The following is a 55,532-nucleotide window of genomic DNA, read 5'->3' on the forward strand; positions in this document are numbered from 1 at the left end:
GACACCGCCGACCCAACGAAAGAGCACCCGGAGCTCGATCACTCCGGGTGCTCTTTCCCCTGCCACTTGACAAGGATCAGTCACATATCAGCTGTGCCGACAACCTTCTTCGACCGGCCTCCTCGCCGGCGCGCAACGATCACACGCCCCCTGCTTCCCTACATCGCAGCAACACGATGGCCCGTCGCTGCCGAAACGAATGCTGTCGTCGCGACGATCACAGCCCAGGGGCCAATCGACGTGATCCTCGCAGCGCACGACTTCATGTGGCCATTCGCACGTGTTCTCGCGAGCCGACTCGGCGACGTGCCCGTAGTCATTCGCAGCCACAACGACGAGCCACGATACTTCGCGGGTATGCGCGCTGCGTCCCCCACCCGGGCGCTGCAAGCGTTCTACATCCGCGAAACAATCCTGAGCAAGCGCCTGCGTTCCCTTGTTGGGCGTAACGCCGACCGGATCGCCGTGCTCGCTCTCGACGACGCGGCCGGATACCGCTCCCCACACACCGAGCTCGTACCCCCGCTCGTCTACGACGGATCCCTCACCCAGGATCCCCCTCGCCCATCCGTCGAAGGGAGAGACCAGCTCCTCTTCGTGGGCGCGCTGGACGCGACGCTCAGCCTCGAAGGAATTCAGTGGTTCCGGCGGTACGTACTCCCCGCCCTCGCACGACAACGTCCCGGCACGCGCCTTCGTGTTGTCGGACGCGGCGCGTCAGAAAGCGTTGCTGCTGAACTGCGGTCCGATCCGTTGGTCGAGTACGTCGGGCCGGTTGCCGATCTCGACCCTGAGTTCGCTGCAGCGCGCGTCTTCGTTAATCCCGTCCTTAACGGCAGCGGAGTCAACATGAAGATGGGCGGCCCTGCGCGGCGCGGCATCCCGATCGTGACCAATGAACTGGGAGCGCGGGGATTCGATGCCCTGCGCCCCGGCCTGTCCCTCGCGGATGATGCGGGCAGCTTCGCCCGCGCCTGCAAACAGCTGCTTGACGACGACGACACCTGGGAATCGAAGGCAACGGCCCTCTGGGCGGCGTTCAGCGATCACTATTCAGTCGCCGCTGCCGCGACCGCCTTTGACGGGCTGCTGCGTGGCGTCGCGCAGCGCTAGTTCTGACCCATCAGCTGCAGTGCGCCTTCGGGCCAGAAGTAGACACCGGCGGGAGCGCCGTTGCACGGCCCGTCGGGCTCCCCCGGCGCTTTGACCCACAGGTAAGCATCGAGCGCGGTACCCGTGAACAGTTGTGGACGCGCGCCCACCCGCGCCTCCGGCGGATTGCAGACCTCTCCCGAGGGAACATCCGCGCCGTTTCTGCTCGTGTCGATGACATAGTGTGCATCCGCCACCCCTAGCTCAGCCAGGCGCGCACGGATCGCTTCGGCGTACGCCACTTCGTCGGCTGTGCTGCGGAAGTTCGAGACATTGGTCGAGAATCCCGCGATCGTGCCGACACCTGCGTCAAAGAGCCGCTGGGCCATCAGATCGGGGCCCCACCACCCCGAATGCCCGGCATCGAGGTAGACCCGGGCACCCGTTGGCGCCAAGCTCGACACGACATCGCCGAGCTGAGCAACGCGCGCAGTCTCATCCCGACAGTCACCCGCCATCGGAAGCGCATCGGGCTCAATGATGACAATGGCGTTGCTATGGCCGTTCAGAGCTCGAGCGATCTCATCGACCCATGTCAGGTACTCCTGGTCAGTGGCAAGGCCGCCCTGCGCATACAACCCGCAGTCCCGATCCGGGATCTGATAGAGCACCAGCACGGGAACCTCGCCTGCCGCATCAGCGGCTTGCAGGTAGCGCGACGCATCGTCGTACGCGGTCTCGACCGTCGACCAGCTGCTCAGCCATTTCGCCTGCGGAATAGCCGCCAGCTCCGCAAATCGCGGGTCGTTCGCCGCAGCCTTGGCAGCGTTCGAGTCAGGGGCTGCGTATAGCGGGATGTCAAGCGGAGTGGGCGTCGCCGTGGGAGTGGCCGCCGCTTCGGATCCGGTTGTCCAAAACGATGCTCCCGTCACCGCGAGCGCCGCGAATGCAACGAGCGCGAGCGCGGCAGCGATACTCGTCACCCACAGCAGTCGCTTCTCCTTCGGTCTTAGGCGAGGGGGCGGTGGCTCTTCTGGGCCCGGGGGCGGGCTGTCGATGACTTCCATGTTTCGCCTCCAAACTGCAGATCGGTACGTCGCGCAAAGAACAGCACGACAAGGGGAACAAGCGACACGGGCCACTGGCTCGAACCGTCGACGAATCCAGTCACGACCTCCAGCGCCCCGCTGGCGGCGATTCCGACGAGGAGCATGGCGGCGATTGGCAGATAACGGCTCCACGCGGGAGTGATGTCCCAAGCAATCATCGCGTACCAGATGATGAACATCACCCCGAGAACAATGCCACCTGTCACGAGCATCTGGACCATGTCGTTGTGTCCGTGCACAGCGCCGGCGTGCAGCGGCGAGGTCTCGGTGTTCGCCATTCGCGCGTACCACCCAGGGTCGAGTCCGAACCAGAACGAGCGCTTGGTCCACTCCGACAGCGACACGCGCCAGATGATCCCTCTCGCACTGAAGGCGTCGTCATCCCAGCCCCACAGTGCGAGCGTGGCGGCGAACAAGAAGGTTATCGCTGCGGCTCCCCGAGCCGCCATCGATGCCCAGCCTCTGCGTTGAAACAACACCAACAATCCGACAACGCAGCCCGTAGCGAGCATGCCGACAGCCGTGACGATGCCCCCGCGACTGGAACTCCACACGACCGCGAAGAGCACCGCAGCGACCAAGACAAGACGCGCCCAGACCCAGCGAATCGTGAAGACCGAGGCAAGACCGACAGAGAGGAACGCGGCCATAGTGTTCTCGCTGAAGAACATCCCCTGTAAGAGACCAAGCCCGGGCAGCGTCTCCTTGTCTGTGCGCACCCGGAACTCGCCATCGCTTTCTCGGACGATGCCAGCATCGGGAAGAAACAAGCCCAGGATGATGGCAATGACCGCCGTCAGCCCAACGAGCACTCCCAGGGCCATCAGTACTCTCGGATTCGGTCGCAGTGCAGCAAACGCAAGCACCAACATCGGGAAGAGCAGACTGTCGGGAGTCGCATCGCCAGCGTAGGCGCTTCGCACCAGCAGCCACAGCCACGGCACCAGCATGACCGCGATCTTCCAAAGGCCCGGCCGCGTCACCTCATTGATGCGGAAAACGACGGCGAAGGCGCAGAGCGCAACGACGAGAAGGAAAGCACCCTGGGTGACCGCGGTGAACGCGGCAGACTCGGGCTGCTGCCCGCCGGCCGCGACGAACACTTTGGGCGTCGTGAGCGAGAACGCGATGTACGAACCGACGCCTCGAGTCCACAGGGCGACGATGATCGCCACAGCGATCGCGTCGGTCGAGATGACCGGCAGACGAAAGCCGCGGGCACTGCCGACCCGGGGATCGCTCACCTCACCTCACCTCCTCGCCATTGTCTCGCACGCCGTTCTGTGCACGCACCGAACCACCGACCTAGCCGCGCACGCTTGCAAGAACGGACCGCACGTCGCGGCGTACCGACGGGACGACCAGCGAAAGCCCGGCAATCCCCAGCCACACAGCGACGACGGCGAGCAGTTCGATGAACGGGGACACCTCCGTATACAGGGCGACGGATGCCGCCGCCGCAAAGCACAACACCGCGAGCACCAGAGGGCGCAGCGCGACGCGCACGGTTCCGATGGTGTCGACGCCCGCGCGACGCACAAGAACGGTTGATCCGACAAGAATCACGAACTGCCCGAGGCTCATGGCGGCAGCCACCGCGTCAGCACCGATCGGGGCGGCGAGAATGGCGCCTGCAATCATCACGACGCGACCGGGGAGTTCTGCGACCAGAAGCACACCTGTGCGTGCGCGCGCAAGCAGAGCCCAGTAGTAGATGAAGCCAATCGCCTGAAAGGCAGCGCCAACACAAAGGATCTGCGCGATCGAACCCATGTCAGTCCAGCTCGAGCCGAACGCTACGACGACTCCGGCGGGAGCTGCTGCCGCAAGCAGCGACACCGCCGCCAACAGCGGATACGACACGATACGTTGCGTGCGGTGAAGCACCCGATTGAACTCGGCGTCGTCGTGCGCGCGCGATAGCCGCGGAAGTATCACCCGGGTCAGGGGCGACACGATCTGAAGAATCAGCATCGACACCAGTTGCGATGCGCGGCTGTACAGCCCCAACGTGGTCGGCCCCTGTGCGCGTCCGACGAACATGACGTCGACCGTCGTGCTCGCCAAGTTCGCGACCTGAAGCGCGAGGCTGTTGCCGCCAAACACGAGGAACGATCGCATCTCGCGCAGCGGGGCAGGGCGTCCCGGCCACCATCGCGCCTGTGCAGTAGCGAGCGCCAGCAGAACCAGGGCCTGGGCCAGCGACTGCGCGGCGAGCGCCCAGTAGCCCCAGCCGGCCAGCGCGGCCAGAACAGCGGCGATCAGCCCACCGCCCGCAGAAACAACGTCTTGCATCGCGAGAGCGGAATACCGAGAGGCGCGTGTCATCTCAACGCGGAATTGGACGCTCAGACTCATGATCACTAGCGGCAGCGCGAGCACGACCGCGACCAGGACGACGCTCGGCTCGCCGTAGAACGCAGCAAGGGCGGGGCCGCTGGCTGCGACGACAGCCGCCGCGATGAGTCCTGCCCCGGCGTTCAGAAAGAAGAGTGACGACTTCTCGCCCTGAGAGAGGCTCGCCGCCTGAATTCCCGCCAGACTCAGCCCGAAGTCCGCCACGACTCCGGCAATGATGACAATCGAGCTGACCATCGCGACGATTCCGAAGTCGGCCGGCGTCAGCAGACGCGACAGGGCGACGAATCCAACGATCTGAATCAGCAGACGCGTCCACTGGCTGATGAGCGTTACGCGTGCATGCGACGCGAGGGAACTCACTCGGTCTCCGCGGTGCCCTCAGGGACTACCTCAGCCGCCTCTGCACTATCGCCTGTCATCTCGCGCGCAGCAACGTGCGTCAGCACCACACCGAGAAGTCCCGCACCCGCCTGTCGAAGCGAACCAGCCGCCCTCACCAAATCTGCCCGACGAGTCTCGCTTGCCTCCGCGACCACCACGACGTTCGGGATGTTCTGCGAGAACCGCGCTGCCTCGCTCGCATTGGTCATGGGCGGGGCGTCGACGATCACCACGTCGAAGAGCTCACCGAGCTCCTGGAGCACCTCGGCAAACTTCTCCCCCGCCAGCATCTCGGAAATATCAAGCGAACTCGCGCCACACGGGATGATCGTGAAGTCGCCCGCCTTCCAGAAGAAGATGGCATCGTCGAGTCCGACCTTGCCAGCGACAATGTCAGTGATACCGCGGCTTTGCGGCACGCCGATTTGAGCCGACAAGCGCCCGCCTCGCACGTCACTATCGATATACACCACGCGGTTGCCTGCTTCCGCGAGGGCTCCAGCAACGTTTGCAGCGACCGTCGTCTTTCCTGAACCGGGGCGCGTCGACGTGAAAAGCAGGTGCGTCGGCGTTTCGTCGGCTGCGAACAGGAGATCAATTCCGATTCGCCGGTAGAGGGCAACACGCTCGGGGGCTTGCTGGCCGTACTGGACCATCTCACGCGCTGCAACCCCTCGGATCGTCGTTACTCCACCGAGATACGCGATTCCTAGTGCGGCGACATCCTTGCCCCGACGAACGCGGGTATCGAAGTTGTCGACGATCACAGCGGCGAACACCCCCACCAGCAGCGCGATGATCGCCGCGATGACGAGGTTCAGCCTGATGTTGGGCGAGGTGCGCGATTCGGGCGGGGCCGCCTCCTCAAGAACTTCCACGCTCACCGGTGAGGTGGCCGGACTCGCCGCACCTTCCATGGTTGCGACCTCTTGAGGCATCCTCGCCGCAATGGCGTTAGCGATCTCGGCAACACCATCGGCAGTGTCGAAGGTCACCGCGATCTCCATGACCGTGGTGTCCGACGGAATGGTGACGACGATCTCGTCCGACAGGTTTGACACCGTCGTGTCGAGATCCAACGCCGTAATGACAGGTCCGAGCACGGATGTCGTCGTGACCGCCTGCGCATAAGTCTTCATCCGACTGGACACGTAGGTGGTCGCCACACTGCGCTGCTCGGGGGTGACATCGCCGGTTAGCTCCGGCGAGAACACTACTCGGGCAGCAGACTCGTACTGTGGCGGGATAAGGAAGGAGGCACCGCCGACGAGCGCACCGACAACCACCGTCACGACGACGAAGACCGGCCATCGTCGCAGCAGCAGTCGGATATAGCTACGCAGATCCATGGCCGCCCATCGGGTACTGATCCATCATCGGGGCCGATTGCCCGATCTTCTCCTTTATACCCGGCGCGAAGCCCTCCTCCCGGTCGCCGCCCTGGTCAGCGCTGCTCACGTGCCAAGATGAGCTCGTGACCCCGTCACCCTCACTGTCGCTCGTGACCTGTTCGTTCCGCGGAGACTTCGACGCTTGCGTCCTGCTGTGCGAAAGTGCCGACCGGTTCGTCCCCGACGAGATCGTTCACGAACTCGTCGTTCCTCGGCAGGATGTGGAGCTCTTCGCACCGCTGGCGTCATCGCGCCGAAGGATCACGCCGACCGACGCTTATCTCCCTCCCTCGTTTCATCTCGTGCCGATGCCACCGCCAGCATGGCGACGCCGGCTGCGACTGCCGCGACGAAATGTGTACGCGACGCCGTACAGCGCACCCGTCCGAGGCTGGATTGCTCAGCAGATCCTCAAAATCTCAGCGGTTTTGAACGGGCCCGCAGATGTCGTGATCCATCTCGACAGCGATAACGCGTTCATTCGAGACCTCGACCCGACACTCATTCTGCGAGACGGAAAAGCGCGACTCTACGAGGCAGCAAGTCCTGTCGACAGCGACTCCCACCGCCAGTGGCATGCGGCAGCCTGCCGACTCCTGGGCATTCACCCGCCGACCCCGGCGACGGCCGACTACATCGACCAAATGGTCGTGTGGACGAAGGATCAGACGCGGGCCCTGACAGAGCGGATCGAGCGTACGACGAGGCATCCCTGGTACGTGACGTTGGCTCGCACCCGTCAGTTCGCCGAGTATGAGCTGTACGGGGTCCACGCCCGCGAAGTCGTCGGAATCGACCAAGCGGGGGTTTTCGCCGATTCACAGTCACTGTGCCATGCGCGGTGGGAAGGGAATTTTGCAGGCCCAGAAGACGTCGACGCATTCGTGTCGTCCCTCGAGCCTTATCACGTCGTCTGCCTTCTTCAGTCGACCCTGGATCTCGACGTCGCGCACCGCCGCCACATTTTCGCCCGCGTAGAGGCGCAAGCGCGCAAGCAGGATGCCAGCAGATCGAGGCCCTGACGAGCCACCTACCTCGGGTGCCGACCAGCGCGACAGGCATACTGGCAGCATGGAGATCGATCCTGGCCTCGCCATCCTGATCGTCGCGGTCACAGGTGTGGTCGTTGTTCTCGGGCTACTCGTCGCCGTTATCGTCTGGATCCGCCGCTCCCCGGGCACCACCATTTCTGCAGGACACCTCGGTGAACTCATCATCATGATCGATTCGCAGACACAGGAGAACACAGCGTCGCACGTCGTGGAGGCATCCACCGCCCGGCGCCAACGGCGCACCGCTCTGCCTCTCCCATCGAGTGTGCGTTTTGGTCGTGTGCTCTGGATCGACGACAACCCGGACGGCAGTGTTCGAGAAAGCATGGCCCTCGAGACTCTGGGGATTTCGGTAACGAAGACCATGCACCCCGACATCGCCCTGAGCTATCTTTCGGGGCTGGACTATGTCGCCGTCATCGCAGGAGTGCGAGAGGACAGCAACCCCGAAGCCGTCGGCGCATTCTTCGAGGCCGTTCGCAAGATTCGACCCGCCATCATCTCGCTCGGCTACCTCGCCGCCGGCAGCTCATTCCCTCCCCAGATCGCGGGCGTCACGATCGTCGGTGACCCTGCCGATCTCGTGAGCGCCGTTGTGACCGAGCTGGCACCCGGCACCTGAACGGGAAGCGCAGTCGTCAGCGACCTCGCACTGACCGCACGGCCACGACAGAGTCCCACACGGCATCCGCCACGTCGCGTTTCGAGCCCGAAGCCTGCGCTGCCACCGCACCCGACCGATCGATGACGACGATCTCGTTGTCGGTGGCCTCAAACCCGCGCGTCCATCCGACCTCGTTCACGACGAGCAGATCGACATCTTTGCGCTCCCGCTTGCGTCGCGCCCGCTCCAGCAACTCCTCGCCGGTCGAGGTCTCAGCCGCGAACGCCACGATCGTCTGTCCCACACGCCTGACCGCCGCAAGCCCCGCGACGATGTCGGGATTCTCGACGAGCTCGAGAGTCAACCGATCGCCCTGGGTCTCCTTCGTGAGCTTCGCTTCAGCGACTTCAGCCGGTCGGTAGTCAGCCACTGCTGCAGCCATCACGACGACATCGGCCACGGATGCCGCATCCGTCACGGCATCCTGCATCTCCAGCGCCGTCCCCGCCGACACGACCCGCACGCGATCGCTCAGCCCACCGAGCACATCGCCGTCGATGTGCGCCGCAACGAGCGTCACCTCCGCGCCCCGATCGGCGGCAGCGGCAGCGAGCGCAACACCCTGCCGCCCACTCGACCGATTCCCGAGGAACCGCACCGGATCCAGCGGCTCCCGCGTCCCACCCGCCGACACGACAACCCGCAGTCCAGCAAGGTCCTGAGCGCGCCCAGGCTCAGCGGCAGTGACCACGGCGAGCGCAGCATCCGCGATCTCATCCGGCTCACTCATCCGCCCCGGCCCCGAATCGCCACCGGTCAACGGACCATCAGCCGGCCCGACGACATGTACTCCGCGAGACCGCAACACCCGCATGTTCTGTTGCGTCGCCGGATGCCGCCACATCTCCGTGTGCATCGCGGGCGCCACCACCACCGGCGCGGTCGTCGCGAGCAGCGTCGTCCCGAGCAGATCATCGGCGAGTCCGGCGGCCATCTTCGCGAGCGTGTTCGCGGTGGCCGGGGCGACGATCACCAGATCCGCCCGCTGCCCGAGCGACACGTGCCGCACCGTCGCGACATCCTCATGCACCGACGTCGTCACGGGATGGCGACTGATCGCCTCCCACGTGGGCTTCCCGACGAACCGCAGCGCATCCTCGGTCGGCACGACGTGCACCTCATGGCCCTCGCCGATCAGGCGCCTGACCAGATGTACCGTCTTGTATGCGGCGATTCCGCCCGTGACACCGACGACAACGAACACGCGCCCAGTCTTCCACGACTGACGCAGGGAACCGCCATGTGCACAGTCATCATCGACGTCCCCACCGACCCGGGAACACCCGTGCGCCTCCTCGCGATCCGCGACGAAGACCCCACCCGCCCCTGGAACCCCCTCGGACACTGGTGGCCGCAGCATCCGTCGATCCTCGGTGTGCAAGACATCCGCGCCGGCGGCGCTTGGCTTGCAGCGGATGCCGACACCCACCGCCTCGCGGTCCTCCTCAACCGCGCTGGCGGCGATGACCTGCCCGACACCGCGGTCGTCTCGCGCGGCACCCTCCCCCTCGATTCGGTCCTCGGCACCTCCCCCGGCGAGCACCCCGCGATGCGCGGCTTCAACCTGCTCGAGGTCGATGCCACCTCAGCCCGCGTCATCTCGTGGGACGGCGCCGAGCGCCGCGAGATCCAGATCGAACCCGGCATCCACATGATCGCTCACGACGACGTCGATGACCCGGCCACCGCCCGTATCTCGCACTGGCTCGAGCACTTCCGCCTCGCCGAGCCCGGATCAGACAGCGACTGGTATCGGCCGTGGCTTGAGGTCCTCGAACGCAGCACCGCCCTCGGCCCGGTCGATGAACGTGCGATCATCCGCGACAACCGCCCCCTCGGCTACCCGACGCTCTCGCTCCTGGTCTGCGCGGCATCCGTCGGAGCAGATGGCGTCGCGGTCAGCTACGCCGAACTGCCCGCACCCGGCGAATGGGGCGATATCGACCTGCACTGAGAGCAGACCGAGGCGCGAACCCGGGGGATAGCCCCCTGACGCCGCATCCGTCACCGACCTAGAGTGGGGACGGAACTCGCGAACGGGAGCACACTCATGTCGACGCCGCAACAGCCGCAAGCCGGTTGGTACCCCGACCCCCAGACCCCCGGCATCCTCCGTTTCTGGGACGGCGCCACCTGGACAGCGCACACCTCCGCACCCAACCCCGCGCCATCAGCGCCGGCGGCCCCCGCGGTGGCCGCGGTCGCCGAGCCACGCAAGAGTCCGGGCGTCGACACCAACACCGTCTGGATCTGGCTCATCGTGCTGCTGCCGCTGGCTTCATCCCTGCTGGCGCTCCTGGTGCCGTGGCGCTCCATGTTCGCGATGCAGGGCTGGATGGCGTTCAATTCCTACGCGCAGCCCGACAACATGCCCGATATGCGGATGTTCATGCAGCCGTTCGACATCTTCTTCTCGCCCTGGTGGTGGGCGATCACGCTCTTCGGCTGGGCAATTTACGGCTTCAGTGTCTGGTTCGCGTACCTCGACCAGCGTGAACTCCGTAACCGCGGCATCGACCGGCCCTTCCCGTGGCCGTGGATGTTCCTCTCGATCGTCTATCCGATCGGCCGCATCGTCGTCGCCATCCGCCGCACCGGCGCCGGGTGGGGGCCGCTCTGGGGCCTCATCGCAACCCAGGTGGTCGGCATCATCGTCGGTGTCGTGATCTCGACGCAGATCACCCTCGCGACCTTCCAGTTCCTCACCACGATCGCGCGCTACGGCGGCTACTCGGGCTGAAACGACCGCTCCGCGGCATCGTCCGGTATCGCTCCACCAGACGATGCCGCGACACTCGGGGCCGCGCGGCAAGCCGTGCAGCACACGGCGCCCATTCGCTAGGGTCGGTCGCGACCGCCGACCCGAGAGGCTCCTCCATGACCGAGAGACGACGTGACAGTTTCGCCGGCGCCATGCGCGAAGCACATCGCCCCACCGGCCCGCTCGTCGGCTCGATCGTCGGGGTCACCCTCTTTGCGTCGGTGATGGCCACCAACATCCTGCTCGCCTTCATGCCCGGCATCACTTCCCTCGGTCTGGCCATCGCGAGCTCACTCGCCTTTCTGCCGGTCTGGATCCTGCTGTGGGTCTGGCTGCGATTCAAGGAACGGCGCGCATTCGCGAGTATCGGCTTCCGGTCCCCCTCCCGCGCCCCGCTGCAGATCGCGCGCGGAGCCGCGATCGCACTCGGCGCGATGTCCCTCGCCGTCGCGACCGCAGTCCTCACCGGCAACATGGAGTTCTTCCAGACCTCTGACGGCAGCTATGCCGCCTGGACCGCGATCGGATGGGTGGTCTTTGCGTTAGTCGCCTTCTCGATCCAAGGCGGCGCCGAGGAACTCATCTCCCGCGGATACCTCCTCCAGTCCTGGATTCCACGCACCGGCATCCTGGCGGCAATGATCGCGCAGACCGTGTTCTTCACCCTTGCTCACTCGCTGAACACCGGGATGAACATCCTGTCGGTCCTCTCGCTCGTGCTCGTCTCCCTCCTCCTCGGCTTCTGGGCGCTCAGCGAAGGGGGTCTCTGGGGCGTCATCGCGTTCCATGCCACGTGGAACTGGGCACAGAACAGCCTCTTCGGCGTCCCGGTGTCGGGCATCCCGGCCGAGAACTCGCTCCTGACGGTCGGTGAGACGGCGGATGCCAATCCCCTCATCTCGGGCGGCCTGTTCGGCCTGGAGGCGAGCCTCACGACGGTGGTGATGCTCGCGATCATGACCGCGGCCACTGGCGTCTTCTGGGCCCGCGGTCGTAACAATCGCACCGTGTAACCCAGCCAAGGTACGGAGTTCGACGTAGCTTTCGCGCTCGAAACCGTTCGAAATCGTTCGGGAAGGACTCAAAAGCCGGGGATCTGTCCTGCTCCAGATGAGAGTTCGCACAGTTTGTCTTGCCGCGCCACGTAAATCGCAGACAATAGTGGTCAACCCGAGAGCGTGCAACCTAGCTCACCCTGACTCAGTTCCAGATTCGAACATGGACAGCAATTCACTCATCACCCTTATGATCGGCTTCGGCGTCGTCGCCGTGCTAGGACTCGTTGTGGGCTGGGCGATGTGGGAGAGCAACAAAGGCGAGGCGAACTCAGATCGCCACGAACCGGTCCCGCGCATGCCCCGCTACCCCGATATGAGCAGTCCCGCCGTCACGACAGCGACAGTCCGAACGGTAGCCGGGTCGCGACCCGTAACCGGAACGCCGATGACTCACCCGTACGCCATCCCGCAAGCGGCGTACCAGCAGCAGCCCCAGGCGCCCCAGTTCGCTGAGGGAACGACCGAGTATGTCTTCACACCGAACCCCGCAGCGCAACCCGTGAACGTTGCAAGCGCCGCCTTCGGTCCTGCACCAGCCGCCTACGCCCCCGAGCAGCCAGCACAACCACAACCATCCGCACCGCAGCTGCCCGCGGAACACCAGGCAGCTGCTTACCCGGCCGTCGACGAGCCGGTCCCGCCAGCTCCCACTCCAGCGCCAGCAGCACCCGTTTACGCTCCCGTGCCCCCGCGAACATCTTCGACATCGGTGTTCCGACTTGGTCGGGTGCTGTGGGTCGACGACGACCCCGACAGCCACGTTCCCGATGTCGTTGCCCTGCACCGGATGGGCCTCACGGTCACGGTGGCTCGGCACTGCGAAGCAGCCCTGGCATACCTCGCGGCCGAGAAGTATCTCCTGGTCGTGACCGACTGCGGCCGCGAGGGCGACGCGATGACTGCCGCCGACTTCATCCGTACGGTGCGCCGCAACTACCCGGGCGTCCCGACGATCGCCTACGCTCCGGGCGCCATCGTGACCGGCCCCGGCGCGCCGGAACTGCCGCACGACCAGGTGGTCACCACGCCCGGTGAGCTTCCGAGCGTGGTCGGCAGGTTGCTTGGCCGCTGAACCGGCCCGACCGGGCTGCGGATTATGGCATCCGGAGTGTGCCGTTGACAATCCCCCGGCGCGAAGTCGCAAACCGTGCCATTCTCATCGTGGCAAGACCGCGCGCTGAGTGTTTCGGGTCACTCATCCGCAGCGAAGGTACGCGACACGCGTGCAGCCCCCGGCTCGACAGCCCCCCAGATCGAGCCGGGGGCCTTGTCGTTAACGCCAGGTCAGCGCACCGCTGCCGTGACCGTCGTCAGGTGGTCGAGCACCTGGGTACTCACCGACCCCAGCAGGAACCGAGCGAACCCGGTACGCCCGTGGGTTCCGACAACGGCCAGGCGAGCGGATGCCGCCACCTCGGCGATCACGGTGGCGGGATCCCCCTCGTCCACGTGCACGACGATCTCGAGGTGCGGATGGTCCTTTCGCACCTCATCGGCCATCGACTGCGCGAAAGCCTCCGTCGTGCCCTGCAGATCCGTCAGATACATGTCGGGGTAGGGCGCGATGTCGCCGGTGTAGACGACCGGCATCCAGGTCGAAACGACAGTCAGCGGCTCGGCGAACCGCGATGCCTCAACGGCAGCGAACGCGAGCGCCGCGTGTGACACCTCCGAACCGTCAACCCCGACCACCACTCCCGTGCGTCCGGTCGTGTCGATGTCGGGCACGACGACGACAGGGCAATGAGCTCCGGCGACGATCCGCGTTCCGTGCGGCCCGCGATGCTTGTCGGCGCCGCCCGTGTGATCACTGCCGATCACCAGAAGCGCGGCATCCGTCGACGCTTCGACCAGCTCCTTCGTCGGATTTCCGTGCGTCACCCGAACCGTGACGTCGATGCCCCGGGCCGACAGATTGGCCGCCTCGTTCCGAAGAAAAGCCTCTTCGTAGTCGACGGCGCGCTGCACGACCTCCTGCTCACCGACCGCACCCACGGCGCCGCCGATCACCGAGAGCAATTCCAGGCGCGCACCCGTACTTGCGGCACGCGCGACTGCCCACTCGATGGCGCGGCGCGAGCCAGGCTTGCTTGTCGCACCCACAACGATCGTCGTGGGCGTCTCGGGGGCGGAGGGCTCGGCGTTCGCAGGGATGTCAGTCATGCCCTCACCCTATTGCCGGCGCCCACCGCTCGCGAGGCCTGATTCGCCGAGTTTCTCTGCCGCCGACCGGGCATACTGACCTCATGCAGATCGACACCGGCTTCGTGACGCTCGTCCTCGGCTTCGTGGGCGTGATCGTCATCATGGCCCTCGTCGGCGTCATCCTCTGGATCCGCCGCACCTCCACCGTCCGCGTCCCGGCCCAGCGACTGTCGACCATCGAGATCACCCTCGCGCCCGAAGACCGCGAGACTGTCGCGACCCAGCTGCGGGAAGCGCACGCTGCCCGCGGCCAAGGCGCCGGAGCCACGCCCAAGCTTCCCGAGCGCGTCCACCCGGGACGCGTGCTGTGGGTGGACGACGACCCCGACACGAGCATGTCCGAGACGATCGCCTTACAAAGGCTGGGCACCGCGGTCCTCAAAACGAGGCATGCGGATGCCGCCCTGGCCTACCTGTCAGCCGGCTCCTACACCGCGCTGGTGTTCGGCATCGCCGCAGACAGCGACCTCGCCGCGATCGAAGCGTTCGTCGCGCGCGCCCGCGCGAGCCAGCCGGGCATCGTCACGCTGGGGTACGCGGCCCCGAGCGTGGTTCCGGATGCCGGGGACTTCACCCTCGTTCGCGATCCGAGCGAACTCGTCGCCGCCGTCATCGCCCCGCTCGCCGTTTCCTGAGCCAGCCAGCTCCGACCAGGTCAGGTCAGCAGCGTCGCGAGTGCATCGCGGCGATGGCCGATGGCCGCATCCATCGCCGCGAACTCGTCCTCGGCAAGCCCGACCCGCTTCGCGACATCCGGCCACGACTCCACCGCGACGAGCACCTGAGCAAGTGAGCGTTTCCACGACGACGTCTTGATCCCGAGCTCGCCGGCGAGCGCGACAAGGGCTGCCGGCGCGGCATCCGGGTCGACCACCCCCACGATCGCGGTCGACCGCAACCGCTCCTGCACCGGATCGGGCTCGACATCGAACACCGGACACAGCCGCCACGCCGATTCCCGCCGCAGAAATCCCAGGTTGCGAAGGTGGTCATCAGTGCAGTGCACGGCAACGGCAAAAGCCACGCGTCGCCACAGATCACGTAACTGGGCACGGATGACATCGCGCGGCGCATCCATGCCGCGGATGACGCGCGCGACATCCAGATAGTCCCGCCCATCCCCGGTCGCGGTTCGCGCCGACCAGTACGGAATCCGCAACTCCCCGGGGTCCCCGGGTTTGGCCGGAACCACCGAGTCCGCCTTCCCGACGCGATCGAATCGATCGACCAGCAGCACCGCGTGTTCCCCGATCTCGATCGTGCGGACCCGCGACGTGGCAAGGCCGGCAGCGTGCGCGAGGTGCAGGGAGACCGCCTCCCACCGGATTGCATCGTGTTCGTCATCCGGCGCCGGAAACTTCGCGAGCAGCGCGCGACCCTTCCGCCGCACAAGCGCCTTGGGTCTGGCGCCCCCCAGCACCGCCGTCCCGGCATCCAGAAGCTCCGCGATGGCCTGCTCGCTCGAGGAGGCCCCCGCGCGGGTCCGATCTGCTGCTGCCCGAAGCTCGCGCAGGTCGAGCACGACGGGGACCCGCGCAGCGCGGTCGGCGACGTACGCCTCCTCCTCGCCCGCACTCGGAGCCTCACGGAACCGGAAGGCGCCAGTGCGCGCCTCATCCGACACACCCACGAGAGCATCGACCTCCGAGAGAAGGGTCACCCCCTCGGCGCGCAGCTGCCGGCGAATCAGCTTCTGCCCCCACGAATCGGCGCTGGAATCGACGAACGCCCCAGGCATCGACCCGAGAACCCGAGGTTTTGGCCGCAGCGGTAGCTCCGGAGATACCGCGTAGGCATCCGGTCGCGCAAGGTAGGTCGGATCGTACGAGAAGGTCACACCGACAGCCTTTTCGGCGAGCGTCACGACATCCATCCAGCCGACGGGACCGGCCGCCGCATCGGGGGTCGCCGCCGCGTCCACCCAGACACGCTGGGTCGTCGCGTTCGCCGTCACCATGGGGCCCGATCCCTCCGTCCCTCAGCTCGTCAGCCAGGTCGTCGCCCAGCACCCCACCCTAGAGGGCGCATGTTACGGCCGGTCATGCGGTTGCCTCTCATCGTGTACTCGGGTACGGACGAATAGGCTTCCGTGAGGACAGGAAGGCATCCGACCCATGACTGACGACGCGGCGACACCCGAGGGCGCGACGCCCGAGGGAATCAGCGATGACGAGATCGCTGCCACGCACGCCGCGGTGGATGCCGAGAAGTCCCGACGTGCGCGGTCGCGCAAGCGTCATCGCCGCGAACGCACAGCCGGCGTCGTGTTCGCGTCGGTCCTCGGCGCCATCCTGATCATCGGTGTGGCGGGGGCCGCGTGGATCGGCATCCGCGGTGCGCTGGCCTACGGTCACGTCGCCGACGCCCAGCGGGCAGCCGCGAGCCTCGCTGACTCCCTCACCGACCCCGCCGCGGCAGCCGAGGTCGTACCGGGCCTCGCCGCCGACACGTCGGCAGCGCGGTCGCTCACGTCTGATCCGGTGTGGGGCGCCGCCGAACACCTTCCGTGGATCGGCCCACAGCTCGCGGCAACAGCGACAGTCATCGCCGCCGTCGATGACGTTGCCGCCACCGCACTCGAACCGCTCGCGCAGGCAGCGTCGAGCTTCTCGCTCGACACACTGCGCCCCGCGGGAGGGGCGTTCGACGTCGCAGCCATTGCAAGCCTCACCGACGTCGCGACCACGGCGACCGACAGCCTGCGGCAGGCATCGGCATCCGTAGGCGCGATCGACTCGACGGAACTGCTGGCGCCGCTTGCCGCGCCCGTCACCGAGGTCCAGGACCTTCTCGCCAGCGGCCTCACAGCCGCTGACGCACTGCGTCGCACCTCGCAGCTCCTCCCCCTCGCCCTCGGCGCAGAAGGCCCCCGCAACTACCTCGTCATGTTCCAGAACAATGCCGAGTGGCGGTCCCTGGGCGGCATCGTCGGAGCAATGGCGATGATCCACACGGATGGCGGCCGCATGGACCTCACCGGGCAGGGCTCGTCGTCGGACTTCACTCGGTACGCCGAGCCCGTTCTGCCGCTCTCGGATGAGATTCTCGGCGTCTTTGTCGACAAGCCCGGCGTCTACATCCAGAACGTCACCCAGATCCCCGACTACACGATCGATGGCCCCCTGGCCCGCGAGATGTGGTTCCGAGAGACGGGTGTGAATGTCGACGGCGTCTTCGCCCTCGATCCCGTCACCCTGTCGTACCTGCTCGAGGCCACCGGTCCCATCACACTCCCGACGGGCGAACAGCTCACGAGCGAGAATGCTGTGCCGCTGCTGCTCAACGAGGTGTACGAACGGTACCCGAACCCCCGCGACCAGGACGCGTTCTTCGCCGCGACCGCCGCGGTCGTCTTCCAGACGATCGCCGACGGCGCGGCCGACCCGGCAACCCTGATCCAAGCTCTCGCCCGCGCCGGGAGCGAACGCCGACTGTTCATGTGGAGCGCCGATCCCACCGAGCAGGCGATCCTCGACGGCGCGACCATCCAGGGCGGGCTTCCCGTCACCGACGACACCCGCACACAGTTCGGGGTGTATCTCAACGACGGCACCGGCTCCAAGATGGACTACTACACCGAGGCCACGACAGCGGTCGGGTGGTGCGATGCGAGCACCGCCTTCACCCAGAATCTGCGGCCCGGAGAGTACCTTCGCGAGGATCCCCTCGCGACGGTCTCTGTCACCCTGCGAAGCACGGCCCCGGCGGATGCCGCGACCAGCCTCCCCGAATACATCACCGGCGGCGGCAACTTCGGTGTGCCCGCCGGAATCACAAGGACCATCGCCTACCTCTACCTGCCGACAGGGTCAGAGGTGGTCTCGAGCGTCGCCGGCGACGACGGGGCCGCGACAGTGTTCGGAACCGGAACCCACGACGGGCGCGACGTGCTGATCTGGGAAACCAACCTCAACCCGGGCGAGACGGCCACCGCGACGATCCAGGTGCGAACGCCGCCCACACCGACGCTCGAAGCGCTCATGACACCGACAATCGGTGGCAGCGGCGTCGTCGCGAGCGGCGGGTGCCCGCTCTCGACATCCGCAGACGAGGGATAACCCTCCTGTAACACGCACGTCACTCGCGCTCGGCTCGATCTAGCTAGGATCGGGCATCATGAGCAGCCCCTACGAACCGCGGGACCCCCGCAAGTCCCGCAACTGGCTGCTCTATTTCGGTGTCGCGCTCCTGGCCTCGGGAGTCGGCGTGCTCGTCTACGCAGCCTTCATGCACTACGCAGCAGCGATCCGCTGACCAGCGCCCGGCGTGAACCGCGCGCCGCGTCAGGCGGCTGTGTCAGGCGCGCGGCTCAGGCCACGCCGCTCGCGGCATCCGTCGACGCCGCGCCCGAAGCCGGCGTCGGTTCAGCCGTCACGAGGATCGGCAGGTGGTCGCTGAGCCCCTGCGGCAGCGTCCGCACGGTATCGATCGTGAAACCGACGGATGTCGCGAAGTCATAGTGCCCGCGAAAGAACCGATACCGCGTATAGGTCCGGGAGTCGCTGAGGTTCAGTTCGTACCCCTGATCACGCACGTGCTGCCCCAGGCGCTCTTTGAACACCGGGTAGTTGTAGTCGCCGACCATGAGCTTCGGAAGGCCCTCACCGAGAGAGTCGAGCTCGGCGAGCGCCGTGCGGATCTGGTGACGACGCAGCGAGTTCAGCGCTGTCAGCGGCGCCGCGTGGAACGAAGCGATGACGATGTCGCTGCCGGCATCGATGTCGTGCAGGCGCACGCCCAGCATCCGCTCTTCAGCGGGCTTGAGCACCCGATCGTGCAGCGACTTCTTCAGCGCGATCGCGCGCACATCAACTGCACGAAACGTGTTCTCGCGGTAGTAGACGGCAAGACCCAGGCGGTTGCGCTGCGTCGAGTCGGCGAGCACGAGGCCCCCGATCTCTTCGGGGATGTCGGTGGTGTCGGCTTCCTGCAGGCAGAGCAGGTCGGCGCCGTGCCGCTCGACGAGCTCTCGCAGCTCGGTTGCTGCACGGTGCTTGCGCAGGTTGTACGAGATGACCTTCATGCCACTCCCCACGATAGAGGCGCACGGATGCCGACCGCGCGCGCTGCGCTGGACATATCCCCAGCGTTTGCGATCTCTTCACCGCACGAGCCTGCGCAGTACCCCTCCGCCAGGCGGGCCGGCCCGCCATTGGACACGGGGCTCACTCCCCCAGCACGGTAGCTGTCGCAGGGCGCTCCGCTAGAGTTTGCTCGTGCCTTCCCGACGCGCCTCCGCGGTGCAAGAACAGCCCCAAACCCCTGCGGTGCGCCCGGAGTCACAGCCGAAGATCCTGCCCGGCTGGGCGATCGCAACGATCGTCGGCGTCGGCGTGCTTCTTGTGGCATCCATCGCAGCGACGGTCTGGATGTTCCTGAACCATTGGGTCCGTGACCTGACCGCGACGGCACCTGCCGTCGGGACGACGATCATCGCACCCGAGGAATCGAAGGCTGCCCTCGCACTGCCTGACCTTCCCGAGGGCACCGACGAGTCCGCGGCTACCGCGTATCTGGCCGCGCAACCCACCGCGTACTGGTTGACCCCCGAGATCGATCCCGTGAGCGAAATCGGCGCCCGGATGACGAATCTGCTGAACGAAGCGCGTACGCAGGGCAGGGCACTGGCGATCGTGGTCTACGGACTTCCCGAGCGCGATTGCAGTGCCGGCCTCTCAGCAGGCGGACTCGACGATGCCGCCTACGCGGAGTGGACACAGATCATCGGGGATGCCCTGCACTCCGCGCCAGACATCCAGAAGACCGTCATTCTCGAACCCGACAGCCTCGCCCTCGCGCCGGAGTGCGGCAACCTCGCCGACCGCACGACACAGCTGAGGGATGCCATCGCCCGACTCGCCTCGACGAACACCTGGATCTACGTGGACGGCGGTCACTCGACCTGGCTGCCCGCGTCGCAGATGGCGGAGCTCATCAACGGCATCGGCATGAACGATGTCATCCGCGGCTTCGCCACGAACGTCTCGAACTACAACGACACCGCTCTCGAGTTCGACTACGCCCACCAGCTCTCCGGTCTCACCGGCGGCCTCCACGCAATCGTGGACACCTCACGCAACGGCGCGGGGTCGAACGGCGAGTGGTGCAACCCGCCGGGGCGGCTCATCGGCGCCCCCGGCGGCACCTACGGCGATGACGTCGTCGACACGAACCTGTGGATCAAACCGCCGGGCGAGAGCGACGGGACTTGCAACGGTGGACCCGTCGCCGGCGCCTGGTGGCCGCAGTCGGCTGTCGAGCTCACCCGCAACGTCACGCTTCCCTGAACACCGGGCTCTGCATGCGTGGGCGACGGCCACGCCGACGAATGACCACCCCCGGCCCCGGCGCGGCTGTGTACGATCGGGGGAGGCGGCCGCGAAAACCTGGGATTGCGCGGGCCGTGCCCCGTCACCCAGACCGACGCGACCACCCAGCCCGACGCGAAAGAGACCACCGAGCATGAGCACTGACGCGGGGGTGAGCAAGACCGCCGTCATCGTCGAGGATGATCCGCAGATTCGGCATATCCTCGCCGAGACCCTCGAGGCTGCCGGATTCTCCACGGTCTCGGTCGGCAACGGCATCGACGGCGTGCGTGCTGTGCTGTCCTACCAGCCGCTGATCACGACACTCGACGTAAACATGCCCGGCATCGACGGGTTCGAAGCGGCTCGCCGCATCCGCGCCCAGAGCGATACCTACATCATCATGCTCACGGGCCTCGAAGACGAGGCCGATGTCGTCCTGGGTCTCGGCGCCGGCGCCGACGAATACATCGTCAAACCGTTCCGCCCCGGGAGCTGCGCGCACGGATCGAAGCGCTGCTGCGGCGCCCCCGCCAGACACCAACCGCCACCCAGCCGCCCGTACAGGCCCCCTCGGGCCCCTCATTCCCGGGCGCACGACCCGCCATCGTCACCCAGCCTGCCGCACCCAGCGTGGCCCACCCGGCGGCGCAGCCGCCGTTCGCCACCATCGATGCAAGCGGAGCCGTTACGCCCGGTGATCCCAGGCAAGCCCCAGCTCAGCACCCGGCGCAGGCTCCGTATCCGGCCGGCCAGCAGCCGGTCCCAGCACCGCCGCAGCCCGCGCCCCCGGCTCAGCACCCGGCCTATCCGCAACCCGCAGACGCCCAACCGTACTATCCCCCGACGCCGCAGACGCCGGTCGACCCCCCGGGCGCCGGCGGCAGCCAGCAGCCTCCCGGATCGCAGCTTGTGGCACGCACACACCCAAGCGCCCCGGTCCCCGGCGCAGGAGGCCACCATCTCGGCCCCCACACCATGGCGCACCGTGACCTCATCCTCGACCCGGACTCACGGATCGTGCTGGTCGGCAATCGTGAGGTGGAACTCACCCGAACGGAGTTCGAGCTGCTGGCGACCCTCATGGAGTCCAAGCGCCGTGTGCGCAGCAAAGCCGATCTGACCCTCGTCCTGCGTGGTGAGTCCTACGTCACGTCGTATTTCGTCGGGGATGCCGACAAGCGTGCGATCGAAGCACACATGACGAACCTGCGCCGCAAGCTCGGCGACGACCCGAACAACCCGCGCTACGTCGAGACCGTACGCGGCGTCGGCTACCGGATGACCGCCGAGAACGTCGCTCCACCGCCGGGCTCGTAGGCCTCCCCGGTCTGGCGCGAGTGCGTCAGACCTTGTAGCCGTACTGCCGGCGGAACAGCTTGAACGCCATGAGCAGCGTCTGAATGACGGTGACGACACCGACGATGGGCCAACCGATCCACAGGATGGACGACTGAACCACCGGGTCCAGCAGGTTCCAGATGAAGGTCATCGCGATCGCCGTAAGCACCAGCAGGATCATGGGCACCCAGTGCCCAAGCGAGAAACCACCGCCGCGCTCGGCCTTGGCCTGCGCCGCCCAGTTATCGACCTTCTTGCGCGAGAGGAACGACGACCACGACCGCAGGAAGTGACCGATGCGGATCCACATGAAGATCTCCGCGGGAAACACCAGTGCCGAGAACAGGATGTCTCGCTGGTTCACGTATTTCATCGTTAGGGCGACACGCAGGTTCAGCAGCGTCGCAACCAACGGCGGAATAAGCCACCACGGCGAGAAGACGAAGGCGTTGATCGACAGGGATGCGGCAAGCAGCGTCAGGAACGCGACACGCACGAAGAGGTTCGTGAGCATGCCGAAGTTCTCGAACCAGCGCAGCCGGAGATTCGGGTGGAAGGGTTGCCCCTTCGTGTCACCGCGCTGACCGGGCCACATGAGCTCGATGGCGCCGTAGGTCCACTTCACCTGCTGGGCGTCGTACCCCTTGAGAGTCGTCATGCCGCCGACGCTGGCCCGCGCGTACGGGCTGATCTTGGTCAGGTAGCCCGCGCTCTTGATCTGCAGTGACAGGAGCGAATCCTCCACCTCACTGTCTTTCACCCATGGCGTGCTCTGGTGGTTGGCGCGCATGACATCGCGCAGCGCCGCCGTTGAGAAGATCGAGAACTGGCCGCCGAGAACCGCCATGTTGCGTCCGCGCAGGAGGTTCTGCAGGTTGAATGCCGCGAACTGCGTGCGCTGACCGGCGATGAGGAACTTGCCGATCAGGCCCTTGATGGGCCGGTCATCGATTGTGTAGATCGCCGAGATCCCGCCGATCCGAGAGTCGCCGACAGCCTCGGTCTCGAGATACTCCACCGCGCGCTCATCAGCGATGGTGTCGCCGTCGACCCCGAGCAGGTAGTCGTAGCCCTCGACGAGGGCGTACCCGTAGTTCAGCGCACCGACCTTCTTGTCGGGGTTCTTGCCGATGTCGTGGATGAAGACCTCGGTGAACTGCTCCCCAAGGTCGGTGACGACCTGGTGCGGACCGGCATACTGCGAAGCGATAGCGACAGTCGCGTCAGTCGTGTTGTTGACCACGACATGGATGACGTCGGGCACGCGCGTCTGGTGCAGCAGTCCCTCAAGGACGCCGGCGATCGACTCTTCCTCGTTGTAGCAGGGGATGACGCATCCGATCGTCGAGCGGTGCACGGAGATGCGCTCGAGCACCGACTCGAACTCGTCAGTGAACTCAGCGTGAGAGGTCTCGACCTGCGCGTTCGGGAACCGAGGGTCGTACTGCGGCTGGCTGTACTGCGGCCGCTCGAAGTGCTGACCAAACGTCGGATCGGCGTACTGCTGGCCATACTGCGGCTCGGCGTACTGCGGCTGCACGTACGTCGACTCTGCATACGTCGGGCTCGTGACAGCCGGGCCGGGGTACTGCCCGATCGCAGGTTGAGTTTGCTGCGGGTACGGAGGAACGTACGGGGCTTCCCAGTGGGACATCAGCACGCTCCTTCCATCAATCCGCGTGCCATCCGAAGTGCTGTAACCACACTGCTACACTCGGCTCAAGCATCCGGTCTGTTGTCGAAGAGCATCACCTCAGGTTTTCCTAAAGAAAGCCTCCGGTGAACACCCGAGGCCCCGAGAAACAGAAGTGCAGAATGAGTGTACTGGAGTTGTCTGCCGTCCTGGCGATCGCGCTCGTGATCGCTGCTCCGGCCCTCGTCCAGTTTCCCGCAACCCCGGTTCCCAACGGTGGCCGCGCTGCGCGCAGGAACTTTCTGCGCTTTGCCGCAGCCGCAGCCCTGAGCGGGGTCGTCGCCGGAATTGCATCCACCCTCGTGCCCGCAAACCCGACGCCGATCATCATCGCTGCGGCCAACGCGGCGCTGGTCGGCGGGCCCGCATACTTCTGGGCGGGCATGCGGCAGCTGCGGGAGAACTCGATGGCCCCCGGCTGGGTCGTTGCGGGGGCCGTCGCTGTGACCTTTGTAACCAGCGCAACGGTCAGCGCTGTCATCGGCGGCCCGACCGATGGCTTCGTCCTGCGGCTGATCCTCGTAGCTGTGGGGTGCGCGGGCGTCGCGGTCGAAGCGTTCCGCCAGCCGGCACGAACCATCGCACCCTTCCGGCTGATCGGAGTCATCTTTGCGATCTACGCCGCGTACTCGGCGATCCGCACTGTGATGTTTTTCGCGGTCGGTGAGAGCGCTCCCACCTTCCAAGCGCTCTTTTCGCCCCTCACGGCATCCGTCCTGAGCATCCTGCTCGTGACGGCACTGTGCGTAGCAGTGTGGTGGAGCGATCGCGCACTGGAGACTCGCGCCCGCCAGATCGAGTACATCATCAAAGCACTGCGCTCAGATATCGCGTCCCACGGCGCCGTGACGGTCTATGTCGTCGAGGTACCCGACCTCGCCCTCATCCGCGCAGCCTTCGGTGGGCCGGCAGCAGCAGCGGTCGATCGCGCAGCATCCATGGCGCTTCATGAGTTGTTGCCCGATGCCGCCCACCGTGGTCGGGTCGGTCGCCACGTCGTCGCGGTGCCTGGTGACCAGCGCATCGAGCACCTGGATGACGTGGTCAAGGCCGCCACCGCGAGGGCCGTGCCGAACCTCGACTATCGCGAAGCGATCGAGATCCGCGTGACGCGCTACACACTGCACTCCGACGAGGAACTCGCCGCGGTGTGGCCCGATGCAGCGCCACCCAGCACCAGCGACCTCAACACCAGTCCGGCAGGCGGCGCGGTCGCCTGACCAGCCACACGCGGCGCGGTGGCCCGATCAGCCCTGGGGTGCTGTCGTCGGCTGGTTGGACACGATGTTCAGCGTGCCCTGATCGTTGTAGATCGCGATCGGCAGGTACTGGTAGATCGTCTGCTGCGCGAACGAGGCGTCGTCGTTTGCCGTGCCCTCGACGTAGATACCGAACGAGAACTGCAGTGTGATGCCGTAGGTGTCGGCCGGCAGCATGAAGATCGTGGTCTCGGGAACGAGCAGTCCGCCCTGATAGCTGTTGAGCAACAGCCCGCGGTCAGAGCGCAGCGTGTCCGGTGGCACCAGCGTCCGCGGGTCGGCGGCGAACTGGAACGGCTGCTGCACCATCCCCGAGGTCTGTGCAGTCTGCGACGTGATCGAGATCGACGAAACATAGACGCGGCGCTTCTGCGCCAGAACCGCCTTGTCATCGACGCGACGGTCGTACGCATTGATCGCGAACCCGAACACCTTCTCGTTGTTCGGCGTCCACTCGCGTGTGCGCTTCGGGTCAGCTGCCCACACATCAAGCACGACTTCGAGGTCGGATGCGACATCCGTGGTCAACGAGACCGACCCGTCGTACGAGAACAGTGAGTCGAAGTCCATCGCGGCAGTCGTCGAGACCGGCTGCGGCACCGGCGTCGCCGTCGATGCGGCACCGGGCGCTTCACCCTGAATCGAATCGAACGCTTCGGCGATCTGCTGGCATCCGGTCAAGGACGAGGCGCCCAAAGCCAGTGCGGCAGCACCGAGCACGACGCGGCGTACGGCACGCGACGGTTGCGGGGCGGTGGCCATGGTTTCTCCTTGAGCGGGCCGACGTGCAGGGCATCGCAGGCTGATTTTCCGCGGTTATCTCGGGCTCATGGCGGGTTCCACAAGCCGGATGCGCTGGAAGTATACGATACGAACAAAGGCCTGAACTCAACGCTGCCTAAGGGGGAGCACAAGGTGAGCGCAAGAGACGCGCAATTCCGCGACGTCGACGGCGCGACAATGCGAGTGAGGTCGATCTGGCTCACGCAGCTCTCCCTCGGCGTCTCGATCATCATCATCTCCGTCGTATCGCTCGGCTACGAGCCGGAACTGTTCGAGTCGTGGCTCATGCTCACCGGTGTGGCCATCATCATCGCTGCCACCGCGGTAACCCTTGTCATGCCCTGGGCCCCCGCACCACGGTGGGCGCCGCTGATCATCCCGTTTGCCGATATCGTCGCCGTCGGGTTCATGGCGGCATCCTCGATCCTGCCCCTCGGGTTCTTCTGGGTCTTCCCGATCATGTGGATCGGGCTGCACTTCACGCGCTGGGCCCTCGCTGCCGCCGTCGCCACAATCGCCGGTTCCCTTCTGATCGAAGCTGCCACCTCCACCGAACCACCCGGGGCCGTCGAACTGTTCACGGTGCTCCTGGGAGTCACGTTCCTGGGTGTCACGGCGAACATCACGATGCGTCAGACACGGGCGTTCAAGCGGTTGCTTCTCGGCCAGACGCGGCGCCTGGAGACCACGCTCGAGCGGGTGTCGGCTGCCGAGCGCAGCACGATCGAGTTGATCAACGGCGTCGATGTGGGCATCCTGCGCTTCGCCCGTGACGGATCACTGCTCGCCGCCAACACCACCTACGCGCGCCTCTACGGCACCAGCCCCGACGATCCGAACTCTCCGCCCACCTCCGTCGAATATGCATCCCTGCAGGGGACGGCGATCCCTGCCTCGGAGCGAACGTTCGCGCGTGCGCAGCGTGGCGAGATCTTCGAGGACGCACGGGTCTGGATCTTCGACGCCGAAGGAGCCTGGCGGGCACTCTCGGTGACAACCATGCGGCTGACCTCGTCAGCCGACGACTCTGCATCGACGATGCTCGTCGCCCACGACATCACCGCCGTCACCGAGGCCGAGCGCGAGCGCGAGCGGATCGCGGCGGTCGCGTCTCACGAACTGCGCCATCCCCTGACCGTCATCATCGGCCACGCCGACCTTGCCCTCGAAGAAGAGGACGAGCTGACCCCGAAGATCCGGGACCACCTCGAGACGATCCTCTCCGCCAGTGAACGGATGCTCGGAATCGCCTCGACGATGCTGCAGCGCTCGCGCAGCGGATTCACCCCCACCCAGGACCGCCGCTCGTTCGACCTCGTCCCGATGCTGACCGCCGTCGGCGAGGCTTTCGCTGCGACGGCACGAGAACAGAGCGTGGCGCTGCAAACCGACCTCCCGGCCCACCTGCGGATGGATGGCGACGTGTTCCGCCTCCGCCAGGTCCTCGACAACGTCGTCAGCAACGCCGTGAAGTACACGCCAGCCGGCGGATCGGTGAAGATCTCGGCGTCGCTGGACGACGACACCGCCGTGATCGTGGTCGCTGACACGGGCATCGGCATCGCATCCGAAGATCTTGAGCACGTATTCGACCCCCTGTTTCGCAGCACGCGCGCCCAGGAACACGCGCCCGGCACCGGTCTTGGTCTCGGCATCGCGCGCGAGATCGTGACTGCCCACGGCGGCACCCTCACGATGACGAGTGAACTCGGACACGGCACGACGGTCACTCTTCGTCTCCCCCGGTCGGTCACTTCGGAGTCGTGATGATCTTTCCTGCACCTGGTGAGCTGCCCTGGCCCGACCTCGGCGGCGCGAACATCGGTATCGCCCACGCGACGATCGCGACCCTCGGCACCATCCTCTTCGTCGGGCTGGCGTTTCTCGCGCGGCCCCGCCGCTCCACACTGCTGTGGTCGCTGGCGTTCATGGGAATCATGGTGGCCTGCTACGGCTATCTCGCTGCGACCGCCGCCGAGTCCGAGGAACTGCGGCGAGGTTCGATGGGGCTGTTGATGGGCGCCCCGGCGCTCCTGTGGTCGGGGCTGCGGGCCCACCGCAAGGTTCGAACGTACGCGTGGGTCAGCGCCATCGTCGCCGCAGGGTCGATCCTCGCGCTCCTCGCGCCGGGTGATTCTGCCTGGTTCGGCTTCGCCTACCGCGTCGTGTTTTTCATCTCCTCCATCTTCGGCGTGCTGTTCCTCCTCGAGTGGCGGCGCATCCCGGAGCGGTCCGAGCGCCTGCTGTGGCCGATCGTCATCTCCTCGGCGGTCTACGCGCTCGCTGGCGTCACGGTGCTTATCGGCGCCCTGTTCACCCCGCTGTCCACATCGGAGGCCTTCGCATCGACACGCATCTTCAACTCGATCGGGATGCTCGTTTACATGGTCTGCGCGCTCGTGTCACTGGTGCCACTCGTGACCCCCGGGACGCAGGCGATCGAGTCCGGGGCGCCACAGAGCGACTGGGGTCGGTTCGTGGGAACAGCCCGCGAGCGTCTGGAACGCGCAGCCGCGCGGGATGCCAGCAGGTGGGCGCTGCTACGCATCGAACTCGACGACGCTGAAGATCTGCAAGCTGCGGGAGGGCCTGCCATCTTCGGTCGACTCATCCGCGAGATCCAGTCCCGTGTCATCGCTGTTTTCCCCACGGATGCCGACATCGCGATCGCTCCCGACAGTGCTGTCATCGTGCTGATATCGCGTCCCGAGGCAGTCATCCGAGAGCTCGTGCGCGACGTTCTCCAACGAATCGCCGTGCGCGACCCGGCTGCTCCGATCACGGTCACGACCTCGGCCAGCGTCGGATGGGCGAGCGTTGCGACATCGGGATATGACCTTGACGCCCTGCTTGCCACCACGGCCGAAGCTGCAGCGGCGGCCCGGGCACAGGGCGGCGACCGCTGGGAGCGTGTCACCGCCTGACCGGCTGCTGGAACCGCTACTGCTGCGCGATGGCGATCGTTAGCGGCCGCGCGAGAGCGCGACCAAGAAGACGCCGCTCTGGTGAGCCGCGCGATGGCTACTGCTGCGCGATAGCTATCGTCAGCGTGTCGGATGCCGTCTGCTTCGCGTACTCGTTCGAGGTCGGCGTCGTTTGCACGAGGAAGTCGTACGTGAACTGAACCGTCACCGAGATTGCGTTCGATGGCACCGGACCGACAGTGAAATTCTGGGAGTAGCTGTAGGGCGAGAGCACGAGATAGCCGGGGTTGACGCTCGCGGCATCCACCTGCGGATCCAGCGGGGCGAGATCTCCGGTGTCGCTCTGCGGCACGGCGACCATCGTCGCCCGCTGCAAGTAGACCTTCTGACCGTCGTTGGGTTCCACCGTTGTGATCAGCGACAGGCTGATGGGTTTGAGCGCATCGGCAGTCCACTTGTCCATCGACAGCGTCGACCAGTAGTCGACGGTGGCCTTCACGGCGCCGGCCTGGAGGTCTCGCTGCGTCGAGCCGCTGGAGAGGTCGTTCTTCACCGGTGGGGCAACGGTCTGGCGGGTGAACGTGGGAGTTGGACTCGAGGTCTCATAGCCCCAGTTGTTCCACGGCGCTGGCCCGCATCCGGCGAGCGCTACCGGCAGAGCGAGCAAACCGGCGATCACACCAGCCCGCGCGAAGCGGTGCACCTGTCGACCATCACGGATGCCGACGCTCGCGTCATTGCGACCAACGGCTTTCATCTCCATCCCCCTCGGGATCACCAACCTCGCCCCGGTGAGGGGTGGGATCAGTCTACGCATCCGGGGCGCCGCCCTAGTCGGTGTCGAGGTCCCGCCGCGCGCGAGTCTGCGACGCGCGCTGCGCGAGCAGGTCATCGGCTGGGTATCCGACCTCGGCGAGGGTGAGCCCGCGGGCAGCCAGGACCTTGACCTCGGGAACACGGACGAGTTCGTCTCGGATGCGCACGAGATCGTCGACGTTGAGCCGCCCCTGACCGACCGCAACGCATCCGCCCACCAGTGCACGCACCATGCTGTGGCAGAACGCATCAGCTCGAACCGTGGCGACCAGCACGCCGGATGCCTCGCGCACCCACCCGAAATCGAGCAGTGTGCGAATCGTCGTCGCTTCCTCCCGCGGCTTGCAGTACGCGGCGAAGTCGTGTAACCCCCGCAGGGCGCCGGCGGCAGCATCCATCGCCGCAACATCGAGCTCGCCGCGCACGACGGTGGTGCGGTGACGTTCCAGGGGGTCGTAGGGAACCGCATCGTCGGCAACCCGGTACTCGTAGCGGCGCCACACCGCCGAGAACCGGGCATCGAATCCGGCCGGCGCGATCGAGGTGCGGGTCACTGCCGCGTCGGCGTAGGCGCCGAGCACGCCCCGGATGCGGCGGGCCAGCGCCGCGACGCCGTCGTCACCCTCGCTGCGGCGACGCGTGGATGCGAGCCGTGCGGCCTGCCCGTCGTCGAGATCCAGGTGAGCAACTTGGCCGCTCGCGTGCACCCCGGCATCCGTTCGACCCGCTACGACCAGCCGGGGATCTCCCCCGAGCACGCGCGACATCGCGCCCTCGATGGTCCCCTGGACGGTCCGCTGATGCGGCTGCCTGGCCCACCCGCGAAAGTGCGAGCCGTCATAGGAAATGTCGAGCCGGATGCGCACGTCTTCAGCCTAATCAGCACCCGGCGCAGCCCCAGGGAACGCCCCCCGCCCGGACGTAGACTGGGGTGCCCGAACCCGCACCACCCCACAGAGCCGCTGATGTCCAGCCCCCTCCCGACCGACCGCCACGGTGCCAGCTCCGCCTCCAGACTTCCTGGCCTGGATGGACTGCGTGCACTCGCCGTCGTCCTCGTCGTCGTCTACCACCTGTTCCCGCAGTGGTGGTTCGTCGGCGGGTTCATCGGCGTGGATGTCTTTTTCGTGATCAGTGGCTTCCTGATCACGTCCCTCCTCCTTCGCGAGCGAGACGCGGCCGGCCGGATCAGCCTTGTCGGATTCTGGCGACGGCGGGCACGGCGCCTCCTGCCGGCCCTGGTTCTGCTGCTGTTGGTGTGCTCGAGCGCCGCGTGGGTCATCGGCGGTGATGTTCTCGTCCGGTTGGGCGCCCAGATCGCCGGCGCCCTCACCTTCAGCTACAACTGGGTCGCGATCGTCATCGGCGAGGGATACTTCGGCGGCACCACGCCGGAGCTCTTCCGCAACTTGTGGTCGCTCGGCATCGAAGAGCAGTTCTACGTGCTCTGGCCCCTGCTACTCCCCCTTATCCTGTTGCTGCCGCGCGCGTGGGCACGGGTAGCGGCGGCGATCATGTTGGCAGCAGCATCCGCCGTGTGGATGGGCGAAATCGTGGCTTCGACGGGCAACGTCAGTCGCGCGTACTACGGCACCGACTCGCACGCTTTCGGCATCCTTCTCGGCGTTGCACTCGCGTTCGGGCTGCACCGCGCCCTGGCTGCGCCTGCGCTCTGGATGCAACGCGCGACGGTCCGCCGCGGCGCCACGGTCCTCGGGGCAGCTGCCGTTGTCGGGCTCATCGGGCTGTCCCTTCTCGCACCCACCGACTCCGTCCTCACCTTTCCCGTGACCATCGCCGCCGCAAGCGCCCTGGCCGGAATCACGATCGTTGCCGCTGTGTGGCCCCACGCGCGGCTCGGCGGCGCTCTCGATGCCCGCCCACTGCGGTGGATCGGCGAGCGATCGTACGGCCTGTACCTCTGGCACTGGCCCCTGCTCGTCCTGCTGGTCGCCGCGGTACAGGGCACCGCACCGGAGGCGGGAGTACCGGTGTGGGTGGGCCTTGCGACGCTGGCACTGACGGTCGTCATCGCGGAGGCCTCCTACCGATTCCTCGAAACACCGGTGCGACGCCTCGGCTTCCGCGGCACCTGGCGTGCGGCACGGGCCAAGGTCGGTGTCGACGCCGGGGCCTTGTGGGGAACCGTCGTCGGGGGCCTAGCCACAGCCGCCCTCGTGTGCGCGACGGTAGCCGGCGCTGTCAATGGAGCGAGCGTGTCATCTGGTGAAGCAGTGGTCGCTGAAGGCCAGGCAGCCGTCGATGCGGCATCCGCGAGCCCGACACCGTCGACGGATGCCCGACCTCAACCGGATGAGCCTGCGCCGGCCGGCTCCCTCGCTGACGGCGCCATCCGTCCGCCCGCGCCGTCGCCGACGCCGATCTCCGGTGACCAGGTGACCGCCGTCGGCGATTCGGTCATGCTCGCGGCCGCACCCTCGCTGTATGCGGAACTTCCCGGCATCCGGGTGGATGCCGCAGTCTCACGGTCATCGTGGGCGGGGCCCGGCATCCTCGATCAGTTCGCCGCTGCCGGGCAGCTGGGCCGTTATGTCGTCATCGCCCTCGGCACGAACGGCCCGATCAGCAACGACGCCTATGAACGGATGGCTGCCACCGCCGGACCTGACAGAACCCTCGTGCTCGTGAACGCCTACGCGCCGCGGGATTGGATACCGGGCGTGAACAGCGACATCACGGCGTTTGCGGCAAGCCATCCGGGCACGATGATCGCCGACTGGGCCAGCGCCATCGACCCACACGTGGACTACCTGGCTGGCGACCGCATCCATCCCGGCACCTCCGGTGGCAAGATCTACGCCGATACAGTGCTCGCCGCGATCCGTCAGTCCGAGAACCAGCGCGCGATCGACGAATACGTCACCGAGACGCGCGCCTACCGCGAAGCTACCCGCGGGGACGCTCGGATCGCCCAATAGGTCGTCGCGCGGGGCTCGTAACCATCAGAACCGGGCGACCATGGCGACCTCGCGGTCGGTCGCCTCGAACCCGAGCCTGCCATACAGGCTGTTCGCGCCCGTCGGGCTCTCGGTGTCGACGTCGAGGTTCACCTTCTCGAGTCCCGCATCCCGCGCCGCCGTCAGCAGGGCCGTGATCACCGCCGGCGCAAGGCGCCTGCCGCGATAGTCGCGAACCACCCCGATCAGCGCGATGTAGGCCGACGTATAGCCCTGTACCTCCCAGTCATCCTCGTTCACGGTGGCCAGAGCCATCGCCACCACGCGGTCCCCGTCGACGACAATGCGCGAGAGGTCATCGCGGAACTGCGGACCACCGACGAATCGCGCCCACCGCTCCGGCGGCGTCTCCAGGCTCCCCCAGTGGTCACGGAACGCGTCGTTGCGCGCCACGCGCGTGGGATCCCGCCACTGCGGACCGAAGGTCTCGATCCGCAGGCTCGGGGATCCGGCATCCAGCGGCACATCGGGGATGGGTACAGACAGGTCGCGAAGCATGGTCGTGAACCACCGCTCCTCGGGCAACCCTCGCCGCGCGCCCAACGCCCGAGCATCAGCGTCGTGCTCGTACGCATGAAGGAAGATCGCACCGGGGAGTGCGGCATCCGTCTGCGCGAGTTCGGTCTGGGCGCTCTCGTACTCCCAGCGCAGCACCTCGGCGCCGATGCCGCGGCGGCGCCACCGCGGGTGCACCATGCCGGTGCAATAGACGTACACGTGCTTGTCCTGCGACGGATGCACGAGGATGCCGGCCATAGCGACGAGGTCACCGTCGCCGGTGAAACCCAATCGCGTATGACGCTCGGGGTCGATGTGCGAAAGCTCGAAGATCTCCTCGACGTCCTCGCGCGGCGTCAACCACGTCGGATGGTCAACCCGGTCGCAGGCGTCGACCAGGGCCACCATCGCGTCGAGATCCGCTCGTGTCGCGGGGCGCCAGGTGGCGACATCCGGATGCCGGATCTCAGCGACCGTCTCGGGCGCTCCGACGCGCTCCGACAACGGCCGCACATCGGTCGGCGCGGCGTTCTCAGGAATCGGCGCAGGCATGGTGCTCTCGTTCACCGTCCCACCCTACGCACGCGCTCCACACACGTGAAACACCGCATCCTCGGTGAGACTGGCCCTAACACGGGGTGTCTCATCGAGGATGCGGTGTGTGATCCATCTGCGCTACGAATACAGCGCAGGTGGGAGGTGTTACTTGGCGTCGTCCTCGGCGGGAGCGTCGACGACAGCATCCTCGGCGGCGGCCTCAGCTGCAGCGCCCTCCTCGGGCGACTCGGCCCCGGCCTCAGCGGCGGCGTCGGTGGACTCTTCCTCGACCTCGGCGGCGGGAGCCTCGGCGGCGGGAGCCTCCTCAGCGGGAGCCTCCTCCGCAGCGGGCGCAGCGGCAGCCGGAGCAGCCTTCTTCGCCGACTTCGGCTTCGGGTTCACGGGCTCCAGAACGAGCTCGATGACCGCCATCGGGGCGTTGTCACCCTTGCGGTTGCCGACCTTCGTGATGCGGGTGTAGCCACCCTCACGCTCGGCGACCAGCGGCGCGATCTCGGCGAACAGGATGTGCACGACTTCCTTGTCACCGATGACCGAGAGCACCCGGCGACGGGCGTGCAGGTCACCGCGCTTGGCGAAGGTGATCAGGCGCTCGGCGAGGGGACGCAGGCGCTTGGCCTTGGTCTCGGTCGTCTTGATCGACTTGTGCGTGAACAGAGCCGCGGCGAGGTTCGCGAGCAGCAGGCGTTCGTGGGCGGGGCCGCCTCCGAGGCGGGGACCCTTGGTGGGCTTGGGCATGTCAGTTACTCCAGAGAAAGTCGGTCAGGATGCCGCGGCATCCGTTTCGGGTACCGGTCAGACGGTCTCGTCGTCGTAGCCGCCGTAGAAGTGCGCGCCATCGAACCCGGGAACCGAGTCCTTCAGGCTCAACCCGAGCGAGATGAGCTTGTCGCGAACCTCATCGACCGACTTCTGGCCGAAGTTGCGGATGTTCATGAGCTGCGTCTCCGAGAGGGCGACGAGCTCCGAGACGGTGTTGATGCCCTCGCGCTTGAGGCAGTTGTAAGACCGGACCGACAGGTCGAGGTCTTCGATCGGCATCGACAGCTCGTTCGACATGACGGTCTCGACCGGCGCGGGGCCGATCTCGATGCCCTCAGCCTCGACGTTCAGCTCGCGGGCCAGGCCGAACAGCTCAGTCAGGGTGCGACCGGCGGATGCCACGGCGTCACGCGGTGCGATCGAGGGCTTGGACTCGACATCCAGGATGAGCTTGTCGAAGTCGGTGCGCTCACCGGCACGGGTGGCGTCGACGCGGTAGCTGACCTTGAGCACCGGCGAGTAGATCGAGTCGATCGGGATCTGACCGCTCTCGGCGTACTCGTTGCGGTTCTGGGTCGCCGAAACGTAGCCACGGCCACGCTCGATCGTCAGCTCGAGCTCGAACTTCGCGGTCTCGTTCAGGGTCGCGATAACCAGCTCGGGGTTGTGGACCTCGACACCGGCAGGAGCCGAGATATCGGCGGCGGTGACCTCGCCGGCGCCGGTCTTGCGCAGGTAAGCCGTGATGGGCTCGTCGCGCTCGGAGGAGACGACCAGCTGCTTGATGTTGAGGATGATCTCGGTGACATCCTCCTTCACACCCGGAATGGTGCTGAACTCGTGCAGCACACCGTCGATGCGGATGCTGGTGACGGCGGCGCCGGGGATCGACGACAGGAGGCTGCGACGCAGCGCGTTACCGATCGTGTAACCGAAGCCGGGCTCAAGCGGCTCGATGACGAAACGGCTGCGGAACTCCCCGATCTTCTCCTCGGTCAGAGTGGGACGCTGTGCGATGAGCACGATGTGTTCCTTTCGATCACGTGCCCGCTATATGACACGTGCAATGGGTGAGGTGTTGAGTTTTTCTCGGGGGATGCCGGGGCGCGGCGCGCAGGCGCACGCCCCGGCACCCGAAGTGCTTCACCCGGGTGGCTGTGAGCCGGCCCGGAACGGGACTGTCGTCAGACGCGACGGCGCTTGGGCGGGCGGCAGCCGTTGTGCGCCTGGGGCGTGACGTCCTGGATCGAGCCGACCTCGAGGCCAGCGGCCGTCAGCGAACGGATCGCGGTCTCACGACCCGAACCCGGACCCTTGACGAAGACGTCGACCTTCTTGACGCCGTGCTCCTGCGCCTGGCGGGCAGCAGACTCGGCTGCCATGCCGGCGGCGTAGGGCGTCGACTTGCGCGAACCCTTGAAGCCGACGCCACCCGAGGAGGCCCAGCTGATCACCGCGCCCGAGGGGTCGGTGATCGAAACGATCGTGTTGTTGAACGTCGACTTGATGTGGGCCTGGCCCACGGCGATGTTCTTCTTCTCCTTGCGGCGCGGCTTGCGCGCTGCGGACTTGGGGGTAGCCATGTGCGTTTTCTCCTAAACCTTCCGCGCCTTACTTCTTTCCGGCCTTCTTCTTGCCGGCGACGGTGCGCTTCGGGCCCTTGCGGGTACGCGCGTTCGTCTTGGTGCGCTGTCCGCGCACCGGCAGGCCGCGGCGGTGGCGCAGGCCTTCGTAGGAGCCGATCTCGACCTTGCGGCGGATGTCGGCGGCAACCTCACGGCGGAGGTCACCCTCGACCTTGTAGGTGCCTTCGATGTAGTCGCGGAGGGCGACGAGCTGGTCGTCGGTGAGGTCCTTCACGCGGATGTCCTCGTTGATCTCGGTCGCCGCGAGGATCTCGTGCGAGCGAGTACGGCCGATGCCGTAGATGTAGGTGAGGGCGATCACCACGCGCTTATCGCGCGGGATGTCGACACCGGCAAGACGTGCCATGTCGGTTCTCTCTTTCCCCCGGGTTTCCCCGCGGAGTATGTCGAAGGTGTGGAGCAGAATCGGTGCCCGGGCCTTCGTCCCGAGGTGTCCCCCGCATCCGGCATCCGGATGCGGGTTCTGACCCTGCCTGTGTGTATTGAGTTATAGGTTCTGGGGCCGCCGGAGCGGCATCCGTCTCAGCCCTGGCGCTGCTTGTGGCGCGGGTTGGACTTGCAGATCACCATCACGTTGCCGTGGCGGCGGATGACCTTGCAGTGGTCGCAGATGGGCTTGACGCTGGGGTTGACCTTCATGATGTTTCCTGTTCGCTGTCTTCGCCGGGCGGGCACGGATGCCCGGGGCGTTACTTCTCGACCGGCCTAGCGGTAGCGGTAGACGATGCGGCCGCGGGTGAGGTCGTAGGGCGAAAGCTCCACGACGACGCGGTCCTCGGGGATGATGCGGATGTAGTTCTGCCGCATCTTTCCCGAGATCGTTGCGAGCACCTTGTGTCCGTTGGTCAGCTCAACGCGAAACATCGCGTTGGGCAGCGCCTCGGACACTGTGCCTTCGATCTCGATGACACCGTCTTTCTTGGCCATAGCCTCGCTCACGCTTATGCAGACCGGTCGGTCTGCGGTGGATGGGAGTCGGTGCCGGTCCGCTCCGCCCGGACACGCCAAGGCAGGCGCAAAGCACCAAAGATCAATAGTACGTGATAGTGAACACCCCGGCAACCTCGGGCGTGTCGGCGTGCGGGCCCTTCTTTGCGCGAACCCACACGTTTCGCGTCCGCCCCACATGTTCCGACGGACATAGCGTGTGGGTTCGGCGCGGTAAGTGTGGGTTCACGAACACAAGTCGGATGCCGCGGGGCGCGGGGCTAGCGCGGAGGACGGATGCCGAACTCGGCCAACCGCCGGCCGAGCGTGACCGACGAAGCGAGGTGCTGCATCCCCCACCGAACCAGCGGGCGGTGGGTGGTCGCGCGGATCCAGTCCTCGCGCTCCTTTTCCGCGCGCACCACCTCCCACGGTGTGCGTTCACCACGAAACTGCGCATCCGTGTACTTGCCCTCACCGTCGAACTCGCCCCATGCCTTCGCGTCGTCCAGCCCGAAGTCGACGAAGTACAGGTGGGACGAGTCGGCGAGCCGCACCTGCAACCGTGGCGTCGCGAATCCGAGGTCATGCAGCAGCAACCTGCTCATGCTCTCACCGGGTAGCTGCGCGCGCCCGTCTGCGAAGGCCATGATCCACCGCGCTTGACGGATGCCACGTGCTCCCCGCGCGCGGGCGATACGCTCCTCCATCGCGGTAGCCCATGTCGAGGCTGCACCCTGGTCATAGACCCGATCTTCGGGATCCCACGCGACCAGCCGCAGCGCGGCATCCGCGACGGCCACCGCACTAGCCAGCGGCAGCGTACGCGCAACGTCGAACACCGTGCGCTCGAGGGACGTGCACGGAATGCCACCGATCACCACGATGTCATCGTCCGGCACGCTGACCTCGTGTCGGGCTACGCCCCGGGCATGCCGCACGACACCGTTGTGGCGCGCGTCGCTGACGTGTACGGCTTGAGGAACGTGCCGAAAGAGGGGCAATCCCCAGAGCACCGCCGCCGACGCGTGCGAGAACGGCGCAGCGGATGCCTGTCGCCGCGAGTGCACCGCCGCGATCGTCCGTAGATGCCTGTCTTCGACAAACCCGCCGGCATCGCCAGTTCGCGCGTAGCGCCCCGAATGGAGCCGGATCAGCTCGCCATCCGCATGCTGCGCGGCGATGGTCGCCGCTGCGCTCTCGCGCTCGAGCCGTTCGCGCGTGAGGATCGCCGCACGCGCGTCCCAGACCCGATCGGAGCTCGGCGGTACGACATCCATGCCCGCAGTCTCGCCTGCGCGCGCAGCCCCTCACGCGTCGCTGCGCACACCTGCGGCATCCGCTCGCCCTTCCACCCCTGGGGAGGAGCGCACTGCCCGATCACCACCAGCCGCGAACCCACACCTCTCTCGCCGAGCCCACAGGATCTCGCGACAGATACCTGTGGGCTCGAGCGAAAAGGTGTGGGTTCGGCGAAAGGGGATGGTGCGCCGGTGGGTCAGCCCTCCGCTCGGCCTCCCCGGCGGCGACGGATGACGACAAGTGCCAGGCCGAGAACGATGACTGCAGCAGCCCAGGGCAGCACTGGCACCCCCGTCGCCGCGACCGTGCCGCCGGTCGCGGCGAGCGCCTCGACCTGGACGTACACCCAGCCGATCACTGTGCCTGCGGAGTCCGTGACCACGAGGCGATGCGTGCCGGCCGGCAGATCCGCGCGGATCGTGAAGGTCGCGGTTCCCGCGGCGCTCACCACGGATGTACCGAGGTAGGTCGGCGTCGAGAAGATCCAGCCCTCCACAGTCTGCCCCGCATACTGAGTGCCGACCGTGACCGTCACCGTCTGTCCCTGCTTGAAGGTCGTCCCACCCTGCGGCTGGATCGCGTCCTGCGTCTGCGGGGTCAAGTCCGTCTCCGCGGGCGGGGTGGTGCCACCCGTGGGCGGTAGCGGCGTGAACGTTCCCGTGACCGTCAACGGAATCCGCACCCCGGTTCCCGATGGCTCGGCGTTCACGACAAGCGCCGAGTTCAGGGGAGCGTCCTTCGGCACGGTGATGCTGATCTGCGCGGCGCCGCCGTTGACAAGTACCGGGTCGAAGACGGCGCTGCTGCCTTCAATCGACACGAGCGCTGTGGTGTTCGCCGGAGCGCCCAGCGAGCGGATGTCGAGTCCCGACACCGTAGCGGTCAACGTCTCGCCCTGCTCGATCGTGGCGGGGACCCCGGTCACCTGGGCGCTGCGGGAGGCGAAGTCCGGCGACAGCGGCGAGTTGTTCTTGAGGTAGTCGATCCACGCGTCGCGGTCGATCAGACCGGAGTCACGGGTGTCGGTTCCCTCCGTGAGCACCGTGAAGTTGTCGCCGCCCTGCAGCAGGAAGCTGAACGACCCGACCCGATACTCGGCATCCATCACGATGGGCTGCCCGTCGATCCAGATCCCGGTGATCCGGTCGCCCTTGGCAAGCGACGCATCGTACGTGTAGAACACGTTCTCCGACACACCCAGCTGCAGGTACGGACGCGACGCGGTGTCGGGCTGCCACTGCTGCTCCAGCACGACCTTGAACTGCGCGCCGGTCAGCGTCGTGGTCCACAGGTTGTTCACGAACGGCAGCACCGCGTTGGCTTCCGCGTACGTGATCACCCCGTCCTCGCCGTAGTAGAGCTCGTTACGCAGACCGCCCGGGTTGACCAAACCGATCTCCGCCCCACCACGGTCGGCCGACGACAGCGAAGCCACCAGCGCATCCGCAACCAGGTTCCCGAGCGTCGACTGGGATGACCGATCATCCCGCTTGTCGCCCACGAACGCCGTCGTGATGTCGGCGGTGACCGAGCCGACCTGCTGCGAACCCACGACATCCGCCTGCGCGAGCGCGGCATCCACGATCGTCTTGACGGCAGCGACGCGCGGGTACGCGGAAGTCAGGGTCGCATCGGCGGATGTCGTGCGCGCCACGTTGCGAACGTCGTAGTCGTTCACAGAGCCCGTGACCGGGTCGATCCAGAGCCGAACCTGGCCGATGTTCTCGCCGTAGGAACCGGTCTGCAGGATCGGACGCGTCCGGTCCGAACCGGGAACGGGGCCGTCCCACGCGTATTCCTTGTGCGTGTGGCCGGTGAAGATCGCATCCACCGCCGCCGAGGTCTGCGTCACGATCTTCGCGAACGCTCCGCCCGCAGCGATCTCGTCCTCGACCGACGCGCCTTCCTTCACCCCGTCGATCGAGCCCTCGTGGTACTCGGCGATGATCACGTCGGCCTCGCCGTTGCCCTCGTCACCGTCGGTCAGGTATGCGGCCACTCTATTCACAGCATCCACGGGGTCACCGAAGTCGAGGCTGGCGATCCCACCGGGCGAGACCAGCGACGGCGTCTCCTGGGTGATGGCGCCGATCACCGCGACCGTGAGTCCCTCCACCTCGAACGTCGCATACTCGGGCAGCACCGGATCCTGTGTCCCCTTCGCAAAGACGTTGGCGCCCAAGTACGGGAACTGCGCCGCATCCGTGACCCGACCGAGCAGGTCAGCCGAGCCCTTGTCGAACTCGTGGTTCCCGACAGCGGATGCCGCCAGCCCCATCGCGTTCAACACATCGATCGTGGGCTTGTCATCGGCGTACGCGGAGGCGAACAGCGACGCCCCGATGTTGTCACCGGCCGAGAGGAACAGCGTGTTGTCGTCGCCGTATGCGGCGCGCAGTTGCTCGATCGTGCCCGCGAACTTCACGGTGTTGCCGTCGATGCGACCGTGGAAGTCGTTGATGTTCAGCAGGTTCAGGAGCACGTCATCGCCGCCGTGGTAGGCCCCGCAGTACATCCGGCCCTCGCGCAGCGAGATCTTGTCGGTCTCGCTGTCGTCGGCGTAGAAGACCGGCGCGACACCGTTCTCGCACGTACCGATCGCGAAGCCCTCGTTGCCGGCCTTGGCGGGCATGCCAGCCGGCGCGAGGTAGGCCGCGACGTTCTGGAAGGTTCCGGCATAGACGCCGTCCGCGGCAATCCGCATCGCGTGGATCTCGCCACCGCACGCGTCATCACACACGGCGTACAGGGTTCCGGATGCCGCATCCCACGTGACGTCGGCCACCACCGAGAGCTTCGGGTCGATCGTGGCGACGATGCTCGCCACTCCGGCGTCCCGAAGCGCTACAGCGTAGATGCGCGCCGTGCCCTCAACACCGACAAAGAACAGGCCATCGCCGTGCGCGCCGTAGGTCGCCGGGTCGTACGCCTTGCCGGTGCTGCTATCGACGAATCCCCGTGCGACCAAGACCGAGTCCGGCACCCACGTGACACCCTCGAGCCCGCCGTTGGCGGGGAGAGCCGGCAGGAAGGTTGCAAGGTTCCACTCGTCGGTCGCGACAAGTTCGGTTCCGGATGCCGACACATCGAAGCGCAGCACGGAGGGTCGGCTGACGTCGCTGGCCGTGTTGTCCCGCTCCGACGCGACGTACACCCCGCCCGCCGAGGTGCCCGCGACGAGGCTCACACCCTCGGCATCCACGGCACCGGAACCGCCGGGGTAGCGCAGGACCTTGCCCGCCGCCCACTCACCCTGTTTCGGGCTGATCCACTGCCCGGCCTCGGCGTTCCACTCGAGCTGGAAGAGCGTTCCCGTGCCGTTGTTCACGGCCCAGAGCGTCCCGCGACCCTCAGCGGTCGCCTCATAGGCCAGGCCGCTCATGTCCTCGCCGAAGGCATCAGGCGCCGAAACTGCAGTCACACCCGCGTCGCCCGGCCACGGCGTTGCCGCGACAAGGCCGATGCAGTCGTTCGGAGCACCCTTGGTCACCGACGCGGCAACCTCGAACTCGCCGAGGCCATCGGGGCAGCGCGCCCACGACGTCTCGGCGTGCTCGCTCCAGCTCATCTGGTTCAGCAGTGTCGTCCCGTCGGGCGCGAACAGGCGCGCAGCGTCAGCACCGCCGAGGCCGAAGCCTCCCGTGACGTCGACGTCGATGGCCACGAAGGCGCCGGGCTGCAGGGTGGTTCCATTCGGCACGACGACGGCGTGGTCGTCGTTGTCGTCCCGCAGGATGTAGCCGGAGATGTCGACGGCGTCCGGACCCGCGTTGGTCAGCTCGATCCAGTCGACGGGCTCAGCGCCCTTCGAGTCCACCTCGTTGATGCGGATCGGCGAGCAGTCGTTCGCAGCGCCCGGAGTCGAGCTGTAGGTCTCGACGAACTCGCCGGCACCGTCCGGGCAGCGACCCCAGGTCGTGCGCTGCGCGTGGGCGGGATACGAGTGGCTGTCGACAAGGGTGACGCCGTCGGGCAGGAACAGTCGCGCCGCATCCCCGTTCCCGAGCCCGAACCCGTCACCCGGGAGGTCGGTGTAGATGACGGTGTAGCCACCCGCGGCGATCGTCGTGCCAGCCGGGATGGTCAGGGCGTGGTCATCCTTGTCGTCCTTCAGGATCCAACCGCCGAGATCGACATCCGTGTCCGACGTGTTCACAAGCTCTACCCAGTCGCCCGGGTCGCCCCCGCTAGACTCGATCTCGTTGACCCAGATGGCGTCAGCGCCAGCCACAGGGGTGTCCCCGCCGTCTGCCGGCGCACAGTCGTTCGCGGCGGCCTTAGTGACGGATGCCGTCAGTTCGAACTCACCAGTCGCATCGGGGCAGCGCCCGTAGCTCGTCGCGGCGTGCGCGGTCCACGAGTACTGATCGATGAGCGTGGTCCCATCAGCGGCGAACAGGCGCGCCGAGTCCGCCTTGCCGAGGCCGTAAGCGGACGGCCCCGCATCCACGACGAAGGCGGCGAGGCCGTAAGCGGGGATGGTGGTTCCCGTCGGGATCGTGAAGGTGTGGGTGTCGTCGTTGTCGCGCAGGATGAGCCCGCTTGCGTCGACGGGAAGGTAGGACGTGTTCGCCAGTTCGATCCAGTCGGCCGGGTCGCCGCCGTCGGATTCGACCTCGTTGATCACAAGAGAGGTCGCGGGATCGGGTGCGCAGGAGTTCGCCTCGCCCGGGGTCTGGGCTGCAGTGGGTCCGAAGTCTCCGGTCAGGTCGGGGCACCGGCCCCAGGAGGCGTTCGACGCACCGGGGGGCAGCTCCGTGAACGCGTACTCGTCGACGACAGTGCCGTCAGGGAGGAGCAGGTGGACCTCGTCACCGCTCTTGCCGAGGCCGAACGAGAACCCGGCATCCTTGGAGAGCACCAGGTATCCGCCGGCGGGAACGACGTAGCCCGACGCGATAGTGCTCTCGTTCTTGTCGTCGCGCAGCTTCCAGCCGGCGAGGTCGACATCGGCCTGCCCGGTATTGGCGAGTTCCACCCAGTCGGCAGCATCCTGCGGGTCATCCGGCTGGATCTCGTTGATCACCACCGGCGGGACCTCAATCGGTTCAGCCGACGCAGCCGCAGGAACGGCGACGGCAAACGAGAGCCCAAGGATCACGGACAGGGCGGCGGCAAGGCGTCGGCGCATGGCGAGTACTCCTGCGGATCGGTGCAAGGGATGGTGCGCCGAACTCGCTGCCGGTGTCTCGGAGCGGTGGCGCCCCGCCAGCCTCACCGCCGAAGGCAACGCAGAGGTGAACGGATCCAGAACCGCGGGTAGTCGCTGAGAGTCACCCCGCCGAACCGGCGCGTCGCCCGTCAGAAACGAAGGATGCCCCCGCGGATCCAGATCCGGGGGGCATCGTTCGTGCCGACGAGTGTTAGCTCAGCCGGTCGATGATGTCGACGTTCACGTTGCCGGTGAGGGAGATGTACTCGCCGTTGATCACGAGCGTGGGCGTCCCCTGCCCGCCCTGCGGGCTCGCGGGAATCGCGCGTGTCTGCGCGTCGACGAAATCGACGTACGTGCGCCGGGTGACGCACTCGTCGATCCCCGTCACCCCGGAATCGGCAGCGAGGGCGATGAGTTGCTCATCCGTCCATCCTGAACCGGTGACATCAGCTGTCAGGAGCGTCTGGGTGAACGCGAAGGCAGCATCGGTGTCCTGCGTCGCGACGCAGTAGAGCGCGCTGGCCGACCGCTTCGAGAAGTCGGTACCGGATGCCGCATTCAGGCCCGACAGGGCGACAGGATGCAGGTTCAGGGTGATGTCTCCCGCAGTGACGAGCTCGTCGAGAGTCGGGCCGTAGATGTCTTCGAAGTCCTGGCAGTGAGAGCAGTAGAAGTCGAACCAGACGTCGACCTCGTCAGCGCCCTCGCCGACCACGATCGCGCCGGTCGAGGAGTTGATGCCCGGCCCCTCCGGTGCAGCACCCGGAGCGGCCGCGGTGTTGTTCATCCACACCACCAGGGCACCCACCAGAACCAGTGCCGCAACCACGGCGACGCTGATCCAGATGGCGAAATAGCTGTTCTTCTTTGCGGGAGCTGCCATGGTGTCTTCCTCCGGGTGCTATGTGTGGCCGTTGCTGCGGCCGGTCGGCTGGGTGGGCCGGTCGCGCTCAGTTCAGGCGAGCGACAATGTCGGTCTGCGGATCGTAGGTCACGGTTACGTACTCTCCGTTGACGACGAGCGCAGGCGTGCTCGCCCCGCCCGTGGCAGGGTTCGTCGGGAGGTTCTGGGTCATCGTCGTCGCGAAGTCCATGTAGGTGCCATCGCTGATGCACGCGCTGGAGTTGGTGGCCCCCGCGCCTTCGGCGATCGCGACAATTTCGTCGTCGGTCAGTCCTGGCGAGGACTCGGCCGGCTGCTGGGCGTACATGGCGGTGATGAAGTCCAGCAGTGCATCGGGGTCCGACTCGGCAACGCAGTAGGCCGCGCTTGCCGACCTGGTGGAGAATTTGGTGCCCTGCGATGCCCGGTCGAGGATCGAGACCGGGTGGACGTTCAGCGTGATCGACCCGTCATCGATGAGTTGCTGGATGGTCTCACCCTCGGTTTGTTCGAACTGGTTGCAGTAGGGGCACATGAAGTCGACGTAGGTGTCTACGCTGTTCGCCCCGTCGCCGACCGCGATCCCACCGGTCTCGGTGTTGATGTTCGCGGCAGCCGGAACAGGCCCTGGCGCCGATGCCGTGTTGTTCATCCACACCACGAGAGCTCCGACCAGGACGAGCGCCGCCACAACCGCGACGCTGACCCAGATGGCGAACGAATTGCTCGACTTCGTGGTAGCTACCATGTTTGCTTCCTTCGGATGGGATGTCCGTCGGGCCTGCCAGCGTGCGCCGCTCAGGCCCCGGCGATCGGTTGCGGGGTGACACCGAACGGAGCGAGCTCCGCGGCGCCGCCATCGGGCGCCGTCAGCACCCAGATACCACCATCGTGCACGGCAACGCTATGTTCCCAATGTGAGCCGTCTGTGCCGTCGACGGTCGAAACTGTCCAGTCGTCATCCTCGACGAACGTCGCTTGATCGCCGGCGACGACCATGGGCTCGATGGCCAGCACAAGACCCGGTCGCACCTCGGCCCCCGGGTCGCTCGTGCGGTAGTTGAACACCGGCGGCGCCTCGTGCATCTTCCGACCGATCCCGTGCCCGATGTAGTCCCGCAGAATGCCGTACCCGCCTTCGGGCGCGTGATCTTCGACATAGCTCTCGATCGCCGCTCCCACCTCACCGACGTGCGACGCCTTCGCGAGGGCAGCGACGCCGGCCCAGAGCGATCCGCGCGTGACATCCGAGAGCTGCTGGCGTGCCGCCACGAGCTCTGGCCGATCGGGGTCTGCCAAGACGACGGTGAACGCGGAGTCCCCGTTCCAGCCGTGATACTCGGCTCCGGCATCAACCGAGAGGATGTCACCCGGCTGCAGGACATACCCGCCTGGAATGCCGTGCACAACCTGCTCGTTCACCGACGCGCATACCGTATGCCGATAGCCGCGCACGAGCTGGAAGTTCGAACGCGCGCCTCGACCGGTGATCACCGCGGATGCCGCGGCATCCAGCTCGAGCGTCGTGACCCCCGGCGCGGCGAGCTCGCGAACCGCATCCAGGGCAGCGGCAGTGATCAGCCCCGGCTCGACCATCGCTCGCAACTGAGCGGGGGTCTTGTACATCGATCGACGCAGCACGACGCCCGGTCAGCCGGTGATGCCGCGCGCAGCAAGGGCGGCGGCGATACGGTCAGCGATCTCGTCGAGCGAGCCGACGCCGTCGATCGCGTCGACGATCCCCCGCTCGCGGTACACGTCCAGGATGGGCGCGGTCTCACGCTCGTAGATGGCAAGCCGGTTGGCGATGACCTCTTCGGTGTCATCGGTCCGCCCCTGCTCGATGGCACGCTGGCTCAGGCGCGCGATCGACTCATCGCGCGGAACAGAGAGCTCGATGACGGCGTCCAGTGTCTGGCCGCGGCCCTCGAGGAACGCATCGAGGTCACCGACCTGACCGAGGTTGCGGGGATAGCCGTCCAGCAGGAAGCCATTGCTCGCGTCATCCTGCGTGAGGCGATCCCGCACGATCTCGCTCGTGAGGGAATCGGGCACGAGATCGCCAGCTTCGATGATCGCCTTGACCTGCTGACCGAGCGGGGTTCCGGCGCTCACGTTGGCGCGGAACACGTCTCCGGTCGAGATCACGGGGATCGAGAGCGCTTCGCCCAGGCGAACCCCTTGCGTGCCTTTACCCGAGCCCTGCGGCCCGACGATCAGCAGGCGAGCGGAGGGAAGGTCGGCGGAGCGCGTCATCGGAGGAGCCCTTCGTAGTGTCGCTGCTGCAGCTGTGCGTCGATCTGCTTCACGGTCTCAAGGCCCACGCCGACGATGATCAGGATGGAGGCCCCGCCGAACGGGAAGTTCTGATTCGCCCCGACCAGCGCCAGCGCGAACAGCGGAAGCAGAGCGATCAGACCCAGGTACATCGAGCCGGGAAGAGTGATGCGGGTGAGCACGTAGTCGAGGTATTCGGCAGTCGGGCGGCCAGCACGGATGCCGGGAATGAACCCGCCGTACTTCTTCATGTTGTCGGCGACCTCGACCGGGTTAAAGGTGATCGCGACATAGAAGTAGGTGAAGCCGACGATGAGCAGGAAATACACGATCATGTAGATCGGGCTGTCACCGTTGGTGAGGTTGTTGCTGATCCACACGACCCACGGAGCTGCCGTCTCCCCCGCCGCAGGCTGGTTGAACTGCGCGATGAGCGCCGGAATGTACAGCAGCGACGAGGCGAAGATGACGGGGACGACGCCGGCCATGTTGACCTTGATCGGGATGTAGGTGTTGGTTCCACCGTAGGTACGACGACCCACCATCCGTTTCGCATACTGCACCGGGATACGGCGCTGGGATTGCTCGACGAACACCACGAGCGCGACCACGACGATGCCGACGGCGACGACGAGCAAGAAGGTCTCGAAACCGCGCGACTGCCAGATCGCCCACAGTGAGGCGGGGAAGGCTGCAGCGATCGAGGTGAAGATGAGGATCGACATTCCGTTGCCGATACCGCGCTCGGTGACGAGCTCGGCGAACCACATGATGAGGCCGGTACCGGCTGTCATCGTGATGATCATGAGCAACTGCGCCCACCAAGCATCGTTGGTGAGCAGCTGCTGACACTCGGGCACGCTCGACGTGCCGAACAGCTGACCGCTGCGGGCAACGGTGACAAGCGTCGTCGACTGCAGGAGCGCGAGGGCGATCGTCAGGTAGCGGGTGTACTGGGTGAGCTTCGCCTGCCCAGCCTGGCCCTCCTTGTAGAGGGCCTCGAAGTGCGGGATGACCACGCGCAACAGCTGCACGATGATCGTCGCGGTGATGTAGGGCATGACACCCAGCGCGAAGATCGACAGCTGGAGCAAAGCGCCGCCCGAGAACAGGTTGACGAGAGCGAGCAGACCCTCAGTGCCGGTGGAGTCCCGGAGACACTGCTGCACGTTGGGGAAGTCCACGAACGGGGTCGGGACGTGCGCACCGAAGCGATACAGGGCGATGATGGCCAGGGTGAACCCGATCTTGCGACGAAGGTCGGGGGTGCGGAACACCCGCGCGATGGCGCTGAACAAGAGGATTCCTCCAAGGGGGATGCCGACACGCTCGGGCGCGCCAACGTCCAGGCTAACCGAAAGAGGGGCCGGAGATCTCTCCGGCCCCTCTTTCCAGGTACTACTTCGCCGAGGCGGCGGTCGCGACGGACCCGCCGGCAGCGACGATCTTCTGCTCGGCCGAACCCGAAACCTTGTCGACGGTCACGGTGAGCTTGACCGAAATGTCGCCGTCACCGAGGACCTTGACCTTCTCGTTCTTGCGAACTGCGCCCTTCGCCACGAGGTCACTGACGGTGACCTCTCCACCCTTCGGGTAGAGCTCGGCCAGCGTCGAGAGGTTCACGACCTGGTACTCCACGCGGAACGGGTTCTTGAAGCCACGGAGCTTCGGGGTGCGCATGTGCAGCGGCATCTGCCCACCCTCGAAACCGACCTTGACCTGGTACCGGGCCTTCGTGCCCTTGGTACCGCGGCCCGCGGTCTTACCCTTCGAGCCTTCACCGCGGCCGACCCGGGTCTTCGCCGTGTTGGCACCGGGCACCGGACGGAGGTGGTGCACCTTGAGCACACCGGGACGGGTCGCGGGTGCGACATCCTTCTTCGCCGCCGCCTTGGCCGGAGCCTTCTTGGCGGGCGCTGCCTTCTCGGCCGGGGCTTCGCTGTCAGCAGCAGCCTTAGCCGGAGCCTTGCGCGCGGGCGCCTTCTTCTCGGCGGGCGCGTCGGCAGCAGCCTTGGCCGGAGCCTTGCGAGCCGGGGCCTTCTTGGGCGCCGCGGCTACTGCTTCTGCAGCCTCGACGTTTTCGTTGTCTGCCATTAGTCGATCTCCTCAACCTTCACGAGGTGAGCGACGGTCTTGACGTAGCCGCGCGTCTGCGCGTCGTCGGGACGGACGACCGAGTCGCCGATCCGCTTGAGACCGAGCGAGCGCAGCGTGTCACGCTGGTTCTGCTTCTCGCTCACCTTGGACTTGACCTGGGTCACCTTCAGCCGAGCAGCCATCAGGCACCTACCTTCTGTGCGGCCGTAGCCTCAGCTTCGGCACGGACGAGACGAGCCGGAGCGACCTGGTCGAAATCGAGACCACGACGAGCGGCAACCGAGCGCGGCTCCTCGAGCTGCTGGAGCGCCTCGACGGTCGCGTGCACGATGTTGATCGTGTTCGACGAACCGAGCGACTTCGACAGAACGTCGTGGATGCCGGCGCACTCGAGCACCGCACGCACCGGACCACCTGCGATAACACCGGTACCGGCAGCAGCGGGACGCAGGAGCACCACACCGGCTGCCGCCTCACCCTGCACGGGGTGCGGGATGGTGGAGCCGGAGCGCGGCACGCGGAAGAAGTTGCGCTTGGCCTCTTCGACACCCTTCGAGATCGCCAGGGGGACCTCACGGGCCTTGCCATAGCCAACGCCGACCACACCGTTGCCGTCACCGACGACCACGAGGGCGGTGAAGCTGAACCGACGTCCGCCCTTCACGACCTTCGACACACGGTTGATGGTGACGACACGCTCCAGGAACTGGTTGTCGCCGCGGTCACGCGAGTTGCGGTCACGGTTGGGGTTGCGCTCGCGGCTCCCGCGACGCGGCTCACGCTCGCGCTCGGTCGTCGCGGCGCCCTCGGCCGCAGTGGCCTCGGCAACCGGTTCGGTGCCCTCGGCAGTGGTCACGTCGTTCTCCACGGGGTTGTTGTTCTCGCTCACAGGTTCAGACCTCCTTCGCGGGCGCCGTCGGCGATCGCCGCGACACGTCCCGCGTAGCGGTTGCCGCCACGGTCGAACACGACGTCGGCGACGCCGGCTGCCTTCGCGCGCTCGGCGACGAGCTCGCCGACCTTGCGCGCCTTGGCGGTCTTGTCACCGTCGAACGACCGCAGGTCGGTTTCGAGGGTGGATGCCGAGGCCAGCGTGTGGCCCTTGCTGTCGTCGACGACCTGCACGAACACGTGACGGGCAGAGCGGGTGACGACCAGGCGCGGACGCTCGGTGGTGCCGACGACCTTCTTGCGAAGACGGGTGTGGCGACGCGCGCGGGCGTCGGACTTCGTCTTGACGCTCATGGTTACTTACCAGCCTTTCCGGCCTTGCGACGCACGACCTCGCCTGCGTAGCGGATGCCCTTGCCCTTGTAGGGCTCCGGCTTACGGATCTTTCGGATGTTGGCAGCAACCTCACCGACGGCCTGCTTGTCGATGCCACTCACGGTGACCTTGTTGTTGCCCTCGACCGTGAAGCTGATGCCACTGGGCGGGTCAACGAGCACGGGGTGCGAGAAGCCGAGGGCGAACTCGATCGAGCTGCCCTTCTGTGCAACGCGGTAACCGGTGCCGACGACCTCGAGCCCCTTGGTGTAGCCCTGGGTCACGCCGATGATGTTGTTGTTGATCAGGGTGCGGGTCAGGCCGTGAAGCGACCGCGACTCGCGCTCGTCGTCGGGACGGGTGACAAGCACCTGACCCTCTTCGACCTTGACCTCGATGGGGCGCGCGACGGTGAGCGAAAGCTCACCCTTCGGGCCCTTGACGGCGACATCCTGGCCCTCGACCGTGATGGTCACGCCGGCGGGGATGTCGATGGGAAGGCGTCCAATACGCGACATGTCAGATCACCACACGTAGGCGAGGACTTCCCCACCCACGCCCTTCTGCTCGGCCTGACGGTCTGTGAGAAGACCGGAGGAGGTGGACAGGATCGCAACACCGAGTCCACCGAGAACCGTGGGGATCTCGGTCGACTTCGCGTAGACACGAAGACCAGGCTTCGACACGCGCTTGATGCCCGCGATCGAACGCTCGCGGTTCGGGCCGTACTTGAGGGTCATGGTCAGGGTCTGGCCCACGCGGGCGTCCTCGACCGACCAGTCCGAGATGTAACCCTCTTGCTTGAGGATCTCGGCGATGTGCGTCTTGAGCTTCGAGCTCGGCAGCGACACGGAGTCGTGGTGCGCCGAGTTCGCGTTGCGCAGCCGGGTCAGCATGTCTGCGACCGGGTCTGTCATGGTCATGGGGTTCTTCTTTCGTTCACCAGGTTTCGACGCCCGTTACGCGGACGCCGACCTGTGGTGGTGATGCCCCGGAGGTCCCGGGACATCAGAGGTTGATCAGGCCTGCTGCTCGGTGCCCCGGAACGGGAAGCCGAGGTGACGCAGGAGAGCGCGACCTTCGGCATCCGTCTTCGCCGACGTCACGATCGTGATGTCGAACCCGCGGACGCGGTCGATCTTGTCCTGGTTGATCTCGTGGAAGATCGACTGCTCCTGCACACCGAAGGTGTAGTTGCCGTTGCCGTCGAACTGCTTGTCCGAGAGGCCGCGGAAGTCGCGGATGCGGGGCAGCGCGAGGCTCACGAGGCGGTCGATGAACTCCCAGGCGCGGTCGCCACGCAGGGTCACGTGTGCGCCGATGGCCTGTCCCTCGCGCAGCTTGAACTGTGCGATCGACTTGCGAGCCTTCGTGACGACCGGCTTCTGACCGGTGATCTTGGTGAGGTCGTCGACCGCGCCATCGATCACCTTGCTGTCGCGAGCTGCCTCACCGACACCGGTGTTCACGACGACCTTCACGAGGCCGGGGATCTGCATGACGTTCGCGTAGCCGAACTCGTCCTGCAGTGCCTTCTTGATCTCGCCGTTGTACTTCTGCTTCAGGCGCGGCTGGATTTTGCCAGCTGGCGCAGCAGTGGTCGTGCTCATCAGAGGTCCTTACCTGACTTCTTTGCGTACCGCACGCGAACCGTGCGCTTCACGCCGTCCTTGACCTGCTCCTCGACACGGTGACCGACACGGGTCGGCTTCTTCGTCTCGGGGTCCACGACCTGGACGTTGGAGATGTGGATGGGCGCCTCGATGGTCTCGAGACCGCCAGTCTTCGTGCCGCGCTGGGTTTGACCGACGCGGACGTGCTTGGTGACGTAGTTCACGCCCTCAACGATCACGCGGTCCTGCTCGACGAGGACCTCGAGGACCTTGCCCTGCTTGCCGCGGTCGCCGCCGCGCTCAGGCGTGGGGCCTGAGATGACCTGAACCAGGTCGCCCTTTTTGATGTTCGCCATGATCAGATGACCTCCGGGGCCAGCGAGACGATCTTCATGAACTTCTTGTCACGAAGCTCACGGCCGACCGGTCCGAAGATGCGGGTGCCGCGGGGCTCCCCGTCGTTCTTCAGGATGACGGCGGCGTTCTCGTCGAACTTGATGTAGGAACCGTCGGGACGGCGGGTCTGCTTGACCGTGCGCACCACAACAGCCTTGACGACATCGCCCTTCTTGACGTTGCCGCCCGGGATCGCATCCTTGACGGTTGCCACGATGATGTCGCCGAGACCGGCGTACCGACGGTTGGAGCCGCCCAGCACACGAATGGTCAGCAGCTCTTTCGCGCCGGTGTTGTCCGCCACCTTGAGGCGGGATTCGTTCTGAATCATGAGATCACTTCGCCTTCTCGAGGATCTCGACCAGACGCCAGCGCTTGGTGGCGCTCAGCGGACGGGTCTCGTTGATGACGACGAGGTCGCCGATGCCGGCGGTGTTGGTCTCGTCGTGCGCCTTCACCTTCGAGGTCCGGCGGATGACCTTGCCGTAGAGGGGGTGCTTCACGCGGTCCTCGACCTCGACGACGATCGTCTTGTCCATCTTGTCCGAGACGACGTAGCCACGACGGGTCTTGCGGTAGCCGCGGGCGTTGGGGTCGCGAACGTCGTGCTCCGAGTGCTCGTGCCCTGCCTCGACCGGAGCCTCGACAACCTTCTCGGCAGCAGCCTTGGCAGGAGCCTTCTTAGCGGGCGCCTTCTTGGCCGGAGCCTTCTCAGTGGTGTTCTCTGTGGTGGCCATCACTCAGCCTCCTCCTTGGCGGCAGCGTCGTCATCCGACTTCGCGGCCTTCGTCTTGCGAGCCTTGGTCGCCTTCTCGACGGGAGCGGGCGTGGCACGGATGCCGAGCTCGCGCTCGCGGATGACGGTGTACAGCCGCGCGATGTCACGCTTGACCGCGCGGATGCGGCCGTGGCTGTCGAGCTGGCCGGTGGCCGACTGGAAGCGCAGGTTGAACAGCTCTTCCTTGGCCTTGCGCAGCTCCTCGACCAGGCGCTGGTCTTCGAACGTGTCCAGCTCGCTCGGGGCGAGCGTCTTGGTGCCGATCGCCATTACGCGTCGCCCTCCTCGCGCTTGATGATGCGTGCCTTCAGAGGCAGCTTGTGGATGGCACGGGTCAGGGCTTCACGAGCGAGCTGCTCGTTGACGCCGGCGACCTCGAAGAGGACGCGACCCGGCTTGACGTTTGCGACCCACCACTCCGGCGAACCCTTACCCGAACCCATGCGGGTTTCGGCGGGCTTCTTGGTCAGCGGACGGTCGGGGTAGATGTTGATCCACACCTTTCCACCACGCTTGATGTGACGGGTCATCGCGATACGAGCGGACTCGATCTGACGGTTGGTCACATAGGCGGGAGTCAGGGCCTGGATGCCGAACTCACCGAACGACACCTTGGTGCCACCGGTGGCCTGGCCATCGCGACCCGGGTGGTGCTGCTTGCGGTACTTGACCTTGCGGGGGATGAGCATTATGCCGACGCTCCTTCTGCGACCGGGGCCTCAGCGGCGCGGTTGTCGCGGCGGGGGCCACGACGGTCGCCACGCTCGCGCGCGGGCTTCTGGTTCGCCTGCTCGCGGGCCAGTTCCTTGTTGGTGAGGTCGCCCTTGTAGATCCAGACCTTCACGCCGATGCGGCCGAAGGTGGTCTTCGCCTCGTAGAAGCCGTAGTCGATGTTCGCGCGCAGGGTGTGCAGCGGCACACGGCCTTCTCGGTAGAACTCCGACCGGCTCATCTCCGCGCCGCCGAGGCGGCCCGAGACCTGGATCCGGACACCCTTGGCGCCGGCACGCTGTGCGCCCTGCAGGCCCTTGCGCATGGCGCGACGGAAGGCGACACGAGCAGACAGCTGCTCGGCGATGCCCTGCGCGACAAGCTGAGCGTCAGCCTCGGGGTTCTTGACCTCGAGGATGTTCAGCTGGATCTGCTTGCCGGTGAGCTTCTCGAGGTCAGCGCGGATGCGCTCAGCCTCGGCGCCGCGGCGACCGATCACGATGCCCGGACGGGCGGTGTGGATGTCGACACGAACGCGGTCACGCGTGCGCTCGATCTCGATGTTGCTGACACCGGCGCGGTCGAGCTGCGTCTTGAGCAGACGACGGATCTTGATGTCCTCGGCCACGTAGTCGGCGTAGCGCTGACCCGGCTTGGTCGAGTCCGAGAACCACCGCGACACGTGGTCGGTGGTGATGCCCAGGCGGAAGCCGTACGGGTTGACTTTCTGTCCCATTACTTGCTCGCCTTCTTGGTCTTGGCAGCGGGCGCGGTCTCAGCGACCTCGGGCGTTGCGAGAACGACCGTGATGTGGCTGGTGCGCTTCTTGATCTGGAATGCACGACCCTGCGCGCGCGGCTGGAACCGCTTGAGCGTCGTTCCCTCATCGACGTACGCGTTCTTGACGAACAGCGCACCCTCGTCGAAATAGGTGCCGTCGTTGTCGGCCTTCACGCGAGCGTTGGCGATGGCCGACGCAACCAGCTTGTAGATCGGCTCGCTCGCACCCTGCGGCGCGAACTTCAGGATCGCGAGGGCCTCTTCGGCCTGCTTGCCCTTGATGAGCGCGACGACACGACGAGCCTTCTGAGGGGTCACGCGGATGTGTCGCACGCGTGCGATGGACTCCACCATTTCTCTCTCCTCTTGCGCCCCCGCGTCAGCGGCGGCGGCCCTTCTTGTCGTCCTTCTCGTGGCCGCGGAAGGTGCGGGTGGGCGCGAACTCGCCCAGCTTGTGGCCGACCATGGTCTCGCTCACGAACACAGGGATGTGCTTGCGACCGTCGTGCACGGCGATCGTGTGGCCGAGCATGGCCGGGATGATCATCGAGCGGCGCGACCAGGTCTTGATGACGTTCTTGGTCCCGGCTTCGTTCTGGGAGACGACCTTGCGAAGCAGGTGCTCGTCGACGAAGGGGCCCTTCTTGAGACTGCGTGGCATCTTCTGTTCCTACCTACTTGCGCTTCTTGCCGGCCGTGCGGCGGCGGACGATGAGCTTGTCGCTTTCCTTGTTGGCGTGGCGCGTACGGCCCTCCGCCTGGCCCCAGGGGCTCACGGGGTGACGACCACCGGAGGTCTTGCCCTCACCACCACCGTGGGGGTGGTCGACCGGGTTCATCGCGACACCGCGGACGGTCGGGCGCACACCCTTCCAGCGCTTGCGGCCAGCCTTGCCCCAGTTGATGTTCGACTGCTCGGCGTTGCCGACCTCGCCGATCGTGGCGCGGCAGCGAGCGTCGACGTTGCGGATTTCACCGGACGGCAGACGAAGCTGCGCGTAGGGGCCATCCTTGGCGACGAGGCGAACTGCGGCGCCTGCCGAGCGGGCCATCTTCGCACCGCCACCGGGGCGCAGCTCGATCGCGTGCACAACGGTACCGGTGGGGATGTTACGCAGCGGCAGGTTGTTGCCGGGCTTGATGTCGGCCGAGGGGCCCGACTCCACGATGTCGCCCTGCTGCAGCTTGTTCGGGGCGAGGATGTAACGCTTCTCGCCATCGACGTAGTGCAGCAGCGCGATGCGCGCGGTGCGGTTGGGGTCGTACTCGATGTGCGCGACCTTGGCGTTGATGCCGTCCTTGTCGTTACGACGGAAGTCGATCACACGGTACTGACGCTTGTGTCCGCCACCGATGTGACGCGTCGTGATGCGGCCCTGGTTGTTGCGGCCACCGGTCTTCGCGATCGGACGAAGGAGCGACTTCTCGGGCGTCGATCGGGTGATCTCAGCGAAGTCCGCCACCGACGAGCCGCGGCGACCGGGGGTCGTGGGCTTGTACTTGCGAATTGCCATGTCTCTAGTCCTCTATCCCGACTGTCAGCCGACGGCCGTGAAGATGTCGATGGAGCCCGACTTCAGCGTGACGATGGCGCGCTTGGTGTCCTTGCGCTTGCCCATGCCGAAACGGGTGCGACGGGCCTTGCCGACGCGGTTGATCGTGTTGACCGAGGCCACCTTGACGCCGAAGATCTTCTCGATCGCGAGC

59 protein-coding genes and 1 pseudogene (1 of these 60 running past the window's edge) are annotated in these 55,532 nt (G+C 66.4%); 17 read left to right on the top strand and 43 right to left on the bottom strand.

Annotation, left to right across the window (positions count from 1 at the left end; translation table 11 throughout):
- A partial coding sequence (locus tag AB0O89_RS12695) for a glycosyltransferase (protein ID WP_363498194.1) occupies positions 1-1,113 on the top strand: 1,113 nt, incomplete at its 5' end.
- Here the strand turns inward: AB0O89_RS12695 and AB0O89_RS12700 are convergent.
- The 4 genes from AB0O89_RS12700 to AB0O89_RS12715 form a co-directional block, all read right to left on the bottom strand.
- Entirely contained in the window at positions 1,110-2,075 is a 966-nt protein-coding gene (locus AB0O89_RS12700) for a glycoside hydrolase family 6 protein (protein WP_363498197.1), read from the bottom strand. The genes AB0O89_RS12695 and AB0O89_RS12700 overlap by 4 nt on opposite strands.
- A 26-nt stretch (positions 2,076-2,101) precedes the next feature.
- Complete coding sequence (locus AB0O89_RS12705; RefSeq protein WP_363498200.1) at positions 2,102-3,445, bottom strand: O-antigen ligase family protein; 1,344 nt, start codon at positions 3,443-3,445, stop codon at positions 2,102-2,104.
- 61 nt (positions 3,446-3,506) lie between these two features.
- Positions 3,507-4,922 carry an oligosaccharide flippase family protein gene (locus tag AB0O89_RS12710; protein WP_363498203.1) on the bottom strand — a complete coding sequence of 472 codons (1,416 nt, stop codon included), beginning with the start codon at positions 4,920-4,922 and terminating at the stop codon, positions 3,507-3,509.
- Positions 4,919-6,292, bottom strand: a complete 1,374-nt coding sequence (locus AB0O89_RS12715; RefSeq protein WP_363498206.1) for a polysaccharide biosynthesis tyrosine autokinase — start codon at positions 6,290-6,292, stop codon at positions 4,919-4,921. The genes AB0O89_RS12710 and AB0O89_RS12715 overlap by 4 nt, the downstream gene beginning before the upstream one ends.
- Before the next feature lie 125 nt (positions 6,293-6,417).
- On the opposite strand from AB0O89_RS12715, the gene AB0O89_RS12720 reads away from it, so the two are divergent.
- Both AB0O89_RS12720 and AB0O89_RS12725 read left to right on the top strand, forming a co-directional pair.
- Positions 6,418-7,356 (top strand): DUF6492 family protein, encoded by a 939-nt coding sequence (locus tag AB0O89_RS12720; protein ID WP_363498209.1) that lies wholly within the window; start codon positions 6,418-6,420, stop codon positions 7,354-7,356.
- 49 nt (positions 7,357-7,405) lie between these two features.
- Complete coding sequence (locus AB0O89_RS12725) at positions 7,406-8,008, top strand: hypothetical protein (RefSeq protein WP_363498212.1); 603 nt, start codon at positions 7,406-7,408, stop codon at positions 8,006-8,008.
- A 16-nt stretch (positions 8,009-8,024) separates the two neighbouring features.
- Here the strand turns inward: AB0O89_RS12725 and coaBC are convergent, their stop codons facing one another.
- Positions 8,025-9,254 carry a bifunctional phosphopantothenoylcysteine decarboxylase/phosphopantothenate--cysteine ligase CoaBC gene (coaBC, locus tag AB0O89_RS12730; protein WP_363498215.1) on the bottom strand — a complete coding sequence of 410 codons (1,230 nt, stop codon included), beginning with the start codon at positions 9,252-9,254 and terminating at the stop codon, positions 8,025-8,027.
- Positions 9,255-9,290: 36 nt separating this feature from the next.
- Between coaBC and AB0O89_RS12735 the strand changes: the two genes are divergently transcribed.
- The 4 genes from AB0O89_RS12735 to AB0O89_RS12750 all read left to right on the top strand — a co-directional run bounded on the left by AB0O89_RS12735 (position 9,291) and on the right by AB0O89_RS12750 (position 12,941).
- Positions 9,291-10,004 carry an NRDE family protein gene (locus AB0O89_RS12735; RefSeq protein ID WP_363498218.1) on the top strand — a complete coding sequence of 238 codons (714 nt, stop codon included), beginning with the start codon at positions 9,291-9,293 and terminating at the stop codon, positions 10,002-10,004.
- 96 nt (positions 10,005-10,100) lie between these two features.
- The gene (locus tag AB0O89_RS12740) at positions 10,101-10,790 is read left to right on the top strand and encodes a DUF2510 domain-containing protein (protein WP_363498221.1); all 690 of its coding nucleotides are present in this window, start codon (positions 10,101-10,103) and stop codon (positions 10,788-10,790) included.
- A gap of 137 nt (positions 10,791-10,927) precedes the next feature.
- Positions 10,928-11,824 carry a type II CAAX endopeptidase family protein gene (locus AB0O89_RS12745; RefSeq protein ID WP_363498224.1) on the top strand — a complete coding sequence of 299 codons (897 nt, stop codon included), beginning with the start codon at positions 10,928-10,930 and terminating at the stop codon, positions 11,822-11,824.
- A gap of 205 nt (positions 11,825-12,029) precedes the next feature.
- Positions 12,030-12,941, top strand: a complete 912-nt coding sequence (locus AB0O89_RS12750) for a hypothetical protein (RefSeq protein WP_363498227.1) — start codon at positions 12,030-12,032, stop codon at positions 12,939-12,941.
- Between the two features lie 212 nt (positions 12,942-13,153).
- On the opposite strand, the gene AB0O89_RS12755 is transcribed toward AB0O89_RS12750, so the two are convergent.
- Complete coding sequence (locus AB0O89_RS12755) at positions 13,154-14,032, bottom strand: universal stress protein (RefSeq protein ID WP_363498230.1); 879 nt, start codon at positions 14,030-14,032, stop codon at positions 13,154-13,156.
- A gap of 83 nt (positions 14,033-14,115) precedes the next feature.
- Here AB0O89_RS12755 and AB0O89_RS12760 point away from each other — a divergent pair, with 83 nt between their 5' ends.
- Positions 14,116-14,709, top strand: a complete 594-nt coding sequence (locus AB0O89_RS12760) for a hypothetical protein (protein ID WP_363498233.1) — start codon at positions 14,116-14,118, stop codon at positions 14,707-14,709.
- Positions 14,710-14,729: 20 nt separating this feature from the next.
- Here the strand turns inward: AB0O89_RS12760 and AB0O89_RS12765 are convergent, their stop codons facing one another.
- Positions 14,730-16,031: a HipA domain-containing protein gene (locus AB0O89_RS12765; RefSeq protein ID WP_363498236.1), complete on the bottom strand. Its 1,302-nt coding sequence runs from the start codon at positions 16,029-16,031 to the stop codon at positions 14,730-14,732.
- 157 nt (positions 16,032-16,188) lie between these two features.
- Here AB0O89_RS12765 and AB0O89_RS12770 point away from each other — a divergent pair, with 157 nt between their 5' ends.
- Complete coding sequence (locus AB0O89_RS12770; protein ID WP_363498239.1) at positions 16,189-18,132, top strand: DUF4012 domain-containing protein; 1,944 nt, start codon at positions 16,189-16,191, stop codon at positions 18,130-18,132.
- Positions 18,133-18,190: 58 nt separating this feature from the next.
- Positions 18,191-18,328 carry a hypothetical protein gene (locus AB0O89_RS12775; RefSeq protein ID WP_300594715.1) on the top strand — a complete coding sequence of 46 codons (138 nt, stop codon included), beginning with the start codon at positions 18,191-18,193 and terminating at the stop codon, positions 18,326-18,328.
- A 55-nt stretch (positions 18,329-18,383) separates the two neighbouring features.
- Here the strand turns inward: AB0O89_RS12775 and AB0O89_RS12780 are convergent, their stop codons facing one another.
- A complete protein-coding gene (locus tag AB0O89_RS12780; RefSeq protein WP_363498242.1) occupies positions 18,384-19,097 on the bottom strand; it encodes an endonuclease/exonuclease/phosphatase family protein in 714 nt (237 codons plus the stop codon).
- Between the two features lie 193 nt (positions 19,098-19,290).
- Here AB0O89_RS12780 and AB0O89_RS12785 point away from each other — a divergent pair, with 193 nt between their 5' ends.
- From AB0O89_RS12785 to AB0O89_RS12795, 3 genes and pseudogenes are all read left to right on the top strand, one after another.
- The gene (locus AB0O89_RS12785) at positions 19,291-20,361 is read left to right on the top strand and encodes a glycoside hydrolase family 6 protein (protein WP_363498245.1); all 1,071 of its coding nucleotides are present in this window, start codon (positions 19,291-19,293) and stop codon (positions 20,359-20,361) included.
- Between the two features lie 175 nt (positions 20,362-20,536).
- A pseudogene (locus AB0O89_RS12790) lies at positions 20,537-20,812 on the top strand (response regulator); the annotation flags it as partial.
- Positions 20,813-21,360: 548 nt separating this feature from the next.
- Positions 21,361-21,702, top strand: coding sequence for a winged helix-turn-helix domain-containing protein (locus tag AB0O89_RS12795; RefSeq protein ID WP_363498248.1), 342 nt, complete (start codon positions 21,361-21,363; stop codon positions 21,700-21,702).
- 25 nt (positions 21,703-21,727) lie between these two features.
- Here the strand turns inward: AB0O89_RS12795 and AB0O89_RS12800 are convergent, their stop codons facing one another.
- The gene (locus AB0O89_RS12800; RefSeq protein WP_363498251.1) at positions 21,728-23,377 is read right to left on the bottom strand and encodes a glycosyltransferase; all 1,650 of its coding nucleotides are present in this window, start codon (positions 23,375-23,377) and stop codon (positions 21,728-21,730) included.
- A 161-nt stretch (positions 23,378-23,538) separates the two neighbouring features.
- Here AB0O89_RS12800 and AB0O89_RS12805 point away from each other — a divergent pair, with 161 nt between their 5' ends.
- A complete protein-coding gene (locus AB0O89_RS12805; protein WP_363498254.1) occupies positions 23,539-24,636 on the top strand; it encodes a hypothetical protein in 1,098 nt (365 codons plus the stop codon).
- A gap of 27 nt (positions 24,637-24,663) precedes the next feature.
- Here the strand turns inward: AB0O89_RS12805 and AB0O89_RS12810 are convergent, their stop codons facing one another.
- Complete coding sequence (locus AB0O89_RS12810; protein ID WP_363498257.1) at positions 24,664-25,437, bottom strand: fructose 1,6-bisphosphatase; 774 nt, start codon at positions 25,435-25,437, stop codon at positions 24,664-24,666.
- A 153-nt stretch (positions 25,438-25,590) separates the two neighbouring features.
- Between AB0O89_RS12810 and AB0O89_RS12815 the strand changes: the two genes are divergently transcribed.
- Positions 25,591-27,225: a HAMP domain-containing sensor histidine kinase gene (locus AB0O89_RS12815; protein ID WP_363498260.1), complete on the top strand. Its 1,635-nt coding sequence runs from the start codon at positions 25,591-25,593 to the stop codon at positions 27,223-27,225.
- Positions 27,225-28,382 carry a hypothetical protein gene (locus tag AB0O89_RS12820; protein ID WP_363498262.1) on the top strand — a complete coding sequence of 386 codons (1,158 nt, stop codon included), beginning with the start codon at positions 27,225-27,227 and terminating at the stop codon, positions 28,380-28,382. Before AB0O89_RS12815 ends, AB0O89_RS12820 begins: the two co-directional genes overlap by 1 nt.
- Before the next feature lie 97 nt (positions 28,383-28,479).
- On the opposite strand, the gene AB0O89_RS12825 is transcribed toward AB0O89_RS12820, so the two are convergent.
- Both AB0O89_RS12825 and AB0O89_RS12830 read right to left on the bottom strand, forming a co-directional pair.
- On the bottom strand, positions 28,480-29,139 hold the full coding sequence (locus tag AB0O89_RS12825; protein WP_363498265.1) for a hypothetical protein: 660 nt from the start codon (positions 29,137-29,139) through the stop codon (positions 28,480-28,482).
- 73 nt (positions 29,140-29,212) lie between these two features.
- Positions 29,213-30,064: a tRNA pseudouridine synthase A gene (locus AB0O89_RS12830; protein WP_363498268.1), complete on the bottom strand. Its 852-nt coding sequence runs from the start codon at positions 30,062-30,064 to the stop codon at positions 29,213-29,215.
- A gap of 99 nt (positions 30,065-30,163) precedes the next feature.
- On the opposite strand from AB0O89_RS12830, the gene AB0O89_RS12835 reads away from it, so the two are divergent.
- Positions 30,164-32,137, top strand: coding sequence for an acyltransferase family protein (locus AB0O89_RS12835; protein WP_363498271.1), 1,974 nt, complete (start codon positions 30,164-30,166; stop codon positions 32,135-32,137).
- A gap of 24 nt (positions 32,138-32,161) precedes the next feature.
- On the opposite strand, the gene AB0O89_RS12840 is transcribed toward AB0O89_RS12835, so the two are convergent.
- The 31 genes from AB0O89_RS12840 to rplW all read right to left on the bottom strand — a co-directional run.
- Positions 32,162-33,241 (bottom strand): GNAT family N-acetyltransferase, encoded by a 1,080-nt coding sequence (locus AB0O89_RS12840; RefSeq protein ID WP_363498274.1) that lies wholly within the window; start codon positions 33,239-33,241, stop codon positions 32,162-32,164.
- A gap of 135 nt (positions 33,242-33,376) precedes the next feature.
- A complete protein-coding gene (rplQ, locus tag AB0O89_RS12845) occupies positions 33,377-33,970 on the bottom strand; it encodes a 50S ribosomal protein L17 (RefSeq protein WP_363498277.1) in 594 nt (197 codons plus the stop codon).
- Between the two features lie 57 nt (positions 33,971-34,027).
- Positions 34,028-35,017, bottom strand: a complete 990-nt coding sequence (locus AB0O89_RS12850; RefSeq protein ID WP_195692956.1) for a DNA-directed RNA polymerase subunit alpha — start codon at positions 35,015-35,017, stop codon at positions 34,028-34,030.
- 161 nt (positions 35,018-35,178) lie between these two features.
- A complete protein-coding gene (rpsK, locus tag AB0O89_RS12855) occupies positions 35,179-35,577 on the bottom strand; it encodes a 30S ribosomal protein S11 (RefSeq protein ID WP_228177304.1) in 399 nt (132 codons plus the stop codon).
- A gap of 28 nt (positions 35,578-35,605) precedes the next feature.
- Entirely contained in the window at positions 35,606-35,986 is a 381-nt protein-coding gene (rpsM, locus tag AB0O89_RS12860; RefSeq protein ID WP_292709693.1) for a 30S ribosomal protein S13, read from the bottom strand.
- 176 nt (positions 35,987-36,162) lie between these two features.
- Positions 36,163-36,279 (bottom strand): 50S ribosomal protein L36, encoded by a 117-nt coding sequence (gene rpmJ / locus AB0O89_RS12865; protein WP_022893853.1) that lies wholly within the window; start codon positions 36,277-36,279, stop codon positions 36,163-36,165.
- A 66-nt stretch (positions 36,280-36,345) separates the two neighbouring features.
- Positions 36,346-36,567, bottom strand: coding sequence for a translation initiation factor IF-1 (infA, locus tag AB0O89_RS12870; RefSeq protein ID WP_013583992.1), 222 nt, complete (start codon positions 36,565-36,567; stop codon positions 36,346-36,348).
- 281 nt (positions 36,568-36,848) lie between these two features.
- Positions 36,849-37,847: a hypothetical protein gene (locus AB0O89_RS12875; protein ID WP_363498282.1), complete on the bottom strand. Its 999-nt coding sequence runs from the start codon at positions 37,845-37,847 to the stop codon at positions 36,849-36,851.
- Positions 37,848-38,065: 218 nt separating this feature from the next.
- A complete protein-coding gene (locus AB0O89_RS12880) occupies positions 38,066-43,000 on the bottom strand; it encodes a lamin tail domain-containing protein (RefSeq protein ID WP_363498285.1) in 4,935 nt (1,644 codons plus the stop codon).
- Positions 43,001-43,232: 232 nt separating this feature from the next.
- Positions 43,233-43,907 carry a thioredoxin domain-containing protein gene (locus AB0O89_RS12885; RefSeq protein ID WP_363498287.1) on the bottom strand — a complete coding sequence of 225 codons (675 nt, stop codon included), beginning with the start codon at positions 43,905-43,907 and terminating at the stop codon, positions 43,233-43,235.
- A 67-nt stretch (positions 43,908-43,974) separates the two neighbouring features.
- On the bottom strand, positions 43,975-44,655 hold the full coding sequence (locus tag AB0O89_RS12890; protein ID WP_363498290.1) for a thioredoxin domain-containing protein: 681 nt from the start codon (positions 44,653-44,655) through the stop codon (positions 43,975-43,977).
- Positions 44,656-44,705: 50 nt separating this feature from the next.
- Positions 44,706-45,533 carry a type I methionyl aminopeptidase gene (gene map, locus AB0O89_RS12895; RefSeq protein WP_363498293.1) on the bottom strand — a complete coding sequence of 276 codons (828 nt, stop codon included), beginning with the start codon at positions 45,531-45,533 and terminating at the stop codon, positions 44,706-44,708.
- A 24-nt stretch (positions 45,534-45,557) separates the two neighbouring features.
- Complete coding sequence (locus AB0O89_RS12900) at positions 45,558-46,163, bottom strand: adenylate kinase (RefSeq protein ID WP_363498296.1); 606 nt, start codon at positions 46,161-46,163, stop codon at positions 45,558-45,560.
- Positions 46,160-47,482: a preprotein translocase subunit SecY gene (gene secY, locus AB0O89_RS12905; protein ID WP_363498298.1), complete on the bottom strand. Its 1,323-nt coding sequence runs from the start codon at positions 47,480-47,482 to the stop codon at positions 46,160-46,162. Before secY ends, AB0O89_RS12900 begins: the two co-directional genes overlap by 4 nt.
- Positions 47,483-47,582: 100 nt before the next feature.
- Positions 47,583-48,278 carry a 50S ribosomal protein L15 gene (gene rplO / locus AB0O89_RS12910; protein WP_363498300.1) on the bottom strand — a complete coding sequence of 232 codons (696 nt, stop codon included), beginning with the start codon at positions 48,276-48,278 and terminating at the stop codon, positions 47,583-47,585.
- Positions 48,278-48,463, bottom strand: a complete 186-nt coding sequence (gene rpmD, locus AB0O89_RS12915; protein ID WP_023954062.1) for a 50S ribosomal protein L30 — start codon at positions 48,461-48,463, stop codon at positions 48,278-48,280. The genes rplO and rpmD overlap by 1 nt, the downstream gene beginning before the upstream one ends.
- Positions 48,463-49,170, bottom strand: coding sequence for a 30S ribosomal protein S5 (gene rpsE / locus AB0O89_RS12920; RefSeq protein WP_292709667.1), 708 nt, complete (start codon positions 49,168-49,170; stop codon positions 48,463-48,465). The genes rpmD and rpsE overlap by 1 nt, the downstream gene beginning before the upstream one ends.
- Positions 49,167-49,526 carry a 50S ribosomal protein L18 gene (gene rplR / locus AB0O89_RS12925; RefSeq protein WP_228177314.1) on the bottom strand — a complete coding sequence of 120 codons (360 nt, stop codon included), beginning with the start codon at positions 49,524-49,526 and terminating at the stop codon, positions 49,167-49,169. Before rplR ends, rpsE begins: the two co-directional genes overlap by 4 nt.
- A gap of 2 nt (positions 49,527-49,528) precedes the next feature.
- Entirely contained in the window at positions 49,529-50,065 is a 537-nt protein-coding gene (gene rplF / locus AB0O89_RS12930) for a 50S ribosomal protein L6 (RefSeq protein WP_228177315.1), read from the bottom strand.
- 6 nt (positions 50,066-50,071) lie between these two features.
- Complete coding sequence (rpsH, locus tag AB0O89_RS12935; RefSeq protein ID WP_179430951.1) at positions 50,072-50,470, bottom strand: 30S ribosomal protein S8; 399 nt, start codon at positions 50,468-50,470, stop codon at positions 50,072-50,074.
- A gap of 96 nt (positions 50,471-50,566) precedes the next feature.
- The gene (rplE, locus tag AB0O89_RS12940) at positions 50,567-51,157 is read right to left on the bottom strand and encodes a 50S ribosomal protein L5 (RefSeq protein WP_228177316.1); all 591 of its coding nucleotides are present in this window, start codon (positions 51,155-51,157) and stop codon (positions 50,567-50,569) included.
- Entirely contained in the window at positions 51,157-51,516 is a 360-nt protein-coding gene (rplX, locus tag AB0O89_RS12945) for a 50S ribosomal protein L24 (RefSeq protein ID WP_228177317.1), read from the bottom strand. Before rplX ends, rplE begins: the two co-directional genes overlap by 1 nt.
- A 2-nt stretch (positions 51,517-51,518) precedes the next feature.
- A complete protein-coding gene (rplN, locus tag AB0O89_RS12950; RefSeq protein ID WP_292709660.1) occupies positions 51,519-51,887 on the bottom strand; it encodes a 50S ribosomal protein L14 in 369 nt (122 codons plus the stop codon).
- 4 nt (positions 51,888-51,891) lie between these two features.
- Positions 51,892-52,293: a 30S ribosomal protein S17 gene (gene rpsQ / locus AB0O89_RS12955; protein WP_363498307.1), complete on the bottom strand. Its 402-nt coding sequence runs from the start codon at positions 52,291-52,293 to the stop codon at positions 51,892-51,894.
- On the bottom strand, positions 52,293-52,604 hold the full coding sequence (rpmC, locus tag AB0O89_RS12960) for a 50S ribosomal protein L29 (protein ID WP_228177320.1): 312 nt from the start codon (positions 52,602-52,604) through the stop codon (positions 52,293-52,295). The genes rpsQ and rpmC overlap by 1 nt, the downstream gene beginning before the upstream one ends.
- Positions 52,604-53,023, bottom strand: coding sequence for a 50S ribosomal protein L16 (gene rplP / locus AB0O89_RS12965; RefSeq protein WP_195692939.1), 420 nt, complete (start codon positions 53,021-53,023; stop codon positions 52,604-52,606). Before rplP ends, rpmC begins: the two co-directional genes overlap by 1 nt.
- A complete protein-coding gene (gene rpsC, locus AB0O89_RS12970; RefSeq protein WP_195692938.1) occupies positions 53,023-53,781 on the bottom strand; it encodes a 30S ribosomal protein S3 in 759 nt (252 codons plus the stop codon). The genes rplP and rpsC overlap by 1 nt, the downstream gene beginning before the upstream one ends.
- Positions 53,781-54,179, bottom strand: coding sequence for a 50S ribosomal protein L22 (gene rplV, locus AB0O89_RS12975; protein ID WP_363498312.1), 399 nt, complete (start codon positions 54,177-54,179; stop codon positions 53,781-53,783). Before rplV ends, rpsC begins: the two co-directional genes overlap by 1 nt.
- Before the next feature lie 25 nt (positions 54,180-54,204).
- Complete coding sequence (rpsS, locus tag AB0O89_RS12980; RefSeq protein WP_018187348.1) at positions 54,205-54,486, bottom strand: 30S ribosomal protein S19; 282 nt, start codon at positions 54,484-54,486, stop codon at positions 54,205-54,207.
- 13 nt (positions 54,487-54,499) lie between these two features.
- On the bottom strand, positions 54,500-55,339 hold the full coding sequence (gene rplB, locus AB0O89_RS12985; protein ID WP_292709649.1) for a 50S ribosomal protein L2: 840 nt from the start codon (positions 55,337-55,339) through the stop codon (positions 54,500-54,502).
- Positions 55,340-55,363: 24 nt separating this feature from the next.
- Positions 55,364-55,532: the 3' portion of a 50S ribosomal protein L23 gene (rplW, locus tag AB0O89_RS12990; RefSeq protein WP_363498317.1), read on the bottom strand. Its footprint extends 131 nt past the window's final position; the window shows 169 of its 300 coding nt (coding positions 132-300); its start codon lies beyond the right edge, outside the window — the gene reads right to left on this strand; it ends in the stop codon at positions 55,364-55,366.

This window comes from Microbacterium sp. NPDC076895 (genome assembly GCF_040687115.1).
Taxonomy (GTDB): Bacteria; Actinomycetota; Actinomycetes; order Actinomycetales; family Microbacteriaceae; genus Microbacterium.

Bases quoted from the DNA above. Each gene is read 5' to 3' on its own strand.
- AB0O89_RS12880 (WP_363498285.1), bottom strand. From the start codon at position 43,000: ATGCGCCGACGCCTTGCCGCCGCCCTGTCCGTGATCCTTGGGCTCTCG.
- AB0O89_RS12745 (WP_363498224.1), top strand. From the start codon at position 10,928: ATGACCGAGAGACGACGTGACAGTTTCGCCGGCGCCATGCGCGAAGCA.
- AB0O89_RS12760 (WP_363498233.1), top strand. From the start codon at position 14,116: ATGCAGATCGACACCGGCTTCGTGACGCTCGTCCTCGGCTTCGTGGGC.
- rplN (WP_292709660.1), bottom strand. From the start codon at position 51,887: ATGATTCAGAACGAATCCCGCCTCAAGGTGGCGGACAACACCGGCGCG.
- rplR (WP_228177314.1), bottom strand. From the start codon at position 49,526: ATGAGCGTCAAGACGAAGTCCGACGCCCGCGCGCGTCGCCACACCCGT.
- AB0O89_RS12820 (WP_363498262.1), top strand. From the start codon at position 27,225: ATGATCTTTCCTGCACCTGGTGAGCTGCCCTGGCCCGACCTCGGCGGC.
- AB0O89_RS12795 (WP_363498248.1), top strand. From the start codon at position 21,361: ATGGCGCACCGTGACCTCATCCTCGACCCGGACTCACGGATCGTGCTG.
- rpsM (WP_292709693.1), bottom strand. From the start codon at position 35,986: ATGGCACGTCTTGCCGGTGTCGACATCCCGCGCGATAAGCGCGTGGTG.
- AB0O89_RS12805 (WP_363498254.1), top strand. From the start codon at position 23,539: ATGAGTGTACTGGAGTTGTCTGCCGTCCTGGCGATCGCGCTCGTGATC.
- AB0O89_RS12885 (WP_363498287.1), bottom strand. From the start codon at position 43,907: ATGGCAGCTCCCGCAAAGAAGAACAGCTATTTCGCCATCTGGATCAGC.
- rpmJ (WP_022893853.1), bottom strand. From the start codon at position 36,279: ATGAAGGTCAACCCCAGCGTCAAGCCCATCTGCGACCACTGCAAGGTC.
- AB0O89_RS12900 (WP_363498296.1), bottom strand. From the start codon at position 46,163: ATGACGCGCTCCGCCGACCTTCCCTCCGCTCGCCTGCTGATCGTCGGG.
- infA (WP_013583992.1), bottom strand. From the start codon at position 36,567: ATGGCCAAGAAAGACGGTGTCATCGAGATCGAAGGCACAGTGTCCGAG.
- AB0O89_RS12725 (WP_363498212.1), top strand. From the start codon at position 7,406: ATGGAGATCGATCCTGGCCTCGCCATCCTGATCGTCGCGGTCACAGGT.
- map (WP_363498293.1), bottom strand. From the start codon at position 45,533: ATGTACAAGACCCCCGCTCAGTTGCGAGCGATGGTCGAGCCGGGGCTG.
- rpsQ (WP_363498307.1), bottom strand. From the start codon at position 52,293: ATGGCCACCACAGAGAACACCACTGAGAAGGCTCCGGCCAAGAAGGCG.
- AB0O89_RS12775 (WP_300594715.1), top strand. From the start codon at position 18,191: ATGAGCAGCCCCTACGAACCGCGGGACCCCCGCAAGTCCCGCAACTGG.
- rplV (WP_363498312.1), bottom strand. From the start codon at position 54,179: ATGGTGGAGTCCATCGCACGCGTGCGACACATCCGCGTGACCCCTCAG.
- AB0O89_RS12780 (WP_363498242.1), bottom strand. From the start codon at position 19,097: ATGAAGGTCATCTCGTACAACCTGCGCAAGCACCGTGCAGCAACCGAG.
- rpsK (WP_228177304.1), bottom strand. From the start codon at position 35,577: ATGGCTACCCCCAAGTCCGCAGCGCGCAAGCCGCGCCGCAAGGAGAAG.
- rplB (WP_292709649.1), bottom strand. From the start codon at position 55,339: ATGGCAATTCGCAAGTACAAGCCCACGACCCCCGGTCGCCGCGGCTCG.
- rpsC (WP_195692938.1), bottom strand. From the start codon at position 53,781: ATGGGACAGAAAGTCAACCCGTACGGCTTCCGCCTGGGCATCACCACC.
- rpmC (WP_228177320.1), bottom strand. From the start codon at position 52,604: ATGGCGATCGGCACCAAGACGCTCGCCCCGAGCGAGCTGGACACGTTC.
- AB0O89_RS12810 (WP_363498257.1), bottom strand. From the start codon at position 25,437: ATGGCCACCGCCCCGCAACCGTCGCGTGCCGTACGCCGCGTCGTGCTC.
- AB0O89_RS12765 (WP_363498236.1), bottom strand. From the start codon at position 16,031: ATGGTGACGGCGAACGCGACGACCCAGCGTGTCTGGGTGGACGCGGCG.
- rpsS (WP_018187348.1), bottom strand. From the start codon at position 54,486: ATGCCACGCAGTCTCAAGAAGGGCCCCTTCGTCGACGAGCACCTGCTT.
- AB0O89_RS12890 (WP_363498290.1), bottom strand. From the start codon at position 44,655: ATGGTAGCTACCACGAAGTCGAGCAATTCGTTCGCCATCTGGGTCAGC.
- AB0O89_RS12875 (WP_363498282.1), bottom strand. From the start codon at position 37,847: ATGGATGTCGTACCGCCGAGCTCCGATCGGGTCTGGGACGCGCGTGCG.
- rplO (WP_363498300.1), bottom strand. From the start codon at position 48,278: ATGGCAGACAACGAAAACGTCGAGGCTGCAGAAGCAGTAGCCGCGGCG.
- AB0O89_RS12755 (WP_363498230.1), bottom strand. From the start codon at position 14,032: ATGACTGACATCCCTGCGAACGCCGAGCCCTCCGCCCCCGAGACGCCC.
- AB0O89_RS12740 (WP_363498221.1), top strand. From the start codon at position 10,101: ATGTCGACGCCGCAACAGCCGCAAGCCGGTTGGTACCCCGACCCCCAG.
- rplQ (WP_363498277.1), bottom strand. From the start codon at position 33,970: ATGCCCAAGCCCACCAAGGGTCCCCGCCTCGGAGGCGGCCCCGCCCAC.
- rplE (WP_228177316.1), bottom strand. From the start codon at position 51,157: ATGAGCACGACCACTGCTGCGCCAGCTGGCAAAATCCAGCCGCGCCTG.
- AB0O89_RS12735 (WP_363498218.1), top strand. From the start codon at position 9,291: ATGTGCACAGTCATCATCGACGTCCCCACCGACCCGGGAACACCCGTG.
- AB0O89_RS12750 (WP_363498227.1), top strand. From the start codon at position 12,030: ATGGACAGCAATTCACTCATCACCCTTATGATCGGCTTCGGCGTCGTC.
- AB0O89_RS12715 (WP_363498206.1), bottom strand. From the start codon at position 6,292: ATGGATCTGCGTAGCTATATCCGACTGCTGCTGCGACGATGGCCGGTC.
- rpsH (WP_179430951.1), bottom strand. From the start codon at position 50,470: ATGACCATGACAGACCCGGTCGCAGACATGCTGACCCGGCTGCGCAAC.
- rplP (WP_195692939.1), bottom strand. From the start codon at position 53,023: ATGCTCATCCCCCGCAAGGTCAAGTACCGCAAGCAGCACCACCCGGGT.
- rplX (WP_228177317.1), bottom strand. From the start codon at position 51,516: ATGGCGAACATCAAAAAGGGCGACCTGGTTCAGGTCATCTCAGGCCCC.
- AB0O89_RS12835 (WP_363498271.1), top strand. From the start codon at position 30,164: ATGTCCAGCCCCCTCCCGACCGACCGCCACGGTGCCAGCTCCGCCTCC.
- AB0O89_RS12825 (WP_363498265.1), bottom strand. From the start codon at position 29,139: ATGAAAGCCGTTGGTCGCAATGACGCGAGCGTCGGCATCCGTGATGGT.
- AB0O89_RS12800 (WP_363498251.1), bottom strand. From the start codon at position 23,377: ATGTCCCACTGGGAAGCCCCGTACGTTCCTCCGTACCCGCAGCAAACT.
- AB0O89_RS12770 (WP_363498239.1), top strand. From the start codon at position 16,189: ATGACTGACGACGCGGCGACACCCGAGGGCGCGACGCCCGAGGGAATC.
- rpmD (WP_023954062.1), bottom strand. From the start codon at position 48,463: ATGGCTGCTCGGCTGAAGGTGACCCAGGTCAAGTCCAAGGTGAGCGAG.
- rplF (WP_228177315.1), bottom strand. From the start codon at position 50,065: ATGTCGCGTATTGGACGCCTTCCCATCGACATCCCCGCCGGCGTGACC.